We start from the raw sequence: 57671 nt of genomic DNA, 5'->3' as shown, positions 1-57671 counted from the left end.
TTGGCCAGGGAATTTCCTGCCAGGTATTCTGATCTACGAAATTAGGATCTGGTTCCACAAATTTACGGATATAATAGCCGGTATAACTTCCGTTCCAATCTTCTATAGGACTATTTCTGGTGTCAAGACCGAAATGAGTTACCTTTTGGCCTTCGCCATTAAGTACTTCATAAGTTCCTGTTTGGATTTGACCTAAAGGATCCCTTGCTTGATTGGCTGAGGAACGTGGCTTCCATGGAGCACCTTCATAAAGGAAGGTAGCATAGAATCTTGGTTCACGATCTTCATAGGGAGCACTTGCATGCTCATCATCGTCCCAATCAAAATCCGATCCATCCATCATTTGATAATCATCAATCAGAAGTTGAACAGGCGTGTTTCCTGCCCAGTTATTGTACCCATTTGGTCCATTGTGAAGACCATGACGTCCACCGGTTTCTGGCTTTTGGGCCAAGAAATACCTTCCGAATATCATTTCATTCTCTCCACCATTTCTCGAAAGTGAGTTGTTCATATAGGTCTGAATGGCTTCTTCGCGTGATAAAGGTGCAGACAGATCCAGCATGTTTCCACTTGCTTTGTCAAGAACTGCTTTGGCTGCTGCCGCGGCTGTCTGGTATCTTTCTGTTTGGCTGCCACTGGAATAACCAATGAGTTCCTTGTTTTGGTAGCCTGAAATCACGGATGATTTTGAAGAAGCTGTAGGCATATCATGCAAGTCTGATGCTGCATAGATCAGTACTCTTGATTTTAAAGCAAGTGCAGCGATTTCATTGGCCCTACCTCTGGTGAGGTCTTTTCCAGCCAGTAAAGTTGCCGCCCTGTCCAAATCAGCAATGATAAAGTCTACCACCTCTTCATAGGTGTTTCTCGGAAGCTCGTAGGTTTCCTCGTCCAAAGTAAAGGTCTTGTCGGCAATTGGAATACCGCCGAAATTCCTTAACAATTGATGGTGAAAATAAGCCCGCATAAACGAAGCCTCACCCAATAATCGATCTGCTATTCCGCCATCATTGGAGAATAATGGAGTGGACAAGTTATCGATCGCTATATTGGTTGCTCTCAAATTACTGTACAAGTCAGGCCAGTTTCTGGTATAATCCATCCATCCTGGTTCTTGAGGATTGGACCTGGCTTCAGTGACGGTAGTGATATTTCTACCCGGGTGGGTAAAAATGGCTTCATCTGTTAAGGAGGCCAAAGCCTGTTCACTAAATCCTCCCTGACCCAAACCTCTGTAAAGGTCCGTTACAAAAGCTTCTGCAAGCCCTGCATCTGTCCATACGGCAGATTCAGACACTTCTCCTTGGGGTGGTGCATTTAGAAACTCTTCATCGCAAGAAAAATTGAGAAAAGAGATCGTTAATGCCAACCCTAGATATTTTATATTTTTCATCATATTCAATGTTTTAGGATTTAGAATGTTACGGACAGACCAGCGTTGATTACCCTAGCTTGTGGGTAATATTGTCCTGTAGCGTTGTCAGATTCAGGATCATAGACTTTTAATTTATCCCATGTGAAGAGATTCAGTCCGTTGGCATAGAACCTTAAGTTGCTAATGCCGAACCTGTCTCCAAATTGTTGTGGAACAGTATAGCCTACTTCAAAGTTTTTCAATCGAATGTAATCTGAACTTCTGTACCAAAAATCATTTCCATTGGAATAATACTGGTCACTTCTGTTGGCAATCCTAGGATATACCGAGCTTTCATTGTCGACAGTCCACCTGTTTTCGTAGAATTCCAGAAGATAGTTACCTATGTTTCCTGATTCTCCAAGACTTACCCTTGCAATTGCGCCAGCAGCGCCTTGAAACAATATAGCTAAGTCAAAGTTTCTAAAAGAGGCGTTAAGGTTAACACCACCTTGAAATCTTGGGATATTGTTTTTATCCAATCTTACCCGATCCAGAGGGGTGATAGCACCATCACCATCATAATCTTTAAATTTCATGTCACCAGGACGTAGATTATTGGTAATGTCTGAGTAATCCAGGTTTTCTGCATCTATAGCAGCTTGGTTAGGGAACACACCGTCGTATAAGTATACTGGATCAGGAGTATTCATGGGCTTTCCGGTAGACAGTTGCCATGCGGGTGCTCCAGGAGGCTCATCCCAGAAAAGAATCTTGTTCTTGGCATAACCACCATTTGCACTGGCGCTATAAGAAAGGTCTCCCTTTTGCCCTCTGTAACCAATGTTGATATCAAATCCTTTGTTTTCAACCTCTCCAATATTCTCAGCAGGTAGCAAAGAAGCCAATCCACTAGATTGAGGAACGGATGCATTTTTTCTCCAAAGGATATTGGTACGCTTGTTATAGAAGTAATCGAATTCGAAGAAAACTTTGCCTTGATACATTTGGCCTTCTATACCGATATTAGAATTGTTTGCCACCTCCCAGGTAATTGCATTGTTGGGAACCCTTGTTTCATACAAAGTTTTGGCTTCTGTATTTTCTAATATCTGACTTCTGAAACCATAAGTGGCCAGGAATTGGTATTCCTGTAAAGATCCATCGTAATAGATCTGGTCATTCCCCATTTGTCCCCAGGATCCTCTGATTTTGAAGAAGTCCATGGCTGAGATATTGTTTTTCCAGAATTCTTCTTCTGAAACCACCCAACCGGCCATTACACCTGGGAAGAATCCAAATCTTGAAGCTTCAGGGAAAATATAAGAGCCATCAAATCTCCAAAGGAATTCTAAAAGATACTTTTCCTGGTAGTTGTAAGCAACCCTACCGAAATAATTGAGACGACCTCTGGTAAAAGCGCCACCACCGTTGTCTTTTTCAGAATCTCCACCTGCAAACATCTGGTCGATGGCTGGAGAGATAAAATACCTTCTGTAGGCAAAGAAATCATCGCCTTCCACTGTTTCTTTATTGACACCTGCCAAAGCATTAAAACTGTGATCACCAATTTTCTTTTCATAGGTAAGAATACCACCTAATAAAATGTTCAATTGGTTGATATTGGTTTGTCTTAACCTTGGTTCAGCTGGTCCCCTTTGACTTGGGACAAGGATAGGTGTTACACCATCTGCCTCAAAACCATTGCCTTTTTGGTATAGGATCCATGGCGTTTCCCATCTTTTTTGGAATCTGCTAAGGTTATCAATTGCTGCTGTTCCTTGAAATTTTAATCCTTCAACTCCTGGTATTTTGATGTTCAACGCACCATTGGTTTGGAAGTAATTTCTTGTATCTCTGTCGTATCCAGTAGCATTCGTTGTGATCACGACTGGATTTTCTCCATTTTCAATATCTGGACCAGGTCTGCCATCAGGCCAATAAGCTGGCTCATGTGGTTTTCCTCTCATTTGCATCCTGAAAATAGCGCCTGCTCCTCTGGTAGGGAAAAAACGGTATTCTTGTCTTGCCAACACACCCAATTGAAGATCTATGTATTCATTGATTTTCGCATCCAGGTTGATTCGCATGTCATATTGCTTAAACCCAGTTGCTGAATTTTTGTAATAGGCATCCTGATTTTGGTAACCCAAAGAAGCCATGTACCTTAAACTTTCGGATCCGCCATTTAACTGCAAATTATGCCTTGTCTGCGGAGACCAGGTTTTTAAGGTTTCACCATACCAATCAGTATTGGGGTAATTCCAAGGGTCAGTGCCTGAGCGGTGCAATGCCAATGCCTCAGGGCTAAATGGCGCAGTTCTTTCCTGCCCTCCCTGAGTTAGGTAAGTACCAGTAGATCGGTAGGCATCAGTAGCGGATCTCCATTCGGAAGAAGGAAGCTCATAGACATTCAAATCGTTGAGCATTTCACCATACTGGGCTGCATCAGACAATTTTGGTATTGTGGTAGGTTGGGCAAAACCCTGGTTAAACTGATAGGTAAGTTCGGGCTTGCCTTCTTTACCTCTCTTGGTCGTTACCAAAATTACACCATTCGCAGCCCTTGCTCCATAAATGGCAGCAGAGGCATCCTTTAAAACAGAGATGGTTTCAATGTCATTAGGGTTTAATCGGTCAATTCCACCAGCTCTGGCGGGAATTCCATCAATTACAATTAAGGCATCGTTGTTTCCGAGGGTATTGGATCCACGAATTCTAATTCCAGCACCATCATAGCCTGGCTCACCGCTTCTATTCACAGCGATTACACCAGACATTCTACCAGCGATTGAGTTAGAAAGGTTCATGGCAGGAGATTTTACAAGATCAGCACCCTTTACAGTGGCTACTGAACCAGTAATGGTTTCCTTTTTCTGTTCCCCATACCCAACTACGATCACTTCGCTAAGTGATTGCATGTCAGGGTTTAATGTGATGTCAATGGTGCTTTGATTGTTGATCGTTATCTCTTGACTTTCGAAACCTACGAAAGAAAAAACGATGGTTTGATCAGATGGTTGTAAGGTGATTTTGTATTTTCCATCTATATCAGATACAGCACCTCTTACAGTGCCTTTTACCAATACCGAGACACCTGGTAAGGGTAGGTCGTCCTCTCCCGAAATGACTGTTCCCGTCACTTCTCTGGACTGTGCATGTAATGTTAGGCTGCTTGCCAAAAGCAAGGCCAGGCCTAGCAAAAACAATTTTATTTTGGGTAAATAGTTTTGCATTCTTTATTTAGTTAAGTTAAAATTGATTTAGGTAATGTTAAAATGACACTTTAAAGTTGATGGTAATTTTTTATATAAACAATAGGGTAACCTGAAGGTGGAAATTAAGGAGATTTCGAAATGTTAATATTGTTTGTCTATTCTGTAAAAGAGTTAAAAAAACACTTTAAAGAATATTGAATCATTAAAATATCGAGTTAAAAATATTAAAAACGTAAATGGGTGTTTTACGCTAAAATGTAATAAAAGTAAGAATTGTTTATTGGAAATGGTATATTATGTATTTGGAAGGTATATCAGGGCTTTTTTCGGACATTTTGTTCCACAGATGTAGTCTGCTGAAACAATAATACTATTTCCGATTTCCAATGTCTTGGGTTTAATTTGACTCAGTACAATTTAGATGGTGGGAATTACAATGCCACCTGTGATATTGTCAAATGGATACATTATTTTGATTTGAAATCAAAGAAATCTCAAATTTTCCACATTCAATTTGAGTAGGAGTATAGGATACCAATTGGCAGTGATTAAATGTGGCTTTGCGAAATCAACCTCTTCAAAGAATGATTGGCCATGAGATGGGCTCATTTTGCAATAATATTTACAACGCCATATTTGCTATGGACTGGCTCGGCTCTTGGATGTAGTAGAGGGGCTATCATTTTTTTTCGTATTTGAGGGCTATTTGCTGTATTGCTGGAGGCTGATTGGTTTGGTTTTTTATCTCCTGCTATTTGATTATATTTGTGCCATAAGGTTTAAAACAGAAAAGAATGGTCAGCTTATGGCTGTCTGTTCTTTATTTTTTTTATGCTATCAGAATTTCCATTATGCGCCAATAGAAACTTTTCCTTGTTGTTTCAAAATACTAGATGGTCCAGTATTTTCCCTGTCGACTTTCACTTAATCTAGCACTCATTACTTAATCACACTTTTCATTAAGCGTTGAGGGTTATTAAAAAATAAGGATTGGCTGAAATAGGCAATGCTTGTACTAATACTTGATTTAACCCCTTCAAACCTTCCCTTTTCCTATTCACATACCAAAATAAATCGGATTGTGGGCATTTTGAGAATCAATATTGCAAAAAAAAGCCCTGACATTTTAAATGCAGGGCTTTGTTAAATATTCGAATTTGAACGCGTTAAACTTTCATTATCTCTATTTCTTTTTTAATGAAGAGCTCGTCAATTTTTAGAGAGTGGCTGTCCGTCATTTTTTGAACAATGTCCTCTGCTCTTTTTATTTCATCCTCTGCGGCACCTTCTTTGAGAAGTTTTTTTAGCTCAGCGTTAGTGTCTTTTCTAATGGTTCTTATACTTATTTTACCATTTTCGCATTCATTTTTCACCTGTTTCACCAGCGATTTCCTTCTTTCCTCAGTAAGTGGTGGAATGGTCAATAACACCATTTCTCCGTTGTTTTGAGGATTTAATCCAAGATCAGAATTGATGATGGCTTTTTCTATTTCTGGGATTAACTTTGGCTCCCATGGTTTGATAGCCAGGGTTCTTGCATCTGGTGTTGTTACTGAGGCTACTTGCTGAAGGGGGGTAGGGTTTCCGTAATAGGATACCATTATCCCGTCAAGAAAATTAGGCATTGCTTTTCCTGCCCTGATTTTTACCAATTCGGCAACAGTATGCTGAATCGATTTATCCATAAGTGATTTTGCCTCGTCTAAGTATAGCTGGATCTCTTCCATGAGTTAAGTTATTTAGATGTAATCAAAGTTCCTACCTCTTTGCCATTGATCAGGTCCAATAAATTATCCGTTTTGTTCATATCAAAAACAATTATTGGCAGGTTGTTTTCTTGACATAAGGTAAATGCTGTCATGTCCATTACATTTAGGTTTTTTTCGTAAACCTCTTGAAAAGTAATGTTGGTATATCTCGTGGCAGTGGGGTCTTTTTCCGGATCCGCTGTATATACACCGTCGACTCGGGTACCTTTTAGTACAACCTCTGCTTCAATCTCAATCGCCCTTAGGCTAGCTGTGGAATCAGTTGTAAAGTAAGGGTTACCAATACCGGCCCCAAAAATTACAACTCTTCCTTTTTCCAAGTGACGGATTGCCCTTCTTCTAATAAATGGCTCGCAGACACTCTCTACTTTAATCCCAGACATTAGACGCGTAAAAATACCGTTTTGCTCTAGCGAACTCTGAAGAGCCATGGCGTTGATCAATGTAGCCAACATGCCCATGTAGTCACCTTGAACCCGGTCTATGCCTACCTTGCCAGCCTGTACACCTCTAAATATATTTCCCCCACCTATTACGATGGCAATTTCGACGCCCATGTCATGGACATTTTTAATTTGAGAGGCATATTCTTGGAGTCTTTTGGAGTCAATGCCATAGCTGTTGTCTCCCATCAGGGCTTCTCCGCTAAGCTTAAGGAGTATTCGTTTGTATTTCATCTTCCGAATTATTTTCAGTTTTACTAGTGAAAGGCCTTGATTAGGACTATTAAAAATTTTTTGATCTCAATAAGCCCGACAAATATAAATCCTTGTTTTTAGAATACTAAATCTTAAGGGTAAAAATGGTGTAATACCTGCGATTTTTGTGTTTTTGTCAAAAGTTTTCCCGTTTAAGTAAATTGGTTTTATAACGGGCAAATTTTTGAGAATGTGGATTAAAAGAATTTATAACCCCAATTGAATGCTGGTCTTGTTACCGACTGTTGCAATAGTTGCTCTTTGTTTAGAATTATTCCAAAAAACCAGATCCTTCAAATTAAGGTGAATATAAGTATTTATATTGCCTCTGAGGAAGTCTGAATTCTTGGATATTTACCGCATTGTATTCTATAAATGCAATAATGGTTTATGTATGAAGTGGCAAATGATGTCCTCCTGCCGGCTTATTTTGGATTGTTTTTGACCGTTTCAATTTCAAGTTTTATCCGTTCGTTAACATTAATTTTTGCGTCTTCAAATGTGAAAATCATTGTTTTGAATTCTCTTGCATTGGGATTTGTGATGGAATCTGACAATTCTCCCTTCAAAAAATAGGCTCCGGTTTCTTCCAGCTCTTCACTGTTCTCATCAAAATTTAAAACCCTTATCAGGTGCTTGTATTGGTGGTCAAAAACAAACCAATTGATATAATCTGCATGAAAAGAAACGGCTTTTATGGGTGTTTTGCTATAATAATTAATAGCACCTGCCTGACCATAGTTGTCACATAGTACAAGGGTTTGGTTGGGATCTCTTAGCTCCAAAACGCTATAAATGGCATCCACTTTACGCGCCAGTTCTTTCCATCCTAGCATGTCAGCAAAGTCTTGTGGTAGTGCATGGTCTTTGCCATCTTCCCATCGCAGCATACCAGAATTTTTATAATTGCTGGTATGATTCAGGATATAGTCAGGGTCTCGGTTTGGGAATGAAATTTTATAAAAAGGAATAAAAACCAGCAACGGGATGATAATAAATATTGGCCTGAGATAATATTTCCAGCCATTTTTTATAATTCTGGAAAGATAAACCGACCCGAAGGAGATATAAATGGGGTAAAGACCTATTGCGTAATAATCTTTTGCCTTAAGAGAAACAAAAATGATAAGTGTGAAAAAGAAGGACCAAAAAAAGGCCCTGTACTTTAGGTAAGGAGGATGAAAATAGAGTGCATATAGGCCAGAAAAGATAACGATTAAAGAACCTGCGAAAAACCGAATTTGAGCTTTTAAAAACCCTAACCTTTCTACATGGACAAGATGCTTTTCGGCTAATGCTGTCATGTGCCAAACCACAGGGAAATCATTTTCATATTGCCATACAAGGTTGGGGCTGATTAGAAGCAATCCCAGAGCAATAGCGACATAAAACTCTTTTTTCAAAAACATTTTCCGCTGGGAGGTCAGCAGGATGGCTGGGAAAATCCCGATGATTAGAAAAAGAATATTGTACTTATTCAAAAAGCCTAAAGCGAAAATAAGTGCTGCCCAAAAAAGGAACTTTGATTTTTCAGTATTGAAATATTTAATGAGAAAAAAGTAAAGTGCAGTCCAAGACAAGATGTCAAAAGAATTGGGTTGAAATAAGATGTTGACGTTTAAAAGGCTGGAAAATAAAACGCAGGTGGCACCCAGTACCAATGCAAATAAATCTCCCTTGAGTTCTTCAACTGTTTTCCAAACAACCAGGATTGTCAATGCGCCAAACATTGCAGGCATGAATTTCACCCAAAATGCAGCATTGCCAAGGAAATAGATGATCGCAGAAAACCATGAAGTAAGTGGCGGAACGGAAATGAAGCCCCATGCCAAATGATGTCCCTGATCCAGGTAGAGGAATTCGTCCCTGTGCAATTCGTAGGTAGGGCTTAAAAGCGCATACTGCATAAAAAATTTCAACAGTATGAAACCACCTAATACCCATTGTTTTGTATTTTTGGAGGAGGGATGCATTTTATAAAATTAATAGAAAAATTTTATAATTGGCGAGATGTTGGATTTGTCCTGCTTCAAACCGTAATTTTGCCTATCATTGGTAGTAGCCTGTCTGGATTTTTTCTACATAAGAGGGGCGATCATTATAAAATCAGGCTGATTTAAAATGCTTTCATTGGTGAAAAGAAAGGCTATTGCCTTTATTGAGATTTTTCCTCAAATACTACTTTCGAGGTTTTGACGTTAGCGAAAGGCATTTGAAAGAAAGAAAAGATTATAAAACGAAATGTTTGGTTTAATTTCGATCGTTTCTTTAAATTTGACAAGCTGCCAATAAGTACAAATTTCCTTGGATTTAGCAATAAGTCGCAGGGAATTGGTTGATCCTCTTTTTTAACATCAAATATCAAAACATACATGCCAATCATCTTAAGAACTACAGGTTGTTTTCTGGCCCTATCGCTCTGCTTTATTTCATGTAAAACGTTATCAACTAGAAACGAAACGGTAGACATTCCTCAAAATGCAACAGTGGATACTTCTAGAGCAACAGTCAGTTCAGCGCATAAAATGCTTGTTAGCGAAAAAGAGGCAAAGATTAGAGAATACCGCGCCAGCAAAACCAGGGATTGGGATTTGTTGCACACTGCACTTGATATTAATTTTGATTATGCAGCCCAAACGGTTAAGGGAGAGGCCATATTGACCATAAAGCCCTTTATTTATCCTCAGGATGTTTTGGTTTTGGATGCCAAGGATTTTGATGTGCACAGTACCAGGCTCATTACGGATGGAGAAGATTACCCCCTAACTTTCAAGTATGATCAGGAAAAGTTGACATTGTTTTTACCCGAGAAGGCGGATAAATACGACACCATGCAAATTGCTATAGCCTATACCGCCTTTCCCGAGAAGGGGGGTAAAGCGGGCAGTGCAGCCATTACGGATACCAAAGGATTGTACTTTATTAACCCCGACGGAGCAGAAGAGGATAAACCTGTGCAAATATGGACGCAGGGAGAAACAGTTCATAGTTCAAAGTGGTTTCCAACCATTGATAGTCCCAACGAACGGCAAACCCATGATTTTTACCTTACCGTACCGGATCAATACATCAGTCTTAGCAATGGAGCGCTAGTGGGAAGTACGAAGAACCTCGGCGGTACGAGGACGGATCATTGGCAAATGAATTTACCACATGCCCCATACCTGTCAGCGGTGGTGGTAGGAGAATTCGCTACAATTGAAGAAAATATTGAAGGTTTGGCTTTGCGCTATTTTGTAGAACCAAAATACAAGGAAGGAGCAAAAATGGTGTTTGGAAATACACCTGAAATGATACGTTTTTTCTCATCCCTCCTGGACATGCCATTCCCATGGCAAAAATATGATCAGGTGGTCGTAAGGGATTTCGTCTCCGGAGCCATGGAAAACACCACTTTATCCATTTTTATGGAGGCCCTTAACTTGAATGAAAGAGAAGCCCTAGACAGTGAATGGGATTATATCATTGCCCACGAGCTGTTTCATCAGTGGTTTGGCAATTATGTTACCACAGAATCCTGGACGAATTTAGCCTTAAACGAAGGCTTTGCGGATTATTCTGAATACTTGTGGCTTGAGCACAAGGAAGGCCGGGATGAGGCAGATATGCATCATTTTAATGCCATAGAACAATACCTGAGTGAAGCGGAAGAAAAACAGCTGGATCTGGTCCGTTTTTATTATGAAAACAGTGAAGACATGTTTGATAGCCATACCTATGCCAAAGGCGGTAGGGTATTACACATGCTAAGGAAGTACTTGGGTGACGAAGTATTTTTTGAAGGGCTTAGGATTTACTTAAGAGAAAATGCCTTGAGTAGTGTGGAAGTGCACCAACTTAGGCTGGCTTTTGAAGAGGTGTCAGGAAAAGACTTGAACTGGTTTTTCAACCAATGGTTTCTTTCCTCAGGGCATCCAGAATTAAAAGTCAGTTGGGATTATACACAGCCAGACAATATACGCTTGACACTTGAGCAGCAACAGGATGTGGACAGGTTTCCAATTTTTAAAATTCCATTTAAGGTAAGCGTTTACAAAGATGGGGAGCGTATAGAGCTATCTTATATCATGGACCAGGCCACTCAGCAATTTGCATTGGAGAATGGCTCAGGCACAGTGCTGGCTCTTTTTGACGAGTATAGTGAGATATTAAGTTCAAGAGAGAACACCAGGGGAGGAAAGCTTTTGAAAAAACAGTTCTTTTGGGCAGAATCGGGATTAGCAAGAGTGGAAGCCCTGGATAGCCTGACCAGCAATAATAGCGAAGCATTAGACTTTCTGCCCACAATGCGGGTTGCATTGGAGGATTCTTTTCATGTGGTAAGGGAATTGGCGCTACATCGTTTGAATCGCCTGGATGCACCAGCAGAGGCCATTAGTCAGCTGGAGAATAAAATCCTTCAGCTGGCGGAAGGGGATCCAAACAACGCAGTGAGAGCAGCAGCCATCGAAGCATTGGCTGGAATTGATAATGGGAAATATGAACAATTGTTTTACAGGTTGATCAATGCGCCCTCCTATCAGGTATCAGGAGCTGCCTTGACAGCCTATTTGGATGTGGAAGGCAATGCTATGCGAAAGGAAGAGTTGTTTAACCGCTTAAAGCAGGAAGAGAATATTCGGATTCTCGCACCATTGGCAGATTATTTAACCATTCAGAAAATTGCAGCCGAAGCAGGATGGATGCAGGAAAAACTGGATCTCTTAGATGGAGAATCGCTGTATTATTTTTTAGGGTATTACGGCGATTTTTTCGCAAGTGTAGAAGGAGTCCCGACGGAGGAAGCAATTTCTTCACTAGCGCAGCTAGCTAAAGTTCATCAATTAAATTATGTAAGGTTGGCAGCTTTTCAATCTCTTTTCGGATTTATCGATGCGCCAGGAGTTTTGGAGCTTGTAAGGTCGATACAAGGAGAAGAAAAGGATGAAATGATTCGGGAGTACCAAGAATATTATCTTTCGCCATATTTAGAAGATAATTAAAATGCTGATGATTAGTGAGATACTTTTCTTTTTAGAAAAAAGCTGAGTTTTTTTTTTATATTATTTTGAATGTTTGCCAAAAGGGTATAATTTTGCCATCCGTTACGACAACAAAGAAATCCAAAAGAGGTTTTCAGGAGTAACATTTTATTAAGTTTTTGGGGGAATACCAAAGCGGCCAACTGGGACGGACTGTAAATCCGTTGACTTATGTCTTCACAGGTTCGAATCCTGTTTCCCCCACCATTTTCTTGTTTCTTTGGAAATTAGCAAGAGAAGGGAACGAAATATTCTAGCGATAAACAATTTTATGTTATAAAGCTGGAAATTTTTGGATTCTAAATTTTAAATAAAGAATTTGTGAACCAATTGAAAAATTGGCAAGCAATTTAATAAGCGGGAGTAGCTCAGTTGGTAGAGCGACAGCCTTCCAAGCTGTAGGTCGCGGGTTCGAGCCTCGTCTCCCGCTCTATGCTTTTTAAAGCATAACTGGATGTAAAAAGCCGACGTAGCTCAGGGGTAGAGTGCTTCCTTGGTAAGGAAGAGGTCACGGGTTCAAATCCCGTCGTTGGCTCTGAACATTTAACAATTTTAACGAAATTTAATCTTTAACTAAACAGAGGATTTTCACGCATGGCAAAAGCAACCTTTGACCGTTCCAAACCACACGTAAACATAGGTACGATTGGTCACGTCGATCATGGTAAGACTACTTTGACTGCTGCCATTACTACTGTGTTGGCCAGAAAGGGTCTTTCTGAATTAAGAGACTTTGCTTCCATCGATAACGCGCCGGAAGAAAAGGAAAGAGGTATCACAATTAATACCTCACACGTAGAATATCAAACGGAGGCTAGACATTATGCCCACGTTGATTGTCCAGGTCACGCTGACTACGTTAAAAACATGGTAACTGGTGCTGCCCAGATGGACGGTGCAATTCTTGTAGTTGCAGCCACTGATGGTCCAATGCCTCAAACTAGAGAGCACATCCTTCTTGCCCGTCAGGTAGGTGTACCAGCTTTGGTGGTATTCATGAACAAAGTAGATTTGGTGGATGACCCCGAATTACTTGAATTAGTAGAAATGGAAGTAAGAGAACTTCTTTCTTTCTATGAGTTTGATGGAGATAACATTCCTGTAATTGCAGGTTCTGCTCTTGGTGCACTTAACGGTGAAGCCAAATGGGAAGATACTGTAATGGAATTGATGAAAGCTGTGGATGAGCACATTCCGCTTCCAGAAAGAGCTATTGACAAGGATTTCTTGATGCCAGTTGAAGATGTATTCTCTATCACAGGTAGAGGTACTGTAGCAACAGGTAGAATTGAAAGAGGAGTTGTCAATTCAGGTGAAGGAGTTGATATCATTGGTATGGGAGCTGAAGGACTTAAATCTACCGTAACAGGTGTAGAGATGTTCCGTAAGATCCTAGATAGAGGAGAAGCTGGTGACAACGTAGGTTTGTTGCTTAGAGGAATTGAAAAGAGCCAAATCAGAAGAGGAATGATCATCTGTAAGCCTGGTTCTGTAACACCTCACTCTCTTTTTAACGCAGAGGTATATGTACTTTCCAAAGAAGAAGGTGGTAGACACACTCCATTCTTTAACAGATACAGACCTCAGTTTTACTTAAGAACTACTGACGTTACAGGTGAGATCACTCTTCCTGAGAATGTTGAAATGGTTATGCCAGGTGATAATATCACTATAAAAGTTGAATTGATCAATCCAGTCGCTTTGGAAAAAGGACTAAGGTTTGCCATCAGAGAAGGTGGTAGAACTGTAGGAGCTGGTCAGGTAACTGAAATTTTGGACTAATCGTTGATTAATAGACCATACTACGAATGCGATCTCGAATTTTTCGGGATCGCATTTGTTTCTTATGGATAGATTCACTACTTTTGCGTTCCTTATTTGAGGTACGTAAGACCTACGGGCGTAGTTCAATGGCAGAATAGCGGTCTCCAAAACCGTTGATGGGAGTTCGAATCTCTCCGCCCGTGCAATCTAAGGAAGATAAAACCATGAATAGGTTAAGACTTAATAGTTAGGCCTTTACATGACATAATCAAGAGTTTGATTAATCTTTAAAGGGTGAAAGGAGCTTTTGAAAAACAAATTTTACAAGGATGAATGTTAAAAATTTTGTAATTGAGTCCATTGACGAAATGAAGAACAAGGTCACATGGCCTAAATATTCTTCGCTTCAGAACAGTGCTGTTTTGGTATTGGTGGCTTCATTAATTTTCGCTTTGGTCATCGGACTTATCGATTTGACTTTCGAAAATATCATGACATGGTTTTATGATTTATTCTAAGAATATTAAATAACGGGATGGCAGATCACAATTGGTACGTGCTCAGGGTAGTGGCAGGTCAGGAGAAAAAAGCAAAGACTTATTTGGACAATGAAATTGCCCGACAAAAGCTTGAAGATTTTATTCCTGAGGTCTTGATACCTTCTGAGAAAGTATATGAAATGCGCAATGGGAAAAAGCGTGTCAGGGAAAGAAACTTCTTTCCAGGCTATGTTTTGGTCAATGCGGATCTCGGACATGGAGAAGCCAATCACGTAATTACAAGTATACCGGGAGTAATCGGTTTTTTAGGGTCAAACCAAGGGGGGGCTTCCAAAACCCCTGAGCCATTACGTCAAGCAGAAATCAACAGGATCCTCGGACGTGTTGAAGAGATTGATGAGTTTGCAGAAAAACTGGATACACCATTTATAGTAGGAGAGACTGTTAAAGTAATGGACGGTCCTTTCAGTGGATTCTCGGGTATGATTGAGGAAGTATTTGATGACAAGAAAAAACTTAACGTTATGGTTAAGATTTTCGGACGAAATACTCCCGTAGAATTAAACTTTATTCAAGTAGAAAAACTAGATTAGGAAATGGCTAAAGAAATCTCTGGTTATCTGAAACTACAGGTAAAGGGTGGCCAGGCTAACCCATCTCCTCCAGTTGGTCCAGCCCTTGGTTCAAAAGGGCTGAACATAATGGAGTTCTGTAAGCAATTTAATGCTAGAACTCAGGAAAAAATGGGCCAAGTTCTTCCGGTCCTTGTTACGATTTATTCGGACAAGTCTTTTGATTTTGTGGTTAAGACGCCTCCAGCAGCAGTTATGCTTTTGGAAGCAGCAAAATTAAAAAGTGGTTCACCAGAACCAAACAGGAAGAAAGTTGGCTCAGTATCTTGGGATCAAGTAAAAGGAATTGCAGAAGTGAAAATGCCCGATTTGAATGCTTTTGAAATATCATCTGCTATGAAAATGGTAGCTGGTACGGCTAGAAGTATGGGAATCACGGTTTCAGGAAAAGCTCCTTGGGAGGAATAATACGTAATTATGGCTAAGTTAACAAAAAAGAAAAAAGAAGCTCTTTCTAAATACGACCCTAGCCAACAATATTCCTTGGCGGAGGCTTCTAGCATTGTTAAGGACATAACAACAACTAAATTTGACGCTTCTATAGACCTAGACATCCGTTTAGGTGTAGATCCACGAAAAGCTGACCAAATGGTTAGAGGAGTAGTGGCCTTGCCTCACGGCATAGGTAAAGAAGTGAAAGTTTTAGTTCTTTGTAGTCCTGATAAGGAAGCAGAAGCCAAAGAAGCAGGAGCTGATTTTGTTGGTTTGGATGAGTTCATTACAAAAATTGAGGGTGGTTGGACTGACATTGATGTCATCATCACTACGCCCAATGTAATGGCAAAAGTAGGTAGACTAGGTAGAGTGTTAGGTCCTCGTGGACTAATGCCGAATCCTAAGTCTGGTACTGTTACCCTGGATGTAGGGAAAGCAGTTAATGAAGTAAAGGCTGGTAAAATTGATTTTAAAGTAGATAAGTTTGGTATTATCCATGCGAGTGTAGGCAAAGCCTCATTCTCTGCTGAAAAAATCCAGGAAAATGCGGAAGAATTAATTCTTACCATTTCCAAATTGAAGCCATCCGCTGCTAAAGGTACTTATTTTAAAAGTATTCATTTATCCAGCACTATGTCTTCGGGTATCGTTATTGATAAGAGTAGTATTCAAGGTTTATAAATTATGACTAGAGAAAACAAAAAAAGCATAATTGACGAACTTACCGAAAAGCTAAAATCTACTCCGCATTTCTATATCGCCGATGCATCAGGATTTAGTGTAGCTCAGGTAAATGGTTTCAGAAAAATGTGCTTCGATAAAGGTTTGGAATATAAAGTGTATAAAAATACGCTTATTAGAAAAGCCTTAGAAAATCTCGAGACAGATTATTCTGAATTCGCAGAGAATGCCTTAAAAGGCTTTTCAGGTATTTTGTTCTCATCCGAAGTTGGAAACCTTCCTGCTAAAGTCATTATTGACTACAGGAAGAAGGTTGCTACCAAAGATAAAAAGCCCTGGTTTAAAGGTGCTTCAATCGAAGGTGCACAATTTCTAGGAGAGGAAAATCTCGAAATGCTTTCTAAATTGAAATCAAGAGAGGAATTGATAGGCGAGGTAATCTCCCTACTACAATCTCCTGCTACCAATGTGGTTTCAGCGCTTCAAAGCGGAAAAAATATTCTTGCAGGTTTGGTGAAAACACTGGCCGAGAAAGAAGAAGCATAATACAAACATTCAAATTAGTAAATAACAATCAATTTAAATATTTAATACAATGGCAGATCTTAAAGCATTCGCTGAGCAGTTAGTTAACTTAACTGTAAAAGAGGTAAATGAGTTAGCCGCAATTTTGAAGGATGAATATGGTATCGAACCTGCTGCTGCTGCTGCTACTGTGGTAGCTGCTGGTGGAGCCGGTGAGGGTGCTGCTGAAGAAGAGCAAACTTCTTTTGATGTTGTCTTGAAAGCTGCAGGTGGACAAAAATTAGCAGTCGTAAAACTTGTTAAAGAATTGACAGGTCTTGGACTTAAAGAAGCGAAAGAAGTAGTTGATAGCGCTCCTAAAGCTGTTAAAGAAGGCGTAAGCAAAGAAGAAGCTGAAGCCCTTAAGAAACAACTTGAAGAAGCTGGAGCTGAAGTTGAGCTTAAATAGAATTGAATAGCCAACTCCTCTTAGGATTGGTTAAGCAGCATTAGACCTGACTTTTTAGTCAGGTCTTTTCCTGTTTATGGACATTGAAACAATTGCACTTTTTTAAGTGTGTATTGTATTATAAATATAAAAATTTTCACTAAAACTATATACTGCCTTGGCTATCCAGAATCAAACCGGAAGGAAAAGTTTCTCATCCATTAAGGTAGTCAAAGACTATCCGGATTTCTTAGATATTCAGCTGCAATCTTTCAAAGATTTCTTTCAGTTGGATACTCCTGCAGAGAAAAGAAGGCAGGATGGTCTTTTCAAGGTTTTTTCAGAAAATTTTCCCATTAGTGACTCTAGGGAAAATTTCACCCTTGAATTTATCGACTATACCGTAGATCCTCCAAAATACAATGTTTCACAAAGTATTGACCGTGGTCTTACTTATTCTGTCCCGCTTAAAGCAAAATTAAGATTGCTTTGCTCTGACGAGGACAACGAAGACTTTGAAACCATCGAACAGGAAGTATTCTTAGGAAACCTTCCTTACATGACGGAAAAAGGATCCTTCGTCATCAATGGTGCTGAAAGGGTAATTGTTTCTCAATTACACCGTTCACCTGGTGTTTTCTTTGCTCAAAGTAAACATACCAATGGTACCAAGTTGTATTCAGCCAGAATTATCCCTTTTAAAGGTTCCTGGATTGAATTTGCAACTGATATCAATAATGTAATGTATGCTTATATAGACAGGAAAAAGAAATTTCCTGTTACTACCCTTTTGAGGGCTATAGGATATGGATCAGACAAACAAATACTTGATCTTTTCGGTCTTTCAGAAGAAGTAGAATCCAATAAATCCAATTTAAAAAAGATCATCGGTAGAAAACTTGCTGCAAGGGTGCTTCGTACCTGGGTGGAAGATTTTGTTGATGAAGATACAGGAGAAGTAGTTTCTATTGATAGAAATGAAGTTTTATTGGAAAGAGACAGCATCTTAACTGATGAGGACATTGAGTTAATTCAGGAGTCAGGTGCAAAAAGTATCATCCTTCATAGAGAGGATGTCAATATTGCTGATTATTCCATTATTTATAATACCCTTCAAAAAGATAACTCTAACTCTGAAAAAGAAGCTGTTGAGGTAATTTACCGTCAGCTTAGAAATACTGAAGCTCCTGATGAAGCGACAGCAAGAGAAGTTATACATGGACTATTCTTTTCAGATAAAAGATACGATTTAGGTGAAGTAGGTAGGTACAGGATCAATAAAAAATTAGGATTGGACATCGATTCTGAAAAAATTGTTCTTACTACTCAGGACATTATCTCTATCGTTAAATACCTTATTGGTTTGATCAACTCTAAAGCTGTGGTTGATGATATTGATCACTTGAGCAATAGAAGGGTAAGAACAGTTGGAGAACAACTGTATAGCCAATTTGGAGTTGGTTTGGCCAGAATGGCTAGAACCATCAGAGAAAGAATGAATGTTAGGGATAACGAGGATTTTAAGCCCGTTGACCTTATCAATGCAAGAACGCTTTCTTCTGTGATCAATTCCTTCTTCGGAACAAATCAACTAAGTCAGTTTATGGATCAGACCAACCCTCTAGCGGAGTTGACCCATAAAAGAAGACTTTCTGCTCTAGGACCTGGTGGACTATCCAGAGAACGTGCAGGATTTGAAGTACGAGATGTTCACTATACGCATTATGGACGTCTATGTACCATTGAAACTCCTGAAGGTCCTAATATTGGATTGATTTCATCTCTTTGTGTTCATGCTAAAGTAAATAGCATGGGATTCTTAGAGACTCCATACCGAAAAGTAAGCGAAGGTAAGGTGAGTATGAAGCCAGAAGATGTTGTATTCCTTACTGCGGAAGAAGAAGACGATAACAATATCGCTCAGGCAAATGCACCACTTGATGACAAGGGTGTCTTTATTAATGATAAAGTAAAAGCCAGATTTGAAGGTGATTTTCCTGTGCTTGAGCCTAAGGAGATTTCCTACATGGACGTGGCACCAAATCAAATTGTATCTGTTGCTGCATCTTTAATTCCTTTCTTGGAACATGATGATGCAAACCGTGCCCTAATGGGTTCTAACATGCAACGTCAGGCAGTTCCTTTGTTAAAAGCTGAAGCGCCTATTGTAGGTACTGGTTTGGAAGGAAAAGCAGCCATAGATTCAAGGTCACTTATTTTAGCAGAAGCTGATGGCGTTATTGATTATGTAGATGCTGAAAAAATAACCGTCAAATATGAATTATCAGACGATGAATTGCTGGTAAATTTCAGTGACGAGTATAAAAGTTATAAACTGATTAAATTCAGAAGAACTAATCAGGATACTACGATTAACTTAACCCCTATTGTATTACAAGGACAAAGGGTGGTTAAAGGTCAAGTATTGGTAGAAGGATATTCCACCAATAAAGGGGAGTTGGCATTGGGTAAAAACCTTCTTGTGGCTTATATGCCATGGCAAGGGTATAACTTCGAAGATGCTATTGTGATTTCTGAGAGGGTTGTAAGGGAGGATGTATTTACTTCCATACACATCGAAGAATTCCAACTCGAAGTTAGAGATACCAAACGTGGTGAAGAAGAGCTTACCTCTGAAATTCCAAACGTGTCTGAAGATGCGGTGAAGAATCTTGATGAAAATGGTATCATTAGAGTAGGTTCTGAATTAAAAGAAGGAGATATAATAATAGGTAAGATTACACCTAAAGGTGAAACCGATCCTACTCCGGAAGAGAAGTTACTTCGTGCCATATTCGGAGACAAAGCGGGTGATGTAAAAGATGCTTCATTGAAAGCTTCTCCATCCTTGAATGGTGTTGTCATCAATACTAAATTATTCTCCAGACCTAAGAAAGACAAAGATCTTCGGGCAAAAGCCAAGGCAGACGTTGAGAAGCTTAAGCAGCAATACAGCAGAGATTTACTTGGTGTAAGATCCAGGATGATTCAGAAGCTGGTTACAGTTCTCGAAGATAAAGTCTCAAAAGGTGTTAAACACAAATTTGGAGATGAGATAATTAGTAAAGGAGTTAAATTCAATTATCAAAACATTGAAAACAATCTTTTCCCTGCTAAGAATCCTTATAGAGACGAAAGCAACTATCATGTTGCCGAAGAGGTGAATCTTATCTCAGATATCCTATTGGATGACTGGACAGAAGATCAACATACCAATTCTTTGGTTCAGCAGTTGGTTAAAAACTATACCAATACCAGAAATGAAATTTCAGGTATCTTCAAAAGGAATAAATTTACTTTGGAAGTTGGTGATGAGTTACCTGCAGGTATTGTTCAGATGGCCAAAGTATATGTTGCCAAGAAACGTAAGTTGAAGGTAGGAGATAAAATGGCTGGTAGACATGGTAACAAAGGTATTGTTGCAAGGATTGTTAGGGATGAAGACATGCCTTTCCTTGCCGACGGTCAACCTATGGATATTGTGTTGAATCCACTTGGGGTACCTTCCAGGATGAATATTGGTCAGATCTATGAGACTGTTCTTGCTTGGGCAGGTAGGATTTTAGGTAAAACCTATGCGACACCAATCTTTGACGGAGCTACTACAGATGAAGTTGCGGAAGAACTTGGAAAAGCGGGTCTGCCATCATTTGGTAGAACTTATTTATTCGATGGCCTTACAGGCAAGAAATTTGATCAGCCTGTTACAGTAGGTATTTCTTATATGCTTAAACTGGGTCACCTTGTAGATGATAAGATGCACGCAAGATCAATCGGACCTTATTCTCTAATTACACAGCAGCCATTGGGTGGTAAAGCCCAGTTTGGTGGACAGCGTTTTGGAGAAATGGAAGTTTGGGCACTTGAGGCATTTGGCGCTTCTCACGTACTAAGAGAAATCTTGACTGTGAAGTCTGATGATGTTATAGGCCGTGCAAAAGCCTATGAAGCCATCGTAAAAGGTGAGAATTTACCAAAAGCTAACATTCCTGAGTCCTTCAACGTACTTGTACACGAACTCAGAGGACTTGCATTGGAGATTACGCTTGACTAACTTAGAAACCATTAGGCCTTTAAGGCCTTCAATTACACATAAAAACTATGGCGTTCAGAAAAAATAAAAAACTAAACAACGACTTTTCCAGAGTCACCATTAGTTTGGCTTCACCTGAGTCCATCTTGGACAGTTCGCATGGTGAGGTTACACAACCTGAAACGATCAATTACAGAACTTACAAGCCTGAAATGGGTGGATTGTTTTGTGAGAGAATCTTCGGGCCGGTAAAAGACTGGGAATGTCATTGTGGGAAATACAAGCGCATAAGGTATAAAGGTATCATCTGCGACCGTTGTGGTGTGGAAGTTACTGAGAAGAAGGTAAGGAGAGAGCGTATGGGCCATATAGAATTGGTTGTGCCCGTAGCGCATATATGGTACTTCAAATCCCTTCCCAACAAGATTGGTTACCTGTTGGGATTGCCTACAAAAAAGCTGGATCAAATCGTTTATTATGAAAGGTATGTAGTGATCAACGCTGGTATAAAAGCCGATGATGGATTGCAATACTTGGATTTCCTAACGGAGGATGAATATCTTGACATTATGGATAAGCTTCCTAAAGAAAACCATATGATGGATGATGATGATCCGAATAAGTTTATTGCCAAAATGGGTGCAGAAGCACTTGAAATGTTATTGGCTAGACTTGATTTGGATGATCTATCTTATAGCCTTAGACACCAAGCTGCTACCGATACTTCTCAGCAAAGAAAAGCTGAAGCATTGAAGCGACTTAAGGTTGTAGAAGCTTTCAGAGATGCCAGGACACGAATAGAAAACAGACCTGAATGGATGATCGTACGTATGGTACCGGTTATTCCACCAGAGCTTCGTCCTTTGGTTCCTCTTGACGGTGGTAGATTTGCTACGTCAGATTTAAATGATCTATACAGAAGGGTTATTATTAGAAATAACCGTCTGAAAAGATTAATTGATATTAAAGCACCAGAAGTAATTCTTAGAAATGAGAAAAGAATGCTTCAGGAAGCTGTTGATTCCTTATTTGACAACTCACGAAAAGTCAATGCGGTAAGATCTGATGGAAATAGGGCTTTAAAATCCTTGTCAGACATGCTGAAAGGAAAGCAAGGTAGATTCCGTCAAAACCTTTTGGGAAAAAGGGTTGATTATTCTGGACGTTCTGTGATTGTAGTTGGGCCTGAGCTTAAACTACATGAATGTGGATTGCCTAAGAATATGGCAGCTGAACTTTTCAAACCTTTTATTATCAGGAAACTGATAGAAAGAGGCATTGTAAAAACAGTGAAATCTGCTAAGAAAATTGTAGACAGGAAAGACCCAGTTGTTTGGGATATCTTGGAAAATGTACTTAAAGGACATCCTGTAATGCTAAACCGTGCTCCAACATTGCACAGGTTAGGTATTCAGGCATTTCAGCCAAAGTTGATCGAAGGAAAAGCAATTCAACTTCATCCACTTGTATGTACTGCTTTTAATGCGGATTTTGACGGTGACCAAATGGCTGTTCACGTTCCTTTGGGACATGAAGCGATATTGGAAGCCTCTACTTTGATGCTTTCTTCCCATAATATTCTTAATCCTGCCAATGGTGCACCGATTACCGTTCCTTCTCAGGATATGGTTTTGGGACTTTACTATGTGACCAAAGGCATGAAATCTACCCCAGAGAAAAAAGTTGAGGGTGAAGGAATGACTTTTTATGGTCTGGAAGAGGTTTTGATTGCACTGAATGAAGGTGCCATTTCAAAACATGCCCATATTAAGTGTAAAGTTAAAGTAAGGAAAGAAGATGGATCTCTGGCTGTAGAGTTAATAGAAACCGTAGCCGGTCGATTAATATTCAATCAATTTGTGCCTGATGAAGTCGGTTTTGTAAACGAGTTGTTGACCAAGAAAAAACTACAGCAGATTATCGCTGAGGTGGTTAAGATTTGTGGCATTGCACGTTCAGCACAATTCCTTGATGATATCAAGCACTTAGGATTCCAAACAGCCTTCCAGGGAGGTTTGTCAATGGGACTTGATGATGTAATTATTCCTGATGAAAAAGATCCGTTGATAGCGAAAGCTACTACTGATGTTGATCAGGTATGGAACAACTACTTGATGGGATTGATCACTGATAATGAGAGATACAATCAAGTAATTGATATATGGACCAGAACCAACTCCAACCTGACCAATATTCTTATGCGTCAGATGGAGGAAGATAATCAGGGATTCAACGCCATCTACATGATGATGCACTCTGGAGCCCGTGGTTCCCGTGAGCAGATCAGACAGTTGGGTGGAATGCGTGGTCTTATGGCCAAACCACAGAAAAACCTTCAAGGTTCTGTGGGTGAGATTATTGAAAACCCTATTCTATCCAACTTTAAGGAAGGTTTGGATGTATTGGAGTACTTTATCTCTACTCACGGTGCAAGAAAAGGTCTGGCAGATACAGCACTTAAAACTGCGGATGCTGGATACTTGACAAGAAGATTGGTGGATGTGGCCCAGGACATGATCGTATCTGAAGAAGATTGCGGGACCTTAAGAGGGCTTGTAGTTCAGGCCTTGAAAGACAATGACGAGATCGTTGAACCATTATCTGAACGAATTGTAGGTAGAATTGCAGTTCACGATGTGATTGATCCTTTAACGGATGAATTGATTCTTGAGTCTGGTGGAGAAATTTCTGATGAGGTTGCTAAAATCATAGACGAATCTGCAGTAGAAGAGGTTGAAATTCGATCTGTATTGACTTGTGAAACCAGAAGAGGGGTTTGCTGTAAATGTTACGGACGTAACCTTACAACTGGTAGCATTGTTCAAGTTGGAGAGTCAGTAGGTGTTATTGCCGCTCAATCTATTGGAGAGCCAGGTACTCAGTTAACTTTGAGAACCTTCCACGTTGGTGGTACGGCTTCTAATATATCTGTAGAGGCAAACATAAATTCCAAGTTTGATGGAATTGTAGAATTTGAAGAGGAACTACGATGGATCAAAACCACCAATAAAGAAGGTGAAGATGTTTCCATTGTGATGGGTCGATCTGGTGAAATCAAAATTAATGATTTGAAAACTGGAAAAACCTTGGTTTCTAATCATGTGCCTTACGGTTCAATTCTTAATGTAGCGGATGGACAGAAGATCGTTAAAGGCGATTCTTTATGTACTTGGGATCCATACAATGCTGTAATCCTCTCCGAGTTTGATGGTAAAGTGGATTTCGAAGCAATCATTGAAGGAGTTACCTATAAAGAGGTAGCTGATGATCAAACTGGTTATAGAGAAAAAGTAATTATCGATACCAAAGATAAAACGAAAAATCCAGCGGTAATTGTAGAGCATGGAGATGATACCAAGTCTTACAATATCCCGGTAGGAGCTCACCTTTCAGTAGAAAAAGGAGAGGACGTAAAATCTGGTCAAATCCTTGTGAAAATCCCTCGTTCTGTTGGAAAAACAAGAGATATTACCGGTGGTCTTCCAAGAGTTACTGAGCTTTTTGAAGCCAGAAACCCTTCCAATCCTGCTGTAGTTTCTGAAATTGATGGTGTCGTATTGTACGGTGGCATCAAAAGAGGTAACCGAGAGATCTTTATTGAATCCAAAGATGGTGTTAGGAAAAGATACATGGTATCCTTGTCTAAACACATTTTGGTTCAGGAGAATGACTTTATAAGAGCTGGCGAGCCACTTTCTGATGGTGCCATTACTCCGAATGACATATTGGCTATCAAAGGCCCTACTGCTGTTCAGGAATACTTGGTAAATGAAATTCAGGAAGTTTATCGTCTACAAGGTGTGAAAATCAATGACAAGCACATCGAGGTTATCGTAAGCCAGATGATGCAAAAAGTTGAAATTCTTGATGCTGGAGATACAGGATTTCTTCAAAATCAGATTGTAGACAAATGGGCTTTCCGTCAGGAGAATGACATGATCCTTGACAAGAAAGTTGTGGTAGAACCAGGAGACTCAGCAGCCTTAAAGGCGGGTATGATAATCTCTGCACGTAAGCTTAGAGATGAGAACTCTAGCTTGAAGCGTAAGGACCTTAAAATAGTACAAGTTAGAGATGCACAAACATCTGTTTCTAGGCCTACTTTACAGGGTATTACAGCTTCATCATTAGGTACAGAAAGCTTTATTTCTGCTGCTTCCTTCCAGGAGACCACTAAAGTACTTAGTGAGGCTGCTATCAGAGGCAAGCGAGATGAGTTATTAGGTCTTAAAGAGAACGTAATTGTTGGTCACCTTATTCCGGCTGGAACAGGACAACGAAAATTCAACGGTTTGATCGTAGGGTCAAAAGAAGAATATGAGTTGTTGACTGCTGAGAAAGAGGCGAGTTACAAGAAGGTTCGTGAGGTAATTAAATAAAAAATAATTCCTAAATACAAAAGGTCTGCTTTTTGGAGCAGACCTTTTTTTATCCTATTTGACATTCAATATGGAAGATGATAAAAAAACAGCAGAGCAGCAAAAGCAGCAAATAAATGTGGAGCTAACGGATGAGATAGCTGAGGGGATCTATTCCAATTTAGCGATGATCGCTCATTCGAATTCAGAATTTGTCGTAGATTTTATCCGTTTGATGCCTGGAATACCTAAGGCAAAGGTTAAATCACGGATAATAATGACGCCAGATCATGCTTTGCGTCTTTTGCAAGCTTTGAAAGACAACATTGAAAAGTACGAAAAAGCATTTGGGAAAATCCAAGGAGGAAAGGATGCACCTCAATTCCCATTGAATTTTGGGGGAACATTAGGAGAAGCATAAAAATCAGGAGTAACGTAAAAATCCAATTTAACCTGACGATAGTTTATTGGACGTATACAAATTATAACTCCTTAATTTTGTTTGTTTTATTGATTTGTTTACCTTTGCAATCCGAATTTTATAAGTTTAAAGCAGATTAATTAATTTATCTATTAATGCCTACTATACAACAGTTAGTTAGAAAAGGTAGAACCACTCTTGAGAGCAAATCCAAGTCAAGGGCTTTGGATGCATGTCCTCAAAGGAGAGGTGTGTGTACCCGTGTGTACACTACTACACCAAAGAAGCCTAATTCTGCCATGAGAAAAGTGGCCAGGGTTAGATTGACCAATGGTAAAGAAGTCAACGCTTACATTCCGGGAGAAGGCCACAACCTTCAAGAGCACTCAATTGTGTTGATCCGTGGTGGAAGGGTTAAAGATTTACCAGGAGTTAGATACCATATTATCCGTGGAGCATTGGATACTGCAGGTGTAAAAGACCGTAAGCAGGGCCGTTCTAAATATGGGGCTAAGCGACCTAAGGCCGCTAAAAAATAATATAATTTAATAACAGAATAAAATGAGAAAAGCAAAACCAAAAAAGAGGTATATTCTTCCTGACCCCAAATTCAATGACACTTTGGTCACCAGGTTTGTCAATTGTCTTATGGTAGACGGTAAGAAAAGTATTGCTTACAGAATATTCTATGATGCCATTGGCAAAGTAGAAGAAAAAGTAGGTGAGAATGGTCTTGAGGTTTGGAAAAAAGCGCTTAACACTATCACTCCTGCCGTAGAGGTTAAGAGTCGTAGAGTTGGGGGTGCAACTTTCCAGGTACCTTTGGAAGTGAGGCCTGACCGAAAAATTTCCTTAGGTATTAAGTGGATGATTACTTTTGCTAGAAAAAGAGGTGAAAAAACCATGATGGATCGACTGGCTGGAGAGATTATCTCAGCTTCTAAAGGAGAAGGAGCGGCTGTGAAGAAGAAAGACGATACGCATAGGATGGCGGAAGCCAATAAAGCATTCTCGCATTTTAGATTTTAATAAGTAATGGCTAAGAAAGACTTAAAATATTTAAGAAACATAGGTATCATGGCTCACATTGACGCCGGAAAAACAACAACTTCCGAGCGTATTTTGTATTACACTGGTTTGTCTCATAAAATCGGTGAAGTACATGATGGAGCAGCTACTATGGATTGGATGGAGCAAGAGCAGGAGAGAGGGATTACCATCACTTCAGCTGCTACAACTACCAAGTGGAAATACCCAACAAATCAGGGACAACCTTTAGAAAACACTAAAGAGTATCATGTCAACTTGATCGATACCCCAGGTCACGTGGATTTTACCGTAGAGGTAGAAAGATCCCTACGTGTATTGGATGGTGCAGTAGCTTTGTTTTGTGCTGTGTCAGGTGTAGAGCCTCAGTCCGAAACAGTTTGGAGACAAGCTGATAAATACCACGTTCCAAGAATCTGCTTTGTAAACAAAATGGATCGTGCAGGAGCTGATTTTTTCAATGCTATTATTGAAATAAAAGAGAAATTAGGTGCTAACCCTGTTCCTCTTCAAATTCCAATAGGAGCTGAAGACACATTCAAAGGAGTTGTTGACCTTATCACCAATCAGGCCATTGTATGGAATGAAGAGGATCAAGGTATGACTTATAAAGTCATTGATATTCCTGAAGACCTTAAAGAGATCGTTGCTGAATACAGACAAAGTCTAATTGAGCAAGTAGCTTCTTATGATGAGGATTTGATGATTAAATTCTTTGAGGATGAAAATTCCATTACCAAGGAAGAGATCATGACTGCGATTAGAAAGGCAGTTATTAACATGGACTTTTCTCCTGTACTTTGTGGCTCTGCTTTCAAAAACAAAGGAGTTCAAGCCTTATTGGATGCTGTAATGGCATACTTGCCTTCACCTCTTGATTTGCCTCCAGTAAAGGGTACTGATCCTGATACTGAAGAACCAGTATTGAGACATCCTGATAGTGATGAACCATTTGCGGCATTGGCATTTAAAATTGCTACCGATCCATTTGTAGGTCGATTGGCATTTATGCGTGTATATTCAGGAAACTTGAATTCTGGATCTTATGTGTTCAATACCAGAACAAATAAAAAAGAAAGAATCTCAAGACTACTTCAGATGCATTCCAACAAGCAAAACCCAATTGATAGGGTAGAAGCTGGAGACATATGTGCTGGTGTTGGTTTTAAAGATATTAAAACAGGGGATACACTTTGTGATGAAAAACACAAGGTTATTCTAGAAGAAATGACTTTCCCTGAACCAGTTATTGGATATGCAATTGAGCCTAAGACTCAAGCTGATGTCGATAAGTTAGGTATGGCCATTTCTAAGTTGGTTGAGGAAGATCCTACACTACACGTTAACACGGATCATGAAACTGGTCAGGTTATCTTGAGAGGTATGGGTGAACTTCACCTTGAAATTATCATCGACAGGCTTAAGCGTGAGTTTAAGGTTGAGATTACTCAAGGTGCACCTCAGGTAGCTTATAAAGAAGCGCTTTTTGCTAGCATTGAACACAAGGAAGTGTACAAGAAGCAAACAGGTGGTAAGGGTAAATTTGCAGACATTGTGTTCGAAATTGGACCAAAAGACCCAGATCCTGAAACCAATGAGATCAAGGCAGGATTGGATTTTGTAAATGGTATTGTAGGGGGTGTAATTCCAAGAGAATTTATTCCTTCAGTTCAAAAAGGCTTTGCGGAGTCTATGAAGAACGGCCCATTGGCAGGGTATCCTATTGAATCCATGAAAGTGAGATTGTACCATGGATCTTTCCACGATGTGGATTCAGATGCATTGTCATTTGAAATGGCAGCAAGACTTGGTTTTAGGGAAGCAGCCAAAAAATGTAAGCCTCAATTATTGGAGCCGATCATGGCTGTGGAAGTAGTTACGCCTGAAGAATACACAGGGCCCGTAACAGGTGACTTGAACCGTAGAAGAGGTTTGATGAAAGGGATGGATACAAAAGGTGTTGCTTCTGTTATCAAGTCCTCCGTACCATTGTCAGAGTTGTTTGGCTATGTTACAGATTTGAGAACCATTACATCAGGAAGGGCGTCTGCTTCACTTACTTTCTCACATTATGACCCTGTTCCTAATAACATTGCTGAGGCTATCATTGCTAAAGTAAAAGGAGAGAAGGCTTAAAATAATCGAACATGAATCAAAAAATCAGAATAAAACTAAAGTCTTACGATCATATGCTGGTGGACAAGTCATCAGAGAAAATCGTGAAAGCTGTAAAATCTACAGGAGCAGTGGTTGTAGGTCCAATTCCTCTTCCTACTAAAAAAGAGAAATTTACTGTTTTGAAATCTCCACACGTAAATAAAAAGGCCAGAGAGCAATTTCAGCTTTGTACGTACAAGAGATTGGTAGATATCTACTCTAATAGTTCTAAAACTGTAGATGCTTTGATGAAAATCGAACTTCCAAGTGGAGTGGATGTGGAAATTAAAGTGTGATCTTCACTTATAAAATTTGATAAAAACCTATGCCAATTCTGGTATAGGTTTTTTTTTGAGCAAATTTATTGCTTTGCTTTTAGGGAAATGTAAAATTTTACTCTGCTTGTGAATGTTTTCTAAGCTAATTGTTTGAAAATATTCATGTTGCAGTTTGTTACCTGAAATTAAATTACTAACTTTGCAATCCTTTAAAGGGGACAGGTGTGTATACACTTGTGAATTAATGTATATCATATATCCAAAGATGTCTGGAATAATAGGTAAAAAAATCGGAATGACTAGTATTTTTAGTGCCGATGGACGAAATGTCGCATGCACGTTAGTAGAAGCTGGTCCTTGTGTAGTTACGCAAGTAAAAAATGTAGAATCAGACGGGTACAACGCTGTACAGTTGTCTTATGGTGAGCGTAAAGAAAAAAATACGCCTAAACCATTAATTGGCCATTTTAAAAAGGCTGGGACAACTCCAAAACAGAAAGTTGTTGAATTTAGGGATTTCAGAGTGGAATTCGAAGGTCAGGTTGACATGGGTAAAACTGTGGTATCTGACAAGATCTTTGTTGAAGGTGATTTTATTGATGCCATAGGAACTTCCAAAGGGAAAGGTTTCCAGGGTGTTGTAAAGCGTCATGGGTTTGCAGGAGTTGGCGGTGCCACTCACGGCCAGCACAACAGACTACGTCATCCAGGTTCTATCGGCGCTTGCTCTTGGCCCTCAAGGGTTTTTAAAGGCATGAGAATGGCTGGAAGAACCGGTGGTAACAGGGTCAAAGTACTAAATTTAAAAGTGCTTAAAATATATCCTGAAAAAAACCTACTATTAGTTAGTGGTTCAATACCGGGAGCCAAAAATTCTTTTGTGATTCTAGAGAAGTAATAAGATGGAATTAGCGATATTAAAACAAACCGGTGAAGAAACCGGAAGGAAGATCACGCTCTCGGAAGATATATTTTCTATGGAGCCCAATGATCACGCGATTTATCTGGATGTAAAACAGTATTTGGCGAATAGAAGACAGGGTACGCATAAATCTAAAGAAAGAGCGGAAATTTCCGGATCTACCAGAAAGATTAAAAAGCAAAAAGGTACCGGTAGTGCTCGAGCAGGGTCTATCAAATCTCCAATATTTAGAGGAGGAGGAAGAGTATTCGGGCCAAGGCCTAGAGATTACTCTTTTAAATTGAACAAGAAATTGAAGCAGGTTGCCAGAAAGTCTGCGTTAAGTTACAAAGCCAAAGAAAATGGTTTAGTGATTTTAGAAGATTTGGTTTTTGATGCACCTAAGACCAAAGATTTTATCAATCTGTTGTCCAAATTATCTTTATCAGATAAAAAGACACTTCTAGTGGTTGGTGAAAACAATCCAAATGTTTATTTGTCATCTAGGAACGTACCTAAGACTAAAGTTAGAATTTTCAGTGAGTTGAATACTTACGAAGTTCTTGATGCGGACAGTCTCGTTCTTTGTGAAGGTGCAGTAAGTAAGTTAGAAACCCTTTTATCGAAGTAAAATCATGGATATATTAAAAAGACCTTTAATTACAGAAAAGATCTCAGCCATGAACGAACGTGGGGTGTATGGTTTTGTAGTTGAAAGAACTGCAAAAAAGCCTCAAATAAAAGATGCCGTAGAAAAAATGTACGGTGTCAAAGTGGTTGAAGTACGCACCATGCGCTATGCTGCAAAGAAAAAGACGAGGTACACCAAAGCTAAAATTGTTTCTGGATATACCAACACCTTTAAGAAGGCAATGGTACAGGTAGCAGAAGGTGAAATCATTGATTTTTACGGAGAAATTTAATTGAATCAGAGCAATGGCAGTTAAAAAATTAAAACCTGTAACTCCTGGTACCCGTTTTAGGGTGGCACCTTCATTTGATGAAGTTACTACCGCTAAGCCGGAAAAGAGCCTTTTGGCTCCTTTGAAGAGAAGCGGTGGTAGGAATCATAGCGGTAAAATGACCACCAGATATCTAGGTGGCGGACATAAAAAGAGACTTAGGATCGTCGATTTCAAAAGAAATAAAGAAGGCGTTCCTGCAGTTGTTAAGACTATAGAATACGATCCAAACAGGACGGCAAGAATAGCTTTGTTGTTTTATGTGGATGGTACTAAAGCTTATATGATTGCACCTGAAGGATTAGAAGTAGGTCAAACAGTTGTTTCTGGAGAAGGAGCAAGTCCTGAAGTTGGCAATACTTTGTATTTGAGTAAAATTCCTTTGGGTACAATTATTCACAACATTGAATTGAAGCCTGGCAAAGGTGGAGCAATGGCAAGAAGTGCTGGCGGATACGCTCAACTTTTGGCTAGAGAAGGAAAATATGTGACGCTCAAATTGCCATCTGGTGAAATGAGAATTGTTTTGGGTACATGTAAGGCTACGATTGGTACTGTTTCTAATGGAGACCATATGAACGTAGTACTTGGAAAAGCTGGTCGTAAAAGATGGCTTGGAAGAAGACCTCGTACAAGAGGTGTTGCTATGAACCCTGTAGATCACCCAATGGGTGGTGGTGAAGGCCGTTCTTCAGGTGGTCATCCACGTTCGAGAACTGGCTTATTGGCCAAGGGTAAAAAGACTCGTTCGCCCAAAAAGTACTCCAATAAATTTATCATTAGCAGAAGAACTAAGTAAACATGGCACGTTCGTTAAAAAAAGGCCCATATATAGAGCACCACTTGTTAAAGAAGGTGGATGTTATGAACGAATCTGGGAAAAAATCTGTGATCAAAACTTGGTCCAGGAGATCAATGATTTCTCCAGATTTTGTTGGACTGACCTTTGCAGTGCATAATGGAAACAAATTTATTCCTGTTTTTGTGACCGACAATATGGTTGGACATAAGTTAGGTGAATTTGCACCTACCAGGAATTTCCGTGGACACATTGCCAAAAAAGATAAAGGAAAGAGATAATCATGGAAGCTATAGCAAAATTAAATAATGTTCCTACCTCTCCGAGAAAGATGCGTCTGGTTGCGGATCTGGTAAGGGGAAAGAAAGTTGGTCAGGCATTAAGCATCTTGAAATTTACGCCTAATCATGGATCTATCAGACTTGAAAAACTGGTTTTATCCGCAATTGCCAACTGGCAGGCGAAAAACCCTGATGAAAAGCTTGAAGATGCCGAATTGTATATCAAGACCATCTCTGTAGATGGAGGAAGGATGTTGAAGAGGCTTCGACCTGCACCTCAGGGAAGAGCACATAGAATCCGTAAAAGATCAAATCATGTAACGCTAGTAGTAGACTCCGTAGCCGGAGAAGTTACCGCTGATATTGTTGAATCAAATGAAAAAGTAAACTAAAATATGGGACAAAAAGTTAACCCAATTGGTTTAAGGCTTGGTATCATTAAGGGGTGGGACTCTAACTGGTATGGAGGACGCGATTTCGCTGATAAGCTTTATGAAGACCAGAATATCAGAAAGTACGTCTTTGCCAGGATACCCAAAGGTGGTATTTCTAAAGTGATTATTGAAAGGACTCTTAAAAGGATTACCCTTACTATTCAAACTGCCCGACCTGGTGTAGTAATTGGAAAAGGTGGTTCTGAGGTGGACAAGCTAAAAGAAGAACTTAAGAAAATTACAGATAAGGACATTCAAATTAACATATTTGAAATCAAACGTCCTGAATTAGATGCAAAGTTGGTTGGTGAATCTATTGCACAGCAATTGGAAGCCAGGATTTCTTTTAGGAGAGCTATGAAACAATCCATTGCAGCTACTATGAGAGTAGGCGCTGAAGGGATTAAAGTAAAACTTTCCGGTAGATTAGGTGGTGCTGAAATGGCTAGATCTGAAATGTATAAAGAAGGTAGAATTCCATTGCACACAATTCGTGCAGACGTGGACTATGCGCTTTCTGAAGCACAGACAGTTTATGGTAAAATAGGTATCAAAGTTTGGATTTTCAAAGGTGAAGTTTACGGTAAAAGAGATCTTTCTCCTAACGCTGGGCTAAGCAATGATTCCAAAGGAAACGCGCCTGCTGGTAACAGAAGAAGAAGAGAAGGCGGACCTAAGAGAAGAAAAAGAAACAACTAAAAATCCTTAACTGAGCAATCATGTTACAGCCAAGAAGAACGAAATTTAGAAAAATGCATAAAGGGAGGATCAAAGGAATTGCCCAAAGAGGTCATACTTTGGCCTTTGGTAATTTTGGAATCAAATCCCTGGAGCCTGGATGGATCACTTCGAGACAAATAGAAGCTGCCCGTATTGCTATGACAAGAGCAATGAAAAGGGAAGGACAAGTTTGGATCCGAATATTTCCAGATAAACCGATCACTAAAAAACCTGCTGAGGTAAGGATGGGTAAAGGTAAGGGAGCTCCTGAATACTGGGTAGCAGTTATCAGACCAGGAACAATCCTTTTTGAAGCTACTGGTGTTTCTGAGGAAGTTGCGCAAGAAGCCCTTAGATTAGCACAACAAAAGCTTCCTGTAAGTACAAAATTTATCGTACGTAGAGATTACGTTGGATCATAAGCTGATGAAAAATTCTGAAATCAATGCTCTAACAGAGAGCGAAATACAGTCCCGCGTTGAAGCGGAAAGGGAAAACTTGACAAAATTACGTTTTGCTCATGCAATTTCCCCGATAGAGAATCCTAATAGAATAAGAGAATCAAGGCGTTTGGTAGCAAGGTTGAATACATTCTTACGAGCCAAACAACTAGCTAAATAAGAAACAAAAATGGCTACTACAGATAGAAACCTTCGTAAAGAAAGAATAGGCAAGGTAGTTAGCAACAAAATGGATAAATCCATAACCGTGGCAATAGAGCGTAGAGTAAAGCACCCTATATACGGTAAATTTGTTGGTAAAACGACCAGATTCATGGCTCATGACGAAAACAATGATTGTAAGCAAGGAGACTTGGTTAAAATCAGTGAAACGCGTCCGCTGAGTAAGAGCAAACGTTGGAGATTGGTTGAAATAATAGAAAGGGCATTATAACTCATGATACAGCAAGAATCCAGATTAAGTGTAGCGGATAATTCAGGTGCGAAAGAAGTACTTGTAATCCGTGTTTTGGGAGGTACCAAAAGAAGGTATGCCTCTATTGGAGACAAGGTTGTGGTCACTGTTAAATCAGCCCTATCATCCAGTAATATGAAAAAAGGTACCGTGTCTAGAGCGGTAATAGTAAGGACTAAAAAAGAAGTCCGAAGAAAAGATGGTTCGTATATCCGATTTGAAGATAATGCAGCTGTACTTTTAAACAACAATGACGAACCGAGGGGAACCCGTATTTTTGGCCCAGTAGCCAGGGAACTTAGGGAAAAACAGTTTATGAAAATTGTATCGTTAGCCCCTGAAGTATTGTAATCATGGAAAGAAAATTTAATAAACAACCAAAATTGCATATCAAGACTGGAGATACCGTATTGGTAATCTCAGGAGATGATAAAAGCAAAAAAGGTAAGATCCTTTCTGTTGACCGTGCCAAAAGAAGGGCAATAGTTGAAGGTTTGAATATGGTAACCAAACATATAAAACCTACTACTAACTCTCCTCAAGGTGGTATTGAAAAGAAAGAGGCGCCCATTCATATTAGTAACCTTAAACTAGTAGACCCTAAAACAGGTGATGCTACTAGAGTAGGTAGGAAAAAGAATGAGGACGGAAAATTAGTAAGATACTCTAAGATAACCGGGGAGGTGATCAATGGCTAAACCTAGATTAAAAGAAAAATTCGACAAGGAAATCAAGTCTGAATTGAAAGATAAATTTCAATTCCAGAGTGTGATGCAAGTGCCTACGTTGACCAAGATTGTTTTAAACAAAGGTATTGGTGCTGCTGTGGCAGATAAAAAACTAGTTGATCAAGGAGTTGAAGAACTTACATTGATCACTGGTCAGAGAGCTGTAGCTACTAAAGCTAAGAATTCTATCTCAAACTTTAAATTAAGAGATGGCATGCCTATTGGCGCCAAAGTTACTCTTAGAGGTCACAAAATGTTTGAATTCTTAGATCGTTTGGTAAGCATTGCTTTACCAAGGGTGAGAGACTTTAAAGGTATCTCTGATAAAGGATTTGATGGCCGAGGTAATTATACTTTGGGTGTAACAGAACAAATTATTTTCCCTGAAATTAGTCTCGATAAGGTCAATAGAATCTCGGGTATGGACATCACTTTGGTGACTAGCGCGAAAACTGACGAAGAAGCACTTGCTTTATTGAAGTCACTAGGAATGCCTTTCGTAAATAATAATAAAGAAGAATAGTTATGGCAAGAGAATCGATTAAAGCCCGCGAAAGAAAAAGAGAGCGCATGGTAGCTAAGTATGCTAGCAAACGTGCTGAGCTTAAAGCTGCAGGTGATTACGAGGGATTGGATAAGCTTCCTAAAAATGCTTCTCCAGTAAGACTTCATAACCGTTGTAAACTTACCGGCCGTCCGAAAGGATATATGAGAAAATTTGGCATCAATAGGGTGACTTTTAGAGAAATGGCTTCAGCAGGTAAAATACCGGGTGTAACCAAGTCTAGCTGGTAAAAATTATATAATAGTTTTTATTCTTAATTTCATTGTGTAACTTTGCAGGCCCATTAGGGTTTTGCAGTTAGACTAATACAAATATGACTGATCCAATAGCTGATTATCTAACCAGGTTGAGGAATGCCATAAAGGCAACTCACCGGATAGTAGAAATACCTGCTTCTAACATTAAAAAAGAACTTACCAAAGTTCTTCTTGAGAAAGGGTACATCCAGAATTATAAATTTGTTGAGGAAGGACCTCAGGGAACTATTAAAATAGCCCTGAAGTACAATCCTCAAACAAAAGTTAATTCTATTGTAAACCTTACAAGAGTAAGTAAGCCAGGTTTAAGAAAATACGTAGACAAAGATTCTCTTCCTAGAGTCATTAATGGTTTGGGAATTGCAATTCTTTCTACGTCTAAAGGTGTAATGACTGACAAAGAAGCCCGCGTAGAAGGTGTGGGTGGCGAAGTACTTTGTTACGTTTACTAATAAATTGATATGTCTAGAATAGGTAAAAAACCGATAAATCTACCTGCGGGTGTGACTGTAGACGTTACTGAGCACAATCAGATAACTGTTAAAGGTCCCAAAGGTACACTGAGTCAGGATGTTCATCCTGATTTTACAGTAAAGAATGAAGATGGTAACCTTGAAATTACGAGGCCAACAGATTCAAAACGTCACAAATCACTTCATGGGCTTTATCGCTCTTTGATAAACAACATGGTGATAGGCGTAACGGAAGGTTATAAAAAAGAATTAGAACTGGTAGGTGTGGGTTATAAAGCCACTAATCAAGGTCAAGTTCTTGAACTTTCTCTGGGGTATTCACACAATATCTTTTTGATGATCCCTCAGGAAGTTGCTATCAAAACAGAAACTCCTAAAGGTAAAAACCCATTGGTTACTTTAGATAGTATCGACAAAGAATTAATAGGTCAGGTAGCTGCTAAAATAAGATCCCTACGTAAAGTTGAACCTTTCAAAGGCAAAGGTATTAAGTTTGTAGGAGAAGTTATTAGACGTAAAGCTGGTAAAACTGCCGCTAAAAAATAATTAGAAGATGGCTTTCAAGAAAAAAACTAGAAGACTGAGAATTAAAAGAGGTATCCGAAGGAAGATTTCAGGTACTGATGCCAGGCCAAGACTTTCTGTATTCAAAAGTAATACAGGAATATACGCACAATTGATTGACGATTTAAAAGGTCAAACACTTGCAGCAGCCTCATCCAAGGAATTGGGTGCTATTAAAAATGTAAATGTATCTGTTTCTAAAGAAGTTGGTAAAAAATTAGCTGAAAAAGCGGTTGCCAATGGCTTGAATGATGTTGTTTTTGACAGAAGTGGATATCTTTATCATGGTAATGTAAAAGCTTTGGCAGAAGGTGCCAGAGAAGGAGGCCTTAAATTTTAATAACTATGTCCCAAGTAAGTAAAAGACCCATCAGGGCTACAGATACAGAATTAACCGAAAAAGTTGTTGCCATTAACCGTGTAGCAAAGGTTGTAAAGGGTGGACGTAGATTCTCCTTTTCAGCAATTGTTGTGGTTGGTGACGGTAACGGAGTAGTTGGTTATGGCTTAGGTAAAGCCAATGAGGTAACGGATGCCATAACCAAAGGTATAGAAGATGCTAAGAAAAATTTGATTAAAGTTCCTTTGTATAAAGGCACCATACCTCATGAGCAATTAGGTAAATATGGTGGAGGTTTGGTTTTAATTAAGCCTGCTGCGCCTGGTACTGGAGTGTTGGCCGGAGGTTCTATGCGTGCAGTATTAGAAAGCGCTGGATATACTGATATTCTTGCTAAATCGAAAGGTTCTTCTAATCCACATAACGTGGTTAAAGCGACTATTGAAGCCCTTTTGAAATTGAGAGATGCTATTGCTGTTTCTCAACAGAGAAGGATTAAAATTGCTAAAGTTTTTAACGGTTAAGAAATGGCAAAGATAAAAATCACTCAGATAAGGAGTATAATTAATAGACCCAAATCTCAAAAAGCTACAATTTCAGCTTTGGGACTAGGTAAGATCAACAGAACGGTGGAGAAAGAAGATACTCCACAGTTACAAGGTATGATCAAAAAAGTAGGCCATCTAGTTAAGGTACAGGAAGTTTAATATTGAATGACCTAATCGTTATTCATTATTTAAACCAATCGAAAATCTAAGGAAAATGAAATTACATACATTAAAACCGGCGGAAGGCTCCATAAAAACCAGAAAGAGGATCGGTAGAGGTCAAGGTTCTGGTAGAGGAGGTACATCCACTAAAGGACATAAAGGTGCGAAATCCAGATCTGGTTATAAAACCAAGCTAGGTTTTGAAGGTGGTCAAATGCCTCTTCAGCGCAGGGTTCCAAAATTTGGATTTACCAATCACAATAGGGTAGCCTATCAGTCCGTAAATCTTGATATTATTCAAGAATTGGCAAGCAAACTTAATACGGACAGTATAGATTTCGATGTTTTACATCAAAATGGATTAGTTTCCAAAAAAGATCTTGTAAAAGTCCTAGGAAGAGGCGAACTTACTTCAAAATTAAACGTAAGTGCCCACAGTTTCTCTGCTAGTGCCATAGCGGCGATTGAAAAAGTTGGAGGATCTGTAAATAAGATTTAATACATGAAAAAGTTTATTTCAACAGTAAAGAATATCTTTTCGATAGAGGATTTAAGAATCCGAATCCTGAATACAATAGGTTTACTTATCGTTTTCAGAATAGGGTCCTATGTTGTCCTACCAGGTGTTGATCCAAGTCGCCTTGGAGAGGCTGCCTCCGGTATATTCGGATTGATAGATACCTTTTTAGGTGGTTCTTTCAGTAGGGCGTCCATTTTTGGCTTGGGTATTATGCCTTATATTTCTGCCTCAATTGTTCTTCAATTGTTGACTGTTGGCGTACCCTATTTTCAAAAGTTGCAAAAGGATGGAGAATCTGGTAGGAAGAGAATCAATCAAATTACCAGAGTTCTTACCATATTGATAACTTTAGCTCAAGGTATTGGCTATATCACAGCTACCATACCTGATGAGGCTATTGTAATCGATAAAACACTCTTTATGACATCTGCGTTAATTCTATTGACCTCCGGAACAATGTTTTGTATGTGGATAGGAGAGAAGATTACCGAAAAAGGTATTGGCAATGGTATTTCCATGCTAATTATGATTGGTATCATCTCAGCATTGCCAGGTGCCATTATTTCTGAAAGTTTATCCAAAGGAGGAGGAGGTATATTGTTACTACTTCTAGAAGCTGTTATACTCTTCTTTGTAGTAGTTGGAGTGGTTGCGCTCACAGAAGCTGTAAGACGGATACCTGTACAGTACGCCAAACAAGTTGTAGGCGGTAAGGTATATGGAGGACAGCGACAGTACATTCCTATTAAGGTAAATGCCTCTGGAGTAATGCCTATTATCTTTGCACAGTCCTTGATGTTTTTACCAGCATTGATTGCGCAAATTTGGGCAGATAACAGTGATATTGCCTCTTATATAGGTACTACATTTAGTGATTTCACCTCCTGGCAATACAATCTTGTCTTTGCTTTGATGATCATACTCTTTACTTTCTTCTATACTGCGATTACGGTTAATCCCGAGCAAATAGCAGAAGACATGAAAAGAAATGGTGGTTTTGTACCAGGTATTAAACCTGGAGGACCAACTGGTGATTTCATTGACAACATTATCTCAAGAATAACTTTACCAGGATCTATATTATTAGCATTAGTTGCCATTATGCCAGCCTTTGCCATCATCGCCGGTGTAAGTAGTGAATTTGCTCAGTTTTATGGAGGTACCTCATTATTGATCATGGTAGGTGTAATATTAGATACACTTCGTCAGATTGAGAGTTACTTATTGATGAGACATTACGAAGGAATGATGAAAAGTGGAAACATGAAAAATGACCCTTCAAGTTATGCAGTGGCTTAAGTATGATACAATTTAAGTCTGCAGAAGAAATTGAAATAATAAAAGAAAGTGCGTTAATTTTAGGAAAGGCGCATGGTGAAGTAGCCAAACATGTGAAAGAAGGGGTAAAGACCTCTTTTTTAGATAAAATTGCTGAAGAATTTATACGGGACAATAAGGCCATTCCATCCTTTAAAGGATACAATGGCTTCCCGGCATCTTTGTGTATTTCTGTGAACGAAGTTGTTGTTCATGGATTTCCCAGTCAATATCAATTGAAAGATGGCGATATAATCTCAATAGATTGTGGAGTCTTTCACCAAGGTTTTCATAGCGATTCCGCTTATACTTACCCTGTTGGTGAAGTTTCTCCCAAGACGATTGCACTTTTAAAAGCTACAAAGGAATCCCTTTATTTAGGGATAGAAAAAGCGGTTTTTGGAAACCGTGTTGGTGATATCGGTAATGCAATACAAAAGTTTGTAGAAGCAAAAGGATACACTGTTGTTAGAGAACTAGTTGGTCATGGTGTTGGTAAACAACTTCATGAGTCTCCAGAAGTTCCCAATTGGGGGAAAAGAGGAGGAGGAGCCAAACTAAAAGAAGGGATGGTAATAGCCATAGAACCAATGGTAAACCTGGGTACCCGCAATGTTGTTCAGGAACGAGATGGTTGGACTATTAGGACTGCTGATAGGAAACCTTCAGCTCATTACGAACACACGGTTGCCATATTAGAGGATAAAACCGAAATCTTGACAACACATCGTTTTATAGAAGAGAATTTTAAATTTTAATTATGGCTAAACAAGCATCTATTGAGCAGGACGGTACCATCGTGGAAGCATTGTCCAACGCAATGTTTAAGGTGGAACTTGAGAATGGTCACCAATTGATTGCACACATTTCCGGTAAGATGCGAATGAATTACATTAAAATTTTACCAGGAGATAAGGTTAAGTTAGAAATGTCTCCTTATGATCTTACCAAAGGAAGAATCGTCTACCGTTACAAGTAAATTGTAGTAAGTAAGCAGTATCAAATTAGGAAAATTAGTATTGATATGAAAGTTAAAGCATCTATTAAAAAAAGAAGTGTTGACTGTAAAGTGATCCGGAGAAAGGGAAAGCTTTATGTCATCAACAAAAAGAATCCGAAGTTTAAACAAAGACAAGGTTAATTACTATGGCTAGAATTTCAGGTGTCGATATACCGGACAATAAACGTGGTGAAATAGGCCTTACCTATATTTTTGGTATCGGCAGAAGTACGGCTAGAGCCATACTAATTAAAGCAGGTATTTCTTTAGACAAGAAAGCCGGGGAGTGGGATGATGATGAATCTACCGCCATCAGGAACATCATTGCTGAGGAATACAAGACGGAAGGTGTACTTAAATCTGAAGTACAGTTGAGTATCAAAAGGCTGATGGATATTGGTTGTTACAGAGGTTTGAGACACAGAAAGGGACTACCTGTTCGTGGTCAGAAAACCAAAAACAACGCCAGAACCAGAAAAGGTAAGAGAAAAACTGTTGCCAATAAGAAGAAAGCGACTAAATAAATCCTGACATAGATTATGGCTCAGAAAAGAAACGAAAAGACAAAAGCTAAGAAGCGGGTTGTTAAAGTTGAAGCTGTGGGACAGGCCCATATCAAGGCTTCTTTTAACAACATTATTATTTCCATTACCAATAATTCAGGTCAGGTGATTTCCTGGGCTTCTGCTGGTAAAATGGGATTTAGAGGTTCTAAAAAGAACACTCCTTATGCTGCTCAAATGGCTGCTCAAAACTGTGGGCAGGTTGCGTATGACCTCGGTCTTAGAAAGATTGAAGTATTTGTAAAAGGTCCTGGTGCTGGTAGAGAATCTGCCATCAGAACCTTACAAAATGTTGGGCTGGATGTGACTACCATTACTGATGTCACCCCATTACCACACAACGGTTGTCGTCCTCCAAAACGCAGAAGAGTTTAATTTAAAGAAAATATAGCATGGCTAGATATAGAGGTCCAAAAGCAAAAATTGCCAGGAAATTTGGCGAGCCCATTGAAGGGCAAAGCAAAGTGCTTCAGAAGAAAAATTATCCTCCAGGAATGCATGGCAGAGGAAGACGCAAAAAGCAGTCTGAATTTGCTATCCAGTTGATGGAGAAACAAAAGGCCAAATACATCTATGGTGTATTGGAAAGGCAATTTGCTAAAATGTTTGATCACGCCTCCAGGAAAAAAGGAGTTACGGGTGAAAACTTATTGCAGTTGTTGGAAGGTCGTTTGGATAACTCAGTTTATAGACTGGGAATTGCACCAACGAGAAGAGGAGCACGTCAATTGGTTTCTCACAAACATATACTTGTAAACGGAACCGTTGTAAACATTCCTTCATTTCAATTGAAGCCTGGTGACGTTATTGCAGTTAGAGAAAAATCCAAATCTCTGGAAGCTATTACAGAAAGTTTGAGAGGCAAAGGAACAACCAGATACAGTTGGTTGGAATGGGACAATGGTTCCCTGAGTGGTAAGTTTGTAAATGTTCCAATTAGAGAAGATATTCCAGAGAACATAAAAGAACAACTTATCGTAGAATTGTACTCTAAGTAATCATTTACATTCCTATTAAAAGAATTAAAGATATGTCCATATTAGCATTTCAAATGCCAGAGAAGGTGGTAATGGAGAAAGCAGACGATTTCCACGGACTGTTTACCTTTAAGCCACTTGAAAAAGGGTACGGGGTTACCATCGGAAATGCCCTCAGAAGGATTCTTTTGTCTTCACTGGAAGGATATGCTATTACTGCCGTGAAATTACCGGGTGTAGTACATGAATTCTCCAGTATTGAGGGAGTGGTTGAAGACGTTACAGATATTATCCTTAACCTAAAACAGGTCAGGTTCAAAAAGATTCATGATGCCATTGATAATAAAATTACAGTGGAAGTTAAAAATCAGGATGTTTTTACCGCAGGAGATATTGCCAAATTTACTACCTCTTTTGAAGTTTTGAATCCTGATTTGGTCATATGTCATTTGGATAATTCAAAAAACCTTGAGATTGAACTTACGGTTGACAAAGGTAGAGGATATCTTCCTGCAGAAGAGTCCAAACCTAAGGAACAGATTTATGGTACGATTTCAGTAGATGCTGTCTTTACGCCTATAAAAAATGTAAAATACAGGATTGAAAATACCCGGGTTGAGCAAAAGACTGATTATGAGCAATTGATCATGGAAGTCAGCACTGATGGGTCTATACATCCTGAAAAAGCCTTGCAAGAGTCTGCTAAGATCTTGATTCAACATTTCATGCTGTTTTCAGATCAGACTATGGTTATCGATGCTCCAGGAAGCGGTGCCATTGAGCCGATAGATGAAGAATACCTGCACATGAGGAAGTTGCTTAAAACATCCTTAAGTGATTTGGATCTTTCTGTTAGGGCTTATAACTGTCTGAAAGCGGCCGATGTTAAGAGTCTGGGAGATCTTGCCAAACTTGAAATTTCTGATATGATGAAATTCAGGAACTTTGGTAAGAAGTCTTTGGCAGAATTGGAACAACTAATCCAGGAAAAAGGCCTGACCTTCGGTATGGATCTGTCTAAGTATAAACTTGATGAAGAATAATTAAAAATGAGACACGGTAAGAAATTTAACCATTTGGGTAGAACCGCCTCACATAGAAAGGCCATGCTTTCGAATATGGCCAAATCTCTTTTGGAACACAAGCGGATCAGCACCACCCTTGCCAAAGCCAAAGAGTTGAGGAAATATGTCGAACCTTTGATCACAAAGGCCAAAGATGATACTACCCACAACAGAAGGATAACTTTTAGTTATCTTAGAAATAAAGAGGCTATTAAACTTCTTTTCGGAGAAGTAATAGAAAAGGTAGGAGGCCGACCTGGTGGATATACAAGAATTATTAAAACTGGTTTTAGATTAGGTGACAATGCAGAAATGTGTATCATCGAATTGGTTGACTTCAACGAATTAATGTTGAAAGAAGAAAAACCAGCTAAAAAAGCTAGCAGAAGAAGTAGAAGAGGTTCCGGAAAAGCGACAAGCGAAGAAGGTACTACTACTGAAGAAGTTGCTGGAGAAGCTAAAGAAAGTGCAAAAGCAGAAAAAGCGCCTCAAGAGGAAGCTTCTGCAGATGCTTCTGATGCTGCTTCAGAGGATAAAGCTGAAAATAAGGATGAAGATAAAAAAGCAGAGTAATCTATCTATGCTATACCTTCTTTAATATTAATAGGGATTGGGCTTTTGGTTCAGTCCCTTTTTTTATATCCTTTTCGCCGAAAGCTTTTTACAAAATAGAAAATTCTTAAATTTGCATAGCAAAATTTGATATGAAAAAGAAAAAAGCAATACTTCTTTTAGCTGATGGCACTGTATTTACTGGTAGCCTTGTTGGTAGCCATGGCACCAATGGAGGTGAAATCTGTTTTAATACAGGTATGACCGGCTATCAGGAAATTTATACTGACCCTTCTTATACAGGGCAAATCATTGTAAATACTACTCCACATATTGGTAATTATGGGGTGATAGATGAAGAGCAGGAATCTGACGCCCCTTTAATTGCAGGGATAGTTGTCAATGATTTTTCTGATATTTACAGTAGATTGGATGCAAAAGGCTCACTACAAGAATTTCTAGAAAATCATAACATTACTGGAATTTCTGATATTGACACCAGAAAATTGGTAAGACATATAAGGTCTAGTGGAGCGATGAATGCTATCATTAGCTCTGAGTATGAAGATATCGAAAGCCTTAAGGCTGAGTTAGATAAAGTGCCTGACATGAACGGGCTTGAACTTTCCTCCACAGTTTCCACAAAAACACCTTATTTTGTTGGTAATCCGGATGCTTCTATTAAAATTGCATGCGTAGATTATGGCATCAAACGCAACATCCTAAGATGTCTTGTAGAAAGAGACGTTTATTGCCAGGTGTTTCCGGCTAAAACCGGTCTGAAAGAAATGGAAGAGTGGAATCCTGATGCCTATTTCCTTTCTAATGGCCCTGGTGATCCTGCAGTGATGGGGTATGCCGTAGAAACTACTAAAGAAATCCTTGAATTGGGGAAACCGCTTTTTGGTATCTGTCTTGGACACCAGATTTTAGCCAGAGCATGTGGTGTAGGTACCTATAAAATGCATCATGGCCATAGAGGACTTAACCATCCAATCAAGAATGTTTTGACAGGTAAAAGTGAAATCACCTCTCAAAATCATGGTTTTGTTGTCAATAAAGACGATATTGATAACAACAAAGAATTAGAAATTTCGCACTTTCACTTAAATGATGGCACGGTTGCTGGTATTAAATTAACCAATAAACCCGCTTTCTCTGTTCAATATCACCCTGAAAGTTCTCCAGGGCCACACGATTCCAGGTATTTATTTGACCAATTTATTTCACAAATTCAGAAATAATTCATTAACCTTAATATTGATATGACATTAATTCAATCGATTCACGCAAGACAAATATTAGATTCCCGTGGTAATCCTACGGTAGAAGTTGATGTTTTTACAGAAACTGGTGCCTTCGGTAGGGCTGCAGTACCAAGTGGTGCCTCAACAGGTGTTCATGAAGCTGTGGAACTTAGAGACGAGGACAAAGATGTTTACATGGGCAAAGGCGTTTTAAAAGCCATTGCAAATGTGAACAATGTGATCGCTCCAGAACTTATTGGTTTTGATATTTTTGAGCAAAATCAAATTGATGAGATCATGTGTAGTCTTGATGGTACCAAGAATAAATCTAAACTTGGAGCCAATGCTATTCTAGGTGTTTCTTTAGCAGTAGCTAAAGCTGCAGCCATGGAATCCGGACAGCCTCTTTATAGATATATAGGTGGTGTAAATGCAAATACCCTACCCGTTCCAATGATGAATATTTTGAATGGCGGTTCACATGCTGATAATGCCATAGATTTTCAAGAGTTTATGGTGATGCCTGCCGGTGCTTCCTCTTTCTCTGAATCATTAAGAATGGGTACTCAAATTTTCCATAACCTAAAGTCTGTCCTTAAAGCAAAAGGCCTAAGTACTAACGTAGGTGATGAAGGAGGATTTGCGCCGAATTTGCGTTCTAATGTAGAGGCCGTTGAGATAGTCCTACAAGCCATTGAAAAAGCAGGGTTTAGACCTGGTGAAGATGTATTCATTGCCATGGATGCTGCCTCTTCAGAGTTCTATGACGAAGAAAAAGGATTGTATGTATTCAAAAAATCTACCGGTGACGAGTTGACTTCTTCTCAAATGGCAGATTACTGGAAAGATTGGGTAAGCAAATATCCTATCAATTCAATTGAAGATGGTATGCAAGAAGATGATTGGGATGGATGGAAAATGATGACCGAATATGTTGGAGATAAAATCCAAATAGTTGGTGATGATTTGTTTGTAACCAATGTTGAAAGATTGCAGAAAGGAATTGATGAGAAAATCGCCAATGCACTTTTGGTTAAAGTAAACCAAATCGGTTCTTTAACAGAGACAATCAATGCAGTTGACCTTTGTCATAGAAACAAATACAAATCAGTAATGTCTCACCGTTCTGGTGAAACTGAAGATTCTACAATCGCTGATCTTGCCGTTGCTTTGAATACAGGACAAATTAAGACTGGTTCTGCTTCCAGGTCTGATAGAATGGCCAAGTACAACCAATTGTTGAGAATTGAAGAACAACTTGGAGATTCAGCGCATTTCCCAGGTTTGAAATTTTAATAAGCGATTCAAAATTTGGATCTATTCTGGTTCCTTGATTAAATAGGACCAATAATTAGCCTTTTCAGGAGCTCCCTGAAAAGGCTTTTATCTTTTACCATTTTTATTTTTTGGCTCCGAAATTTTATTTACCTACGTTAGGCACGATAAAAATCCTTCTAACCTGAATATTAATTTAAAAGTTGGGACTTATTCAGAAGTGATTTTGCCTATTTCGAGTTTAAGAACATTGGTCCTGGCTTTTTTATTCTAACCTTCTATAGGAGGCTTAGTCTCATTATTAAGACGACTATTCCCCCAAAGTCATGACCTACTCCAGATCCATCATCCAAACCCTTTTGGCTGTTTCAGCGTTATTTTCAAGACGCTGAAAGAAGGGATTGCTTTTCTTTTGATATATTTGTAGAAACACTGAAGCAGATTATGGCTAAATATTTAAAGTATACCAAAAACTTCTACTTCGTTTTTACCGTTTTATTCGTTATGTGGATGGTTTTCATTGACAGCAATGATATTATCAGTCATTTCAAACTTCGTTCAAAATTAAATGAGCTTGAAAAGCAAAAAGAATTTTACCAGGAGCGAAAGGAGAAAATCAAAATTGAGCGAGAAGAATTGCTTAGTAATTTTGAACTGTTGGAAAAATTTGCCCGAGAACGGTATTTAATGAAAAGAAAAACGGAAGATCTTTATGTTATTATGGAAGAATAAATCGGCAACATTAACACTGTTGTCCGTAATTTTTGTTTGTTTTTTTAGTGGTGAAGTAAAAGCCCAAAGGGTTATTTATGAAGATGAAAACCCTCCATTATCAGAGCGATTGTATTATGGTGGTAATTTCAGCCTCCAACTTGGCAATGTCACCTATATAGATGTTTCCCCATTGGTGGGAGCAATGATTACAGATAAATATTCTGCTGGTGTAGGCGCTACCTACCAATATTATAACAACAAGTATTATGTTGATGGCGCTTCACATGTATATGGAGCGAGGGTTTTCAATCGATACAATATATTCCGTCAAATTTTTATTCATGCTGAATACGAAGCACTGAATCTGGAAGTTCCTTATAGCTTGGACAACAATGAAATCTACTTCACTAGAGAGTGGGTACCTGGTTTATTTGGAGGAGCCGGCTACTTTGTTCCATTCGGAGATAGAGGAGGAATGAATATTATGGCCTTGTATAATTTCAGTTATGACAACAAAAGGTCCAATTATAATGAACCATATGTTTTGCGAGTCGGTTTTGTATTCTAAAGTAATAAATTGAGTATGGATGGATTCTTAAAGCGATTAGAAAAAGCGCATAGCCTATGTCCAGGATGTCCTTCTCCGAAAGTGATCAATCGATTCTTCGATGATATTTTGGGGATTTTGTTTCCAGAACATTCTAGTAAGGCATTAAAAGACTTGGGAAGTTTGGAAATGAAATTTTCCGACCTAAGGTTACAATTACGGAAAATCCTTAAACTCAACGTTGCACTTCATCAAGCTGATGGAGAAGCTTTAGCCGATGAATTTTTTGATAAATTGGAAGAGGAGGTTTATAATAAACTTCATGAAGACATTGATGCCATGTATAAGGGTGATCCTGCCGCCAAATCTAAAACGGAGATCATTCGTTGTTATCCAGGGTTTTATGCCATCTCTGCTTATCGTGTAGCCCATTTGTTACATCGAATGGGGATTTCATTGATACCCAGAATGATTACGGAATATGCACACAGCAAGACTGGAGTAGATATACATCCAGGAGCCATTATTGGCAGGTTCTTTTGCATTGATCATGCTACAGGGATAGTTATAGGTGAAACCACTGTCGTTGGCGATAGGGTTAAGATTTATCAGGGGGTTACCCTAGGGGCCCTTAGTGTCAATAAAGAAGATGCTGACAAGAAAAGACATCCTACTATAGAAGATGATGTGGTACTTTATGCAGGCGCTACAATTTTAGGGGGAGATACAGTGATTGGAAAAGGCAGTGTGATAGGTGGAAATGTTTGGTTGACCAAAAGTATTCCGGCTAAAAGTAAAATTTATTACCAAACCAAAATGTTAGACGGTGCTTCCAATCTCACAGATTTTTATGTGCTGAAAAGTGAAGCCTGATAATCGCAATTATGAAATTATTTGAATTAATTGGCAATACCCCTTTAATTGAACTTGAAAATATCCCTGTAAATCCCAATGTTAGCATTTATTGTAAGCTGGAAGGACAGAATCCCGGCGGATCTGTGAAAGACCGGGCAGCTTACCATATGATTCAATCAGCAATCGATAGGGGAGATATTAAGAGGGGAGCCAAATTAGTAGAAGCAACTTCTGGTAATACTGGTATTGCGCTAGCCATGGTAGCCAATCTCCTAGGTGTTGAAATGACATTGATAATGCCAGACAATGCTACGAGAGAAAGGGTTTTATCCATGGAAGCCTATGGCGCAAAAGTCATCCTTACACCAGCAGAAAAATCCATAGAATATGCCAGAACCCTGGCGGAAGACATGGCCAAAAACCAGGGCTATTTTATGCTCAATCAATTTTCAAATCCTGACAATTATTTGGCACATTACCATTCTACAGGACCAGAGATTTATAAAGATACTGAAGGTAAAATAACTCATTTTGTATCTGCAATGGGCACTACTGGAACAATAATGGGTGTGTCAAGATACCTTAAAGAACAAAACCAGGACATACAAATCGTAGGTACCCAGCCAACCGAAGGATCAAGTATCCCGGGCATTAGAAGGTGGTCACCAGAATTTCTTCCTGAAATATTCGAGCCTAAGAGAGTAGACCAAGTCATAGATGTCAGTCAGGAAGAAGCCACGCAGATGACTAGAAGGATGGCTAAGGAAGAAGGAATATTAGGAGGTATGAGCAGTGGTGGCGCATTGTATGCGGCTATCAAGCTTTCTGAAACCTTGGAAAGCGGAGTAATAGTTTGCATCACCTGTGACCGGGGAGATCGATACCTTAGCACTGATTTATTTGGGTAGTTGGATTTAGTAGAAACATCAAAATTGGATAGGCCAATTGCCTAATGTCTTTGGGTATATTTTTTGGGGAAAAGCCTATCTGATTATTAATCTTTTGTTCGTAATTCACAATATCCTTATGGTGACACCATTCATGAGCACATCTTTGCCTAATTGGATTTCATAGATTTTCTCCATGAAAAAGTAAATTCTTTTTTATTGGAATAAAATCATTTGATGAAAAGTTAATTTCCCCTTATCTTTTAACCATGGAAGATTTTCTTAAGATAAAGAAGGCCTGTGAAGAAAATACAGCCTTGAGTGTAGCCATTCTGGACAGGTTCCTTTTGTCCTATGCTGCTGAAAAAGATAAATTAGGAAAGGAGGCCGATCAAAAGTTACATGTGTATCGGCACATCGTTGAGAAATTTGGTCGCCACTGGTTTGATATGCTTAAATCTCAATACATTATCCACAGGTTAATGAAAGAAGGTGGGCTTATAACCAAATACCTAAAACACGCTGCAATTAGTAGCTTGGATGAAGACAAGCGAAACTGGATGGCCTTCCAGTCAGAAAATCCATGGAGGTTTACTTTTTCCGAAGTGAAGAGTCAACCTGAAAAAGACTTTTATCAAATGGAAGATGTCTTTTCAGGCGAGAATTACCTTTTGTATTCTCCGTCCATAAAAGATATCGTAAGTAGAGACGGCGAGAAAGAACTATGGTTTAACCTGATAGGCTATAATGGGTCATGTTGGCAAACGTATGGTCCCTTGTCAGGATATGCAAGTTTTAGTCCCGATGATATTTTCTTTTTTGCTACCGAACTCAATCATTTGATTGAAGATGAAGATGGGCTGATCCAGGATATCGATAAAAATCCAATTCCTTATATGATGTTATTTGCAGGATCCACACAGCCTTCTGTGGTGCACGAAGGGGAGCGATTGGTAATGGTGATAACCGAAAAAGAAGGAAGTATCCCTAATGTACAGGAAATGGAGGCAGCTTTCAATGTTAGTTATACAGGAGGTGTTTATAGACTCGGACTCAAAGAGATGGAAGCATCCCCTCATTTTGCAGTTGCCTACTACAATGAAAAGGACCAAACCATTCAAGCCACGGCATTGACAGAGAAGGGATTCGAATCATTGGTAGATGCCTTGGCTAAATTTGGGATAAAACTGGACAAGAATGCAGACATTTATTTGGGGCCTTCTATGCACAATACCGCCCAGGAGATTTTGAAGCGGGAGATTGAACTCATGCCACTTGAGCTTCTTTTTGAGCAAGAAACTGAGGAGGAAATGGATGAAGAACTCAAGAAACTAAACGAATTGGCAGGATTAGCGGTAGCTGCAATAACTTCTGAAAAAGAACCTGATTTAGAGGCTTTGGCCGCACAGGTTGGAATTGATCTTGAGAGCAACAGGAAAGTCATTGAGAAAATCATTACTGATTTAAAGGATAAAGTAAGTAAGTAGTAGATTCAATTGATATTCCGATCAATAGAAAGGCCTGAAACTTTAATTTTTGTTTCAGGCCTTTTTTGTTTAAACATGGATTAATTAGCAATTCCGCCAAAATTGAAGCGAAGCTAACTGTTTGTTGTTCAAGAGTTTTCACCAGATTTCAACTTAAATTAACTTCCCATTCCCAATAATTTTGTCGGTTATTTTGAACAAGTACCTGATTCAGTCAATTTTCCAGCAATTATTTGGAGGATTTTTAGTGTTTTTGAGTCAAAAAGAATAATAATTAATCAGTCAATTCTTATATTACAGTTTAAACCTAAATTTCCATTCAATGAAAAATAGAAGAGCGTTTTTAATAAAGTCCGTTTTAGGTACCGCAGGCCTTGCGTTGGCTTCCACTTCGCTGATTAAAGGAGCACCAGCTATAATCAAAAACTACAATAAGCCGAATTCGAAAATTAACGGCGTTCAAATTGGGTGCATTACGTATTCTTTCCGATCTCTTTCGGATCAAAGTGCAGAAGCCACGCTTAAATATGTTACCGATAGTGGTATTAGCGCCATAGAACTAATGGGCGGCCCTGCTGAAACCTTCGCAGGTATCCCCGAATCAAATATGGACCGGGGAAGACTCAATGCATTGGGGCGTAAAAAGAGGGATGGTGGACAATTTACCGCTGATGAATCCAAGGAGTTCGGTGAACTGCAGAAGGAGGCAGATGCTTATGCCGCTACAGTAGCAGAATGGCGGGCGAAAACGGATTATAAAAAATTCGAGAAGTTTAGGAAAATGTACAAGAATGCTGGCGTGAGCATTTATGCTTTCAAGCCCAGTGCTTTTGGGAGAAACAATACGGATGCGGAAATTGCCTATGGCATGAAAGCAGCAAGAGCCTTGGGAGCTTCTCATGTGACCTTAGAACACCCTGCTGACGATGCACGCACCTTGAAATTGGGTAAGATGGGAGAGGAAAATAAAATGTCTGTAGCCTATCATGGCCATACGCAACAGACTCCAACATTCTGGGATACGGCCTTGGCACAAAGTCCCAATAATGCCTTAAATTTAGATGCAGGCCATTATATTGCTGCGGGTTATACAGATATTATTGAACTACTTCAAAAACACCACAAGCGTATCCTAAGTATGCATACCAAGGACCGTCAAACGCTTGCAAATGGGCAAAAAAACCTCCCTTGGGGCGAAGGAGATACTCCTATTGTAGAATTATTGAGTGAAATCCAAAGCAGAAAGTATAAATTTCCAGCTACTATAGAGCTTGAATATAAGGTGCCAGAAGGATCTGATGCTGTTAAGGAAGTTCAGAACTGCCTTGAATATTGTAGAAGGTCACTGGCATAGCATATTATAAATGGGGTGGAGAATTTATGTTTGCAAATAGATCCTCCACCTTTTTAAATTGATTGTTAAAGTTAAATTTTATCAATTATGAAATTAGGTGCATTCTCAGTCAGTCTTGCTGTAAAAGACATAAAAGCATCCAAAGAATTTTATGAAAAGTTAGGCTTTTCAAAGTTTGGAGGATCTGAGGAAAATCATTACCTCATTATGAAAAATGGAGACACTTTAATTGGTCTTTTTGAAGGGATGTTTGACAATAATATCTTGACTTTTAATCCTGGGTGGGATGCAGATGCCAATGTTCTGGAGGATTATCAAGATGTTAGAGAAATTCAACAAGAACTTAAGAAACAAGGTTTGACACTTGATAAGGAAGCTAAGGAAAATAGTAAAGGGCCTGAAAGCATAATGGTCAAAGATCCCGATGGAAATGTTATTTTGATTGACCAACATGCACCATGATTGTATAAAGTGGGATTTATTTAATCAACTGGAGTTATGAACTTGTTCATCCTCTTTTAGCTTTTTTATCATGGTTGTAAGTAATACTTCTAACCTGTCTGAAAGTGCTTTTGGACTAATGACAGTTATGATGTCCGCCAAAGAGATGATCCAGCGAGCAAAATACTCTAAAGACCCAACCATAAAAGTAAGCTGCACTTTTTGCCCAATATCTTCCTGCATTACAAAGCCATGATTGTATTTATGGGTATCAATATACTTGACAAAGGAAGGGTCCATTTGGATCACTATTTTCGTCAATTCATGCCCCTCCTCCATTTTTTTCAAATAGGATTTCAGTGAAGGGTGATTGGTATTGAAAATTGCCTCACTTATGTCAAGATTTCGAATTCTATCGATCCTAAAAGTCCTATAATCTTCTCTGAGTTTGCAAAAGGCAATTAAGTACCAATTCTCTTTCGAATAGTACATACCGACTGGTTCTACTGCTCTGCTGGTATTTTCTTCTTTGAGAAAGCTTGTATAGTTAAATTGTAAAACCCTGTAGTCAGCCAAGCCTGATAAAATCCCTTGAATCACCTGTTCATCTTCGGTTGATTTATATATATCCTTGCTATAAAAAGCTACCTGTTCATCAAGATGATCTAAGGCTAATTTTTGATGGCCTTTAAGTACGGATTTAATTTTGATCAATGCAGATTGAAAACGTTGACTGATTTCCCGGTCCGTAAATTTTTCTATTACTTTTTCTGCCAATAATAAGGAATAAGCTTCCTTTTCATCAAACATTACTGGTGGAAGTCTGTACCCTTCTACCAAGGCATATCCTTTGCCCATCTCACTTGTCAAGGGTACTCCGGCTTCTTCAAGTGCCCTGATATCTCTATAGACTGTCCTAAGACTTATTTCAAATCTTTTTGCTATTTCTTCAGCGGTGATGTGCCTTTTACTCTGTAACTGAGTGAGGATGGCTGTAAGGCGGTTTAATCTATTCATGGAGGAATGAGTACAATTAAAACTAGTGAAATTTTTACATTAAAAAAACATTTGCCCATGTGCTGAATTTTTCTAAATCTACTGACATAGGGCTGTCACTAGCGGTGACTAAGTTTGTCATAAGGATTCATTATTCACTTTAAAATACTTCTATTATGCAAACCAATGAACTTCAAATGATCATTTCACAAGAGCAACTTTTAAAACACTGGCAAGGACACCGGGGACTTACACGTCGGGTAATTGAGGCATTTCCTGAAAAGCAACTTTTTCAATTTACCTTGGGAGAGATGCGGCCTTTTGGGGAAATGGCCCAGGAATTAATAGGAATAGCAGGACCGGGAATCAAAGGATTGGTTACCAGAGAATGGGAACCGCTAAAAGAAGAGCATGGGGTAGAAGCAAGCAAAGAAAAATTATTGGAACTATGGGATCAGGCTACAATTGAAATAAACGAATGGTTTCCAAAGCTTTCCGCTGAAGATTTTCAGGATACGGTGAAAGCTTTTGGCCAGTATGAAAACAAGGTCTATTGTTCTTTGATGTATTTTATTGACAATGAAGTGCACCATAGAGGACAGGGCTATGTGTATTTGCGTGCATTGGGGATAGTGCCACCTAATTTCTGGAAACACTAGAGGACTTGGGACTGAACTAAGGGACAGCCATTCTATTAAGTCTTATAATTAGGACATAAAAAAGCCCGAAGCAATAATTGCTTCGGGCTTTCCATTTAACCGTTTATCCAGTTAGCGACCTCTTCCTTGCTGGGGTTGGGTACTTCCAACTTCAATTTTTTCTTTTTACCACAAACATCATTGAAAAGCTTGTTAGGGTTCATTCCTTTAAGTTGTTCAATGGTGTGGATGTTAAGTTCTCTGATAGCCGGAACAAGACCCGGATGGATACCAATCCCAATAAAGTCCTCATCTGTAGCTACTTTTACTTTTTTCTCCGGTTTCATTTGTGGAAAGAATAAAACTTCCTGAATGGTGCTTTGATTGGTGAGCATCATGCAAAGCCGGTCTATTCCTATACCCAATCCGGAAGTAGGAGGCATGCCATATTCCAGTGACCGGAGAAAATCTTCATCCATGGCCATGGCTTCATCATCCCCCCTTTGGGCTAATTTGAGCTGGTCTTCAAATCGCTCTCTTTGGTCTATTGGATCATTTAACTCCGTATAGGCATTGGCGATCTCTTTGCCATTGACAAACAATTCAAATCTTTCCACTAGACCTGGTTTGGACCGATGCTTTTTAGCAAGCGGAGTCATCTCTATCGGATAGTCTGTAATATAGGTAGGTTGGATCAAGTGCTCTTCTACTTTTTCACCAAAGATCTCATCGATCAATTTACCCTTACCCATGCTTTCATCGACCTCAATCCCCATCTCCTTACAAACTTCTCTCAAGCCTTTTTCATCCATTTGGCTGACGTCTATGCCAGTATACTCCTCGATGGATTCAAACATGGACAAACGCCTGTATGGCCCTTCAAATTCAATCACCTTGTCGCCAACTTTTGCTTGAGTCGTACCCAATACTTTGGTTGCAATCTGTGAAATTAGGTTCTCAACCATTTCCATCATCCAGATATAATCCTTGTAGGCGACATAGATCTCCATAGAGGTGAACTCAGGATTATGGGTTCTGTCCATGCCTTCGTTACGAAACATTTTACCTATTTCATAAACACCCTCAAAACCACCAACGATCAATCGCTTTAAATAAAGCTCATTGGCTATTCTTAAAAATAAAGGAGTGTCCAATGCATTGTGGTGTGTTTCAAAGGGCTTAGCTGCTGCACCTCCGTGAACCTGTTGTAATATTGGTGTCTCCACTTCCATCCAGCCATGGTCATCAAAATACCTCCGCATGGTGGAAATGATTTTGGACCGTGTGACAAAGGTTTCTTTTACTTCCGGGTTCACGATAAGATCCACGTAGCGTTGTCTGTACCTTAGTTCCGGATCCGTAAACCCATCAAATACATGGCCTTCATCGTCTCGTTTGACTATAGGAAGTGGTTTTACTGATTTGGCCAATAAGATGAATTCCTGAACATGCAAAGAGATTTCTCCAGTTTGGGTGGTGAAAATGAATCCTTTTAGACCAATAAAATCCCCGATTCCTAAAAGTTTTTTAAATACCGTATTGTAAAGGGTTTTATCCTCATCTGGACAAAGGTCATCTCTCCTAACGTAAATCTGTAGCCTGCCAGTACTGTCTTGTATTTCTGCAAAGCTGGCAGAACCCATGATCCTTCTGGTCATAAGCCTTCCCGCGATGGTTATGGCTTTGTAATCGTTTTTACGATTTTGGTAATTTTGATGAATGTCTGCCGCTGTGGCATTTATAGGGTAAGAGAGGGCGGGGTATGGATCAATTCCCAGGTTAATTAATGCTTCCCGGTCTTTTCTTCTTTCTATCTCCTGTTCGTTCAGTAATTGCATGGATAATGTCAGTTATGCTATTTTTGGAAGTTCTTTAGTTTTTTTCTTCTTAATATTTCCTTTTTGACCAGTATTTGTTCCCTATTGGCTTGTCCGGAAATTCCTGAATTTTCATTAATTCTTCTACCCAGGTAAGGAAGTACCTCTCTTACCGGGCCATAGGGAAGGTACTTGATTACATTGTAGCCTGCCTTGGCTAAGTTGAAACTTATGTGGTCACTCATCCCATATAGCTGGGAGAAATAAAACCTCGGATCTGACCTTTCAAACCCTTGAGAGTCAATTAATTTTGCAAATAGTGTGTTGCTTAGTTCATTATGGGAGCCGCTAACAAGGTAAATTCTCTGTTTATTATTGACGCAAAACTTTAGCGCATTATTGAAAGCACTATCTGTTGCTCCTTTTGTTGGATGAATGGGGTCTGGATATCCTTTTTTTCTGGCGTTCTTCCTTTCTTTTTCCATATAAGCTCCTCTAACCAGTTTAGCTCCTAAGTAAAAACCATTGGCTACTGCTTCATGATGAGCATCTTTTAACCTTTCCTCCATGCCTTTTCGGTACATCTGAAAGGTGTTATATAGTATTGCCTCTTCCTTATTGTACAATTTCATGGCTTCAAGCGTCCAGCTATCAGTAATGTTTTGAAACCAGCTTTCTTCTCCATCCACCATGAGTTTCACATCTGAATCGGCTGCGGCCTTACATAGTAAAAAAAACCTTTCTCTTGCGGCATCAAATCTTTTCTCTTCTTCCCGGTAGAGCTTTCCATTAGTCTGAACCTTGGTCATTATTGAAGTAGAAGCAATTCCTGATACCTTAAAGACCGCAAAAGGTAATAAAGGGTTTGCCATGGCTTTTTGGATTGTATTAAGAATTTCCTTCATCGTCGCTTCCAGGATGCTTTCCTCCTCTTTGCCTTCAACTGAATAATCCAAAACCGAATAAACTCCATATTTACCAAGTTTATCAATGGTTTTAAGACTTGATTCAAAACTTTCGCCACCACAAAACTGCTTGAAGATTGTTCGTTTTAGTGATTCTTTAATAGGTAACCCAAATTGAAAGGAGACTTTGGCTATGAAAACTCCAATCTTTACTATGAAAGGGTAATTCATCAATCTATACAACTTTTGCTTTCTTTTTAGATCGCTTGTCTTAAGATGAGCAAAAGCTATTTTTAGATTGTCAAAGGAAAATCCAAGTTTCATTCTCATTTTCAGTGCGCAAAGATATCAAAAAAACAACTAAAGACAGGGCTAAAAGTTTGATTTTATCATTAAACTAAAGATTTGACCTGCTTGATTTCTATTTCAGAATGCCTAATTTTAAATTTATTAAAAATAACCCAAAATAAACGAGATATGCTGCCTCTTCCGATAGTCATCAGGAAGAAAGTGTGTTTTTTTGTTCAAAGCTCACCTTATATGTA

General features: G+C 39.1%; 63 protein-coding genes and 4 tRNA genes (2 of these 67 only partly in view). 59 read left to right on the top strand and 8 right to left on the bottom strand.

What is annotated here, in order from left to right; translation table 11 throughout:
• From AC0L7T_RS24385 to AC0L7T_RS24365, 5 genes are all read right to left on the bottom strand, one after another.
• Window positions 1–1396, bottom strand: the 5' portion of a protein-coding gene (locus AC0L7T_RS24385) for a RagB/SusD family nutrient uptake outer membrane protein (RefSeq protein ID WP_473343400.1). 464 nt of this gene lie to the left of the window's left edge; the window shows 1396 of its 1860 coding nt (coding positions 1–1396); it begins with the start codon at window positions 1394–1396; its stop codon lies beyond the left edge, outside the window.
• 20 nt (window positions 1397–1416) lie between these two features.
• Complete coding sequence (locus AC0L7T_RS24380) at window positions 1417–4593, bottom strand: SusC/RagA family TonB-linked outer membrane protein (RefSeq protein ID WP_473339057.1); 3177 nt, start codon at window positions 4591–4593, stop codon at window positions 1417–1419.
• A gap of 1148 nt (window positions 4594–5741) precedes the next feature.
• A complete protein-coding gene (frr, locus tag AC0L7T_RS24375) occupies window positions 5742–6302 on the bottom strand; it encodes a ribosome recycling factor (protein WP_473339055.1) in 561 nt (186 codons plus the stop codon).
• 8 nt (window positions 6303–6310) lie between these two features.
• Window positions 6311–7021, bottom strand: a complete 711-nt coding sequence (gene pyrH, locus AC0L7T_RS24370; RefSeq protein ID WP_473339053.1) for a UMP kinase — start codon at window positions 7019–7021, stop codon at window positions 6311–6313.
• A 446-nt stretch (window positions 7022–7467) separates the two neighbouring features.
• On the bottom strand, window positions 7468–9015 hold the full coding sequence (locus AC0L7T_RS24365) for a glycosyltransferase family 39 protein (RefSeq protein ID WP_473339051.1): 1548 nt from the start codon (window positions 9013–9015) through the stop codon (window positions 7468–7470).
• Between the two features lie 399 nt (window positions 9016–9414).
• On the opposite strand from AC0L7T_RS24365, the gene AC0L7T_RS24360 reads away from it, so the two are divergent.
• The 57 genes from AC0L7T_RS24360 to AC0L7T_RS24080 all read left to right on the top strand — a co-directional run bounded on the left by AC0L7T_RS24360 (window position 9415) and on the right by AC0L7T_RS24080 (window position 52791).
• Window positions 9415–12024 carry a M1 family aminopeptidase gene (locus tag AC0L7T_RS24360; RefSeq protein ID WP_473339049.1) on the top strand — a complete coding sequence of 870 codons (2610 nt, stop codon included), beginning with the start codon at window positions 9415–9417 and terminating at the stop codon, window positions 12022–12024.
• Between the two features lie 160 nt (window positions 12025–12184).
• A tRNA-Tyr gene (locus AC0L7T_RS24355) sits at window positions 12185–12270 on the top strand.
• A 150-nt stretch (window positions 12271–12420) separates the two neighbouring features.
• A tRNA-Gly gene (locus tag AC0L7T_RS24350) sits at window positions 12421–12493 on the top strand.
• 33 nt (window positions 12494–12526) lie between these two features.
• Window positions 12527–12598: transfer RNA gene (locus AC0L7T_RS24345), tRNA-Thr, on the top strand.
• A 59-nt stretch (window positions 12599–12657) separates the two neighbouring features.
• Window positions 12658–13845, top strand: a complete 1188-nt coding sequence (gene tuf / locus AC0L7T_RS24340; RefSeq protein ID WP_473339047.1) for an elongation factor Tu — start codon at window positions 12658–12660, stop codon at window positions 13843–13845.
• A 114-nt stretch (window positions 13846–13959) separates the two neighbouring features.
• Window positions 13960–14030: transfer RNA gene (locus tag AC0L7T_RS24335), tRNA-Trp, on the top strand.
• A gap of 126 nt (window positions 14031–14156) precedes the next feature.
• The gene (gene secE, locus AC0L7T_RS24330; protein WP_073095385.1) at window positions 14157–14345 is read left to right on the top strand and encodes a preprotein translocase subunit SecE; all 189 of its coding nucleotides are present in this window, start codon (window positions 14157–14159) and stop codon (window positions 14343–14345) included.
• Window positions 14346–14362: 17 nt separating this feature from the next.
• Window positions 14363–14920: a transcription termination/antitermination protein NusG gene (nusG, locus tag AC0L7T_RS24325; RefSeq protein ID WP_473339045.1), complete on the top strand. Its 558-nt coding sequence runs from the start codon at window positions 14363–14365 to the stop codon at window positions 14918–14920.
• 3 nt (window positions 14921–14923) lie between these two features.
• Complete coding sequence (rplK, locus tag AC0L7T_RS24320) at window positions 14924–15367, top strand: 50S ribosomal protein L11 (protein ID WP_473339044.1); 444 nt, start codon at window positions 14924–14926, stop codon at window positions 15365–15367.
• A gap of 9 nt (window positions 15368–15376) precedes the next feature.
• Window positions 15377–16075, top strand: a complete 699-nt coding sequence (rplA, locus tag AC0L7T_RS24315) for a 50S ribosomal protein L1 (protein WP_020888657.1) — start codon at window positions 15377–15379, stop codon at window positions 16073–16075.
• Window positions 16076–16078: 3 nt separating this feature from the next.
• Entirely contained in the window at window positions 16079–16621 is a 543-nt protein-coding gene (gene rplJ / locus AC0L7T_RS24310) for a 50S ribosomal protein L10 (protein ID WP_020888656.1), read from the top strand.
• 49 nt (window positions 16622–16670) lie between these two features.
• On the top strand, window positions 16671–17048 hold the full coding sequence (gene rplL / locus AC0L7T_RS24305) for a 50S ribosomal protein L7/L12 (protein ID WP_473339041.1): 378 nt from the start codon (window positions 16671–16673) through the stop codon (window positions 17046–17048).
• Window positions 17049–17205: 157 nt separating this feature from the next.
• Complete coding sequence (rpoB, locus tag AC0L7T_RS24300; RefSeq protein ID WP_473339040.1) at window positions 17206–21081, top strand: DNA-directed RNA polymerase subunit beta; 3876 nt, start codon at window positions 17206–17208, stop codon at window positions 21079–21081.
• Window positions 21082–21128: 47 nt separating this feature from the next.
• Window positions 21129–25439 (top strand): DNA-directed RNA polymerase subunit beta', encoded by a 4311-nt coding sequence (gene rpoC / locus AC0L7T_RS24295; RefSeq protein ID WP_473339038.1) that lies wholly within the window; start codon window positions 21129–21131, stop codon window positions 25437–25439.
• 70 nt (window positions 25440–25509) lie between these two features.
• Window positions 25510–25839, top strand: coding sequence for a DUF3467 domain-containing protein (locus tag AC0L7T_RS24290; protein ID WP_473339037.1), 330 nt, complete (start codon window positions 25510–25512; stop codon window positions 25837–25839).
• Between the two features lie 155 nt (window positions 25840–25994).
• Complete coding sequence (gene rpsL, locus AC0L7T_RS24285) at window positions 25995–26378, top strand: 30S ribosomal protein S12 (protein WP_009053171.1); 384 nt, start codon at window positions 25995–25997, stop codon at window positions 26376–26378.
• A gap of 22 nt (window positions 26379–26400) precedes the next feature.
• Window positions 26401–26868, top strand: coding sequence for a 30S ribosomal protein S7 (rpsG, locus tag AC0L7T_RS24280; RefSeq protein WP_473339034.1), 468 nt, complete (start codon window positions 26401–26403; stop codon window positions 26866–26868).
• Window positions 26869–26874: 6 nt separating this feature from the next.
• Complete coding sequence (fusA, locus tag AC0L7T_RS24275) at window positions 26875–29022, top strand: elongation factor G (protein WP_473339033.1); 2148 nt, start codon at window positions 26875–26877, stop codon at window positions 29020–29022.
• 11 nt (window positions 29023–29033) lie between these two features.
• Window positions 29034–29339 (top strand): 30S ribosomal protein S10, encoded by a 306-nt coding sequence (gene rpsJ / locus AC0L7T_RS24270; protein ID WP_473339032.1) that lies wholly within the window; start codon window positions 29034–29036, stop codon window positions 29337–29339.
• Window positions 29340–29586: 247 nt separating this feature from the next.
• On the top strand, window positions 29587–30219 hold the full coding sequence (gene rplC, locus AC0L7T_RS24265) for a 50S ribosomal protein L3 (protein WP_040415383.1): 633 nt from the start codon (window positions 29587–29589) through the stop codon (window positions 30217–30219).
• Between the two features lie 4 nt (window positions 30220–30223).
• Window positions 30224–30853 (top strand): 50S ribosomal protein L4, encoded by a 630-nt coding sequence (gene rplD / locus AC0L7T_RS24260; protein ID WP_020888647.1) that lies wholly within the window; start codon window positions 30224–30226, stop codon window positions 30851–30853.
• A 4-nt stretch (window positions 30854–30857) separates the two neighbouring features.
• Window positions 30858–31145, top strand: a complete 288-nt coding sequence (gene rplW, locus AC0L7T_RS24255) for a 50S ribosomal protein L23 (RefSeq protein ID WP_020888646.1) — start codon at window positions 30858–30860, stop codon at window positions 31143–31145.
• Between the two features lie 13 nt (window positions 31146–31158).
• Window positions 31159–31983, top strand: a complete 825-nt coding sequence (rplB, locus tag AC0L7T_RS24250; RefSeq protein WP_473339031.1) for a 50S ribosomal protein L2 — start codon at window positions 31159–31161, stop codon at window positions 31981–31983.
• 2 nt (window positions 31984–31985) lie between these two features.
• Window positions 31986–32264 (top strand): 30S ribosomal protein S19, encoded by a 279-nt coding sequence (gene rpsS / locus AC0L7T_RS24245; RefSeq protein ID WP_014020625.1) that lies wholly within the window; start codon window positions 31986–31988, stop codon window positions 32262–32264.
• Between the two features lie 2 nt (window positions 32265–32266).
• The gene (gene rplV / locus AC0L7T_RS24240; protein ID WP_020888643.1) at window positions 32267–32656 is read left to right on the top strand and encodes a 50S ribosomal protein L22; all 390 of its coding nucleotides are present in this window, start codon (window positions 32267–32269) and stop codon (window positions 32654–32656) included.
• Between the two features lie 3 nt (window positions 32657–32659).
• Window positions 32660–33397: a 30S ribosomal protein S3 gene (rpsC, locus tag AC0L7T_RS24235; RefSeq protein ID WP_020888642.1), complete on the top strand. Its 738-nt coding sequence runs from the start codon at window positions 32660–32662 to the stop codon at window positions 33395–33397.
• 20 nt (window positions 33398–33417) lie between these two features.
• Complete coding sequence (gene rplP / locus AC0L7T_RS24230) at window positions 33418–33840, top strand: 50S ribosomal protein L16 (RefSeq protein ID WP_040415373.1); 423 nt, start codon at window positions 33418–33420, stop codon at window positions 33838–33840.
• A gap of 4 nt (window positions 33841–33844) precedes the next feature.
• Window positions 33845–34039, top strand: a complete 195-nt coding sequence (rpmC, locus tag AC0L7T_RS24225) for a 50S ribosomal protein L29 (RefSeq protein ID WP_473339028.1) — start codon at window positions 33845–33847, stop codon at window positions 34037–34039.
• Between the two features lie 9 nt (window positions 34040–34048).
• Window positions 34049–34312, top strand: a complete 264-nt coding sequence (gene rpsQ / locus AC0L7T_RS24220) for a 30S ribosomal protein S17 (protein ID WP_020888640.1) — start codon at window positions 34049–34051, stop codon at window positions 34310–34312.
• 3 nt (window positions 34313–34315) lie between these two features.
• Window positions 34316–34684: a 50S ribosomal protein L14 gene (gene rplN / locus AC0L7T_RS24215; protein WP_020888639.1), complete on the top strand. Its 369-nt coding sequence runs from the start codon at window positions 34316–34318 to the stop codon at window positions 34682–34684.
• 2 nt (window positions 34685–34686) lie between these two features.
• Window positions 34687–35031, top strand: coding sequence for a 50S ribosomal protein L24 (gene rplX, locus AC0L7T_RS24210; protein WP_473339025.1), 345 nt, complete (start codon window positions 34687–34689; stop codon window positions 35029–35031).
• Window positions 35024–35584, top strand: a complete 561-nt coding sequence (rplE, locus tag AC0L7T_RS24205) for a 50S ribosomal protein L5 (RefSeq protein ID WP_473339024.1) — start codon at window positions 35024–35026, stop codon at window positions 35582–35584. Before rplX ends, rplE begins: the two co-directional genes overlap by 8 nt.
• 2 nt (window positions 35585–35586) lie before the next feature.
• Window positions 35587–35856, top strand: a complete 270-nt coding sequence (gene rpsN / locus AC0L7T_RS24200) for a 30S ribosomal protein S14 (protein ID WP_473339022.1) — start codon at window positions 35587–35589, stop codon at window positions 35854–35856.
• An 83-nt stretch (window positions 35857–35939) separates the two neighbouring features.
• Complete coding sequence (gene rpsH, locus AC0L7T_RS24195) at window positions 35940–36335, top strand: 30S ribosomal protein S8 (RefSeq protein WP_473339021.1); 396 nt, start codon at window positions 35940–35942, stop codon at window positions 36333–36335.
• A 9-nt stretch (window positions 36336–36344) separates the two neighbouring features.
• Window positions 36345–36902, top strand: coding sequence for a 50S ribosomal protein L6 (rplF, locus tag AC0L7T_RS24190; protein ID WP_473339020.1), 558 nt, complete (start codon window positions 36345–36347; stop codon window positions 36900–36902).
• Between the two features lie 7 nt (window positions 36903–36909).
• Window positions 36910–37260 carry a 50S ribosomal protein L18 gene (gene rplR, locus AC0L7T_RS24185; protein ID WP_473339018.1) on the top strand — a complete coding sequence of 117 codons (351 nt, stop codon included), beginning with the start codon at window positions 36910–36912 and terminating at the stop codon, window positions 37258–37260.
• A 5-nt stretch (window positions 37261–37265) separates the two neighbouring features.
• The gene (rpsE, locus tag AC0L7T_RS24180) at window positions 37266–37784 is read left to right on the top strand and encodes a 30S ribosomal protein S5 (protein WP_020888632.1); all 519 of its coding nucleotides are present in this window, start codon (window positions 37266–37268) and stop codon (window positions 37782–37784) included.
• Window positions 37785–37787: 3 nt separating this feature from the next.
• A complete protein-coding gene (gene rpmD / locus AC0L7T_RS24175) occupies window positions 37788–37967 on the top strand; it encodes a 50S ribosomal protein L30 (protein ID WP_473339016.1) in 180 nt (59 codons plus the stop codon).
• A gap of 55 nt (window positions 37968–38022) precedes the next feature.
• A complete protein-coding gene (rplO, locus tag AC0L7T_RS24170; RefSeq protein WP_020888630.1) occupies window positions 38023–38469 on the top strand; it encodes a 50S ribosomal protein L15 in 447 nt (148 codons plus the stop codon).
• Between the two features lie 3 nt (window positions 38470–38472).
• Window positions 38473–39789, top strand: a complete 1317-nt coding sequence (gene secY / locus AC0L7T_RS24165) for a preprotein translocase subunit SecY (protein WP_339923599.1) — start codon at window positions 38473–38475, stop codon at window positions 39787–39789.
• A gap of 2 nt (window positions 39790–39791) precedes the next feature.
• Complete coding sequence (gene map, locus AC0L7T_RS24160) at window positions 39792–40565, top strand: type I methionyl aminopeptidase (RefSeq protein ID WP_473339014.1); 774 nt, start codon at window positions 39792–39794, stop codon at window positions 40563–40565.
• A 2-nt stretch (window positions 40566–40567) separates the two neighbouring features.
• Entirely contained in the window at window positions 40568–40786 is a 219-nt protein-coding gene (gene infA / locus AC0L7T_RS24155) for a translation initiation factor IF-1 (protein ID WP_014020643.1), read from the top strand.
• A gap of 45 nt (window positions 40787–40831) precedes the next feature.
• Complete coding sequence (gene rpmJ, locus AC0L7T_RS24150) at window positions 40832–40948, top strand: 50S ribosomal protein L36 (protein WP_009034194.1); 117 nt, start codon at window positions 40832–40834, stop codon at window positions 40946–40948.
• A gap of 5 nt (window positions 40949–40953) precedes the next feature.
• The gene (gene rpsM, locus AC0L7T_RS24145) at window positions 40954–41331 is read left to right on the top strand and encodes a 30S ribosomal protein S13 (RefSeq protein ID WP_473339013.1); all 378 of its coding nucleotides are present in this window, start codon (window positions 40954–40956) and stop codon (window positions 41329–41331) included.
• 15 nt (window positions 41332–41346) lie between these two features.
• Window positions 41347–41745, top strand: a complete 399-nt coding sequence (rpsK, locus tag AC0L7T_RS24140; RefSeq protein ID WP_014020645.1) for a 30S ribosomal protein S11 — start codon at window positions 41347–41349, stop codon at window positions 41743–41745.
• 17 nt (window positions 41746–41762) lie between these two features.
• Complete coding sequence (rpsD, locus tag AC0L7T_RS24135) at window positions 41763–42368, top strand: 30S ribosomal protein S4 (protein ID WP_048642239.1); 606 nt, start codon at window positions 41763–41765, stop codon at window positions 42366–42368.
• Between the two features lie 32 nt (window positions 42369–42400).
• Complete coding sequence (locus tag AC0L7T_RS24130; protein WP_020888625.1) at window positions 42401–43390, top strand: DNA-directed RNA polymerase subunit alpha; 990 nt, start codon at window positions 42401–42403, stop codon at window positions 43388–43390.
• Between the two features lie 6 nt (window positions 43391–43396).
• The gene (rplQ, locus tag AC0L7T_RS24125; protein WP_473339010.1) at window positions 43397–43984 is read left to right on the top strand and encodes a 50S ribosomal protein L17; all 588 of its coding nucleotides are present in this window, start codon (window positions 43397–43399) and stop codon (window positions 43982–43984) included.
• 131 nt (window positions 43985–44115) lie between these two features.
• Window positions 44116–45207, top strand: a complete 1092-nt coding sequence (carA, locus tag AC0L7T_RS24120; protein ID WP_473339008.1) for a glutamine-hydrolyzing carbamoyl-phosphate synthase small subunit — start codon at window positions 44116–44118, stop codon at window positions 45205–45207.
• 21 nt (window positions 45208–45228) lie between these two features.
• Complete coding sequence (eno, locus tag AC0L7T_RS24115; RefSeq protein ID WP_473339006.1) at window positions 45229–46506, top strand: phosphopyruvate hydratase; 1278 nt, start codon at window positions 45229–45231, stop codon at window positions 46504–46506.
• 423 nt (window positions 46507–46929) lie between these two features.
• Entirely contained in the window at window positions 46930–47217 is a 288-nt protein-coding gene (locus AC0L7T_RS24110; protein WP_473339004.1) for an FtsB family cell division protein, read from the top strand.
• Window positions 47198–47767 (top strand): hypothetical protein, encoded by a 570-nt coding sequence (locus AC0L7T_RS24105; RefSeq protein WP_473339003.1) that lies wholly within the window; start codon window positions 47198–47200, stop codon window positions 47765–47767. The genes AC0L7T_RS24110 and AC0L7T_RS24105 overlap by 20 nt, the downstream gene beginning before the upstream one ends.
• Before the next feature lie 15 nt (window positions 47768–47782).
• Window positions 47783–48619, top strand: a complete 837-nt coding sequence (locus AC0L7T_RS24100) for a serine O-acetyltransferase (protein WP_473339001.1) — start codon at window positions 47783–47785, stop codon at window positions 48617–48619.
• A gap of 11 nt (window positions 48620–48630) precedes the next feature.
• On the top strand, window positions 48631–49509 hold the full coding sequence (gene cysM, locus AC0L7T_RS24095; protein ID WP_473339000.1) for a cysteine synthase CysM: 879 nt from the start codon (window positions 48631–48633) through the stop codon (window positions 49507–49509).
• Between the two features lie 248 nt (window positions 49510–49757).
• Entirely contained in the window at window positions 49758–50975 is a 1218-nt protein-coding gene (locus AC0L7T_RS24090) for a hypothetical protein (RefSeq protein WP_473338998.1), read from the top strand.
• Window positions 50976–51297: 322 nt separating this feature from the next.
• Window positions 51298–52329 carry a sugar phosphate isomerase/epimerase family protein gene (locus AC0L7T_RS24085; protein ID WP_473338997.1) on the top strand — a complete coding sequence of 344 codons (1032 nt, stop codon included), beginning with the start codon at window positions 51298–51300 and terminating at the stop codon, window positions 52327–52329.
• Between the two features lie 87 nt (window positions 52330–52416).
• Complete coding sequence (locus tag AC0L7T_RS24080; protein WP_473338995.1) at window positions 52417–52791, top strand: VOC family protein; 375 nt, start codon at window positions 52417–52419, stop codon at window positions 52789–52791.
• A 24-nt stretch (window positions 52792–52815) separates the two neighbouring features.
• On the opposite strand, the gene AC0L7T_RS24075 is transcribed toward AC0L7T_RS24080, so the two are convergent.
• Window positions 52816–53787 (bottom strand): helix-turn-helix transcriptional regulator, encoded by a 972-nt coding sequence (locus AC0L7T_RS24075; RefSeq protein WP_473338993.1) that lies wholly within the window; start codon window positions 53785–53787, stop codon window positions 52816–52818.
• A gap of 155 nt (window positions 53788–53942) precedes the next feature.
• On the opposite strand from AC0L7T_RS24075, the gene AC0L7T_RS24070 reads away from it, so the two are divergent.
• Entirely contained in the window at window positions 53943–54425 is a 483-nt protein-coding gene (locus AC0L7T_RS24070; protein WP_473338992.1) for a DinB family protein, read from the top strand.
• A 95-nt stretch (window positions 54426–54520) separates the two neighbouring features.
• Here AC0L7T_RS24070 and lysS read toward each other — a convergent pair whose 3' ends face one another.
• Window positions 54521–56242, bottom strand: coding sequence for a lysine--tRNA ligase (gene lysS / locus AC0L7T_RS24065; protein ID WP_473338991.1), 1722 nt, complete (start codon window positions 56240–56242; stop codon window positions 54521–54523).
• A 17-nt stretch (window positions 56243–56259) separates the two neighbouring features.
• Window positions 56260–57450: a proline dehydrogenase family protein gene (locus AC0L7T_RS24060; RefSeq protein WP_473338989.1), complete on the bottom strand. Its 1191-nt coding sequence runs from the start codon at window positions 57448–57450 to the stop codon at window positions 56260–56262.
• A gap of 216 nt (window positions 57451–57666) precedes the next feature.
• Between AC0L7T_RS24060 and AC0L7T_RS24055 the strand changes: the two genes are divergently transcribed.
• Window positions 57667–57671 carry the beginning of a nucleoside hydrolase gene (locus AC0L7T_RS24055; RefSeq protein WP_473338988.1) on the top strand. It continues 1060 nt past the right edge of the window, so 5 of the gene's 1065 nt are visible here — the first part of the coding sequence; its start codon is at window positions 57667–57669; the stop codon falls past the right edge of the window.

The sequence above is a fragment of the Cyclobacterium sp. 10D3-21 genome (genome assembly GCF_055809755.1).
This window is presented reverse-complemented; position numbering and strand designations above follow the sequence as displayed.

Bases quoted from the DNA above. Each gene is read 5' to 3' on its own strand.
- AC0L7T_RS24380 (WP_473339057.1), bottom strand. From the start codon at position 4,593: ATGCAAAACTATTTACCCAAAATAAAATTGTTTTTGCTAGGCCTGGCC.
- frr (WP_473339055.1), bottom strand. From the start codon at position 6,302: ATGGAAGAGATCCAGCTATACTTAGACGAGGCAAAATCACTTATGGAT.
- pyrH (WP_473339053.1), bottom strand. From the start codon at position 7,021: ATGAAATACAAACGAATACTCCTTAAGCTTAGCGGAGAAGCCCTGATG.
- AC0L7T_RS24365 (WP_473339051.1), bottom strand. From the start codon at position 9,015: ATGCATCCCTCCTCCAAAAATACAAAACAATGGGTATTAGGTGGTTTC.
- AC0L7T_RS24360 (WP_473339049.1), top strand. From the start codon at position 9,415: ATGCCAATCATCTTAAGAACTACAGGTTGTTTTCTGGCCCTATCGCTC.
- tuf (WP_473339047.1), top strand. From the start codon at position 12,658: ATGGCAAAAGCAACCTTTGACCGTTCCAAACCACACGTAAACATAGGT.
- secE (WP_073095385.1), top strand. From the start codon at position 14,157: ATGAATGTTAAAAATTTTGTAATTGAGTCCATTGACGAAATGAAGAAC.
- nusG (WP_473339045.1), top strand. From the start codon at position 14,363: ATGGCAGATCACAATTGGTACGTGCTCAGGGTAGTGGCAGGTCAGGAG.
- rplK (WP_473339044.1), top strand. From the start codon at position 14,924: ATGGCTAAAGAAATCTCTGGTTATCTGAAACTACAGGTAAAGGGTGGC.
- rplA (WP_020888657.1), top strand. From the start codon at position 15,377: ATGGCTAAGTTAACAAAAAAGAAAAAAGAAGCTCTTTCTAAATACGAC.
- rplJ (WP_020888656.1), top strand. From the start codon at position 16,079: ATGACTAGAGAAAACAAAAAAAGCATAATTGACGAACTTACCGAAAAG.
- rplL (WP_473339041.1), top strand. From the start codon at position 16,671: ATGGCAGATCTTAAAGCATTCGCTGAGCAGTTAGTTAACTTAACTGTA.
- rpoC (WP_473339038.1), top strand. From the start codon at position 21,129: ATGGCGTTCAGAAAAAATAAAAAACTAAACAACGACTTTTCCAGAGTC.
- AC0L7T_RS24290 (WP_473339037.1), top strand. From the start codon at position 25,510: ATGGAAGATGATAAAAAAACAGCAGAGCAGCAAAAGCAGCAAATAAAT.
- rpsL (WP_009053171.1), top strand. From the start codon at position 25,995: ATGCCTACTATACAACAGTTAGTTAGAAAAGGTAGAACCACTCTTGAG.
- rpsG (WP_473339034.1), top strand. From the start codon at position 26,401: ATGAGAAAAGCAAAACCAAAAAAGAGGTATATTCTTCCTGACCCCAAA.
- fusA (WP_473339033.1), top strand. From the start codon at position 26,875: ATGGCTAAGAAAGACTTAAAATATTTAAGAAACATAGGTATCATGGCT.
- rpsJ (WP_473339032.1), top strand. From the start codon at position 29,034: ATGAATCAAAAAATCAGAATAAAACTAAAGTCTTACGATCATATGCTG.
- rplC (WP_040415383.1), top strand. From the start codon at position 29,587: ATGTCTGGAATAATAGGTAAAAAAATCGGAATGACTAGTATTTTTAGT.
- rplD (WP_020888647.1), top strand. From the start codon at position 30,224: ATGGAATTAGCGATATTAAAACAAACCGGTGAAGAAACCGGAAGGAAG.
- rplW (WP_020888646.1), top strand. From the start codon at position 30,858: ATGGATATATTAAAAAGACCTTTAATTACAGAAAAGATCTCAGCCATG.
- rplB (WP_473339031.1), top strand. From the start codon at position 31,159: ATGGCAGTTAAAAAATTAAAACCTGTAACTCCTGGTACCCGTTTTAGG.
- rpsS (WP_014020625.1), top strand. From the start codon at position 31,986: ATGGCACGTTCGTTAAAAAAAGGCCCATATATAGAGCACCACTTGTTA.
- rplV (WP_020888643.1), top strand. From the start codon at position 32,267: ATGGAAGCTATAGCAAAATTAAATAATGTTCCTACCTCTCCGAGAAAG.
- rpsC (WP_020888642.1), top strand. From the start codon at position 32,660: ATGGGACAAAAAGTTAACCCAATTGGTTTAAGGCTTGGTATCATTAAG.
- rplP (WP_040415373.1), top strand. From the start codon at position 33,418: ATGTTACAGCCAAGAAGAACGAAATTTAGAAAAATGCATAAAGGGAGG.
- rpmC (WP_473339028.1), top strand. From the start codon at position 33,845: ATGAAAAATTCTGAAATCAATGCTCTAACAGAGAGCGAAATACAGTCC.
- rpsQ (WP_020888640.1), top strand. From the start codon at position 34,049: ATGGCTACTACAGATAGAAACCTTCGTAAAGAAAGAATAGGCAAGGTA.
- rplN (WP_020888639.1), top strand. From the start codon at position 34,316: ATGATACAGCAAGAATCCAGATTAAGTGTAGCGGATAATTCAGGTGCG.
- rplX (WP_473339025.1), top strand. From the start codon at position 34,687: ATGGAAAGAAAATTTAATAAACAACCAAAATTGCATATCAAGACTGGA.
- rplE (WP_473339024.1), top strand. From the start codon at position 35,024: ATGGCTAAACCTAGATTAAAAGAAAAATTCGACAAGGAAATCAAGTCT.
- rpsN (WP_473339022.1), top strand. From the start codon at position 35,587: ATGGCAAGAGAATCGATTAAAGCCCGCGAAAGAAAAAGAGAGCGCATG.
- rpsH (WP_473339021.1), top strand. From the start codon at position 35,940: ATGACTGATCCAATAGCTGATTATCTAACCAGGTTGAGGAATGCCATA.
- rplF (WP_473339020.1), top strand. From the start codon at position 36,345: ATGTCTAGAATAGGTAAAAAACCGATAAATCTACCTGCGGGTGTGACT.
- rplR (WP_473339018.1), top strand. From the start codon at position 36,910: ATGGCTTTCAAGAAAAAAACTAGAAGACTGAGAATTAAAAGAGGTATC.
- rpsE (WP_020888632.1), top strand. From the start codon at position 37,266: ATGTCCCAAGTAAGTAAAAGACCCATCAGGGCTACAGATACAGAATTA.
- rpmD (WP_473339016.1), top strand. From the start codon at position 37,788: ATGGCAAAGATAAAAATCACTCAGATAAGGAGTATAATTAATAGACCC.
- rplO (WP_020888630.1), top strand. From the start codon at position 38,023: ATGAAATTACATACATTAAAACCGGCGGAAGGCTCCATAAAAACCAGA.
- secY (WP_339923599.1), top strand. From the start codon at position 38,473: ATGAAAAAGTTTATTTCAACAGTAAAGAATATCTTTTCGATAGAGGAT.
- map (WP_473339014.1), top strand. From the start codon at position 39,792: ATGATACAATTTAAGTCTGCAGAAGAAATTGAAATAATAAAAGAAAGT.
- infA (WP_014020643.1), top strand. From the start codon at position 40,568: ATGGCTAAACAAGCATCTATTGAGCAGGACGGTACCATCGTGGAAGCA.
- rpmJ (WP_009034194.1), top strand. From the start codon at position 40,832: ATGAAAGTTAAAGCATCTATTAAAAAAAGAAGTGTTGACTGTAAAGTG.
- rpsM (WP_473339013.1), top strand. From the start codon at position 40,954: ATGGCTAGAATTTCAGGTGTCGATATACCGGACAATAAACGTGGTGAA.
- rpsK (WP_014020645.1), top strand. From the start codon at position 41,347: ATGGCTCAGAAAAGAAACGAAAAGACAAAAGCTAAGAAGCGGGTTGTT.
- rpsD (WP_048642239.1), top strand. From the start codon at position 41,763: ATGGCTAGATATAGAGGTCCAAAAGCAAAAATTGCCAGGAAATTTGGC.
- AC0L7T_RS24130 (WP_020888625.1), top strand. From the start codon at position 42,401: ATGTCCATATTAGCATTTCAAATGCCAGAGAAGGTGGTAATGGAGAAA.
- rplQ (WP_473339010.1), top strand. From the start codon at position 43,397: ATGAGACACGGTAAGAAATTTAACCATTTGGGTAGAACCGCCTCACAT.
- carA (WP_473339008.1), top strand. From the start codon at position 44,116: ATGAAAAAGAAAAAAGCAATACTTCTTTTAGCTGATGGCACTGTATTT.
- eno (WP_473339006.1), top strand. From the start codon at position 45,229: ATGACATTAATTCAATCGATTCACGCAAGACAAATATTAGATTCCCGT.
- AC0L7T_RS24110 (WP_473339004.1), top strand. From the start codon at position 46,930: ATGGCTAAATATTTAAAGTATACCAAAAACTTCTACTTCGTTTTTACC.
- AC0L7T_RS24105 (WP_473339003.1), top strand. From the start codon at position 47,198: ATGTTATTATGGAAGAATAAATCGGCAACATTAACACTGTTGTCCGTA.
- AC0L7T_RS24100 (WP_473339001.1), top strand. From the start codon at position 47,783: ATGGATGGATTCTTAAAGCGATTAGAAAAAGCGCATAGCCTATGTCCA.
- cysM (WP_473339000.1), top strand. From the start codon at position 48,631: ATGAAATTATTTGAATTAATTGGCAATACCCCTTTAATTGAACTTGAA.
- AC0L7T_RS24090 (WP_473338998.1), top strand. From the start codon at position 49,758: ATGGAAGATTTTCTTAAGATAAAGAAGGCCTGTGAAGAAAATACAGCC.
- AC0L7T_RS24085 (WP_473338997.1), top strand. From the start codon at position 51,298: ATGAAAAATAGAAGAGCGTTTTTAATAAAGTCCGTTTTAGGTACCGCA.
- AC0L7T_RS24080 (WP_473338995.1), top strand. From the start codon at position 52,417: ATGAAATTAGGTGCATTCTCAGTCAGTCTTGCTGTAAAAGACATAAAA.
- AC0L7T_RS24075 (WP_473338993.1), bottom strand. From the start codon at position 53,787: ATGAATAGATTAAACCGCCTTACAGCCATCCTCACTCAGTTACAGAGT.
- AC0L7T_RS24070 (WP_473338992.1), top strand. From the start codon at position 53,943: ATGCAAACCAATGAACTTCAAATGATCATTTCACAAGAGCAACTTTTA.
- lysS (WP_473338991.1), bottom strand. From the start codon at position 56,242: ATGCAATTACTGAACGAACAGGAGATAGAAAGAAGAAAAGACCGGGAA.
- AC0L7T_RS24060 (WP_473338989.1), bottom strand. From the start codon at position 57,450: ATGAAACTTGGATTTTCCTTTGACAATCTAAAAATAGCTTTTGCTCAT.